51 protein-coding genes and 1 pseudogene (1 of these 52 running past the window's edge) are annotated in these 57,671 nt (G+C 53.6%); 37 read left to right on the plus strand and 15 right to left on the minus strand.

Going from position 1 to position 57,671, the window contains the following annotated elements; genetic code table 11:
• The first annotated feature begins 317 nt into the window (after positions 1 to 317).
• The 5 genes from OGX96_RS00065 (at position 318) to OGX96_RS00085 (ending at position 7,237) form a co-directional block, all read left to right on the plus strand.
• Complete coding sequence (locus tag OGX96_RS00065; protein WP_003826772.1) at positions 318 to 1,949, plus strand: sensor histidine kinase; 1,632 nt, start codon at positions 318 to 320, stop codon at positions 1,947 to 1,949.
• Complete coding sequence (gene dcuR / locus OGX96_RS00070) at positions 1,946 to 2,665, plus strand: two-component system response regulator DcuR (RefSeq protein WP_008786975.1); 720 nt, start codon at positions 1,946 to 1,948, stop codon at positions 2,663 to 2,665. Before OGX96_RS00065 ends, dcuR begins: the two co-directional genes overlap by 4 nt.
• 717 nt (positions 2,666 to 3,382) lie before the next feature.
• Positions 3,383 to 4,723 (plus strand): anaerobic C4-dicarboxylate transporter DcuB, encoded by a 1,341-nt coding sequence (gene dcuB / locus OGX96_RS00075; RefSeq protein ID WP_003031873.1) that lies wholly within the window; start codon positions 3,383 to 3,385, stop codon positions 4,721 to 4,723.
• A 96-nt stretch (positions 4,724 to 4,819) separates the two neighbouring features.
• Positions 4,820 to 6,466, plus strand: a complete 1,647-nt coding sequence (gene fumA / locus OGX96_RS00080) for a class I fumarate hydratase FumA (protein WP_008786974.1) — start codon at positions 4,820 to 4,822, stop codon at positions 6,464 to 6,466.
• 147 nt (positions 6,467 to 6,613) lie between these two features.
• Positions 6,614 to 7,237 carry a DUF2238 domain-containing protein gene (locus tag OGX96_RS00085; protein WP_032941584.1) on the plus strand — a complete coding sequence of 208 codons (624 nt, stop codon included), beginning with the start codon at positions 6,614 to 6,616 and terminating at the stop codon, positions 7,235 to 7,237.
• A 20-nt stretch (positions 7,238 to 7,257) separates the two neighbouring features.
• Here the strand turns inward: OGX96_RS00085 and OGX96_RS00090 are convergent, their stop codons facing one another.
• From OGX96_RS00090 to melA, 3 genes are all read right to left on the minus strand, one after another.
• Positions 7,258 to 7,512 carry a SemiSWEET transporter gene (locus OGX96_RS00090; protein ID WP_032942140.1) on the minus strand — a complete coding sequence of 85 codons (255 nt, stop codon included), beginning with the start codon at positions 7,510 to 7,512 and terminating at the stop codon, positions 7,258 to 7,260.
• Positions 7,513 to 7,514: 2 nt separating this feature from the next.
• A complete protein-coding gene (melB, locus tag OGX96_RS00095; protein ID WP_286581960.1) occupies positions 7,515 to 8,945 on the minus strand; it encodes a melibiose:sodium transporter MelB in 1,431 nt (476 codons plus the stop codon).
• A gap of 92 nt (positions 8,946 to 9,037) precedes the next feature.
• On the minus strand, positions 9,038 to 10,393 hold the full coding sequence (melA, locus tag OGX96_RS00100; protein ID WP_008786970.1) for an alpha-galactosidase: 1,356 nt from the start codon (positions 10,391 to 10,393) through the stop codon (positions 9,038 to 9,040).
• A gap of 269 nt (positions 10,394 to 10,662) precedes the next feature.
• On the opposite strand from melA, the gene melR reads away from it, so the two are divergent.
• The 7 genes from melR (at position 10,663) to pmrB (ending at position 20,181) form a co-directional block, all read left to right on the plus strand.
• Positions 10,663 to 11,595 (plus strand): transcriptional regulator MelR, encoded by a 933-nt coding sequence (gene melR / locus OGX96_RS00105; RefSeq protein WP_003826756.1) that lies wholly within the window; start codon positions 10,663 to 10,665, stop codon positions 11,593 to 11,595.
• Between the two features lie 237 nt (positions 11,596 to 11,832).
• Positions 11,833 to 14,100 carry an arginine decarboxylase gene (adiA, locus tag OGX96_RS00110; protein ID WP_020996085.1) on the plus strand — a complete coding sequence of 756 codons (2,268 nt, stop codon included), beginning with the start codon at positions 11,833 to 11,835 and terminating at the stop codon, positions 14,098 to 14,100.
• A gap of 314 nt (positions 14,101 to 14,414) precedes the next feature.
• The gene (locus OGX96_RS00115) at positions 14,415 to 15,176 is read left to right on the plus strand and encodes an AraC family transcriptional regulator (RefSeq protein ID WP_008786968.1); all 762 of its coding nucleotides are present in this window, start codon (positions 14,415 to 14,417) and stop codon (positions 15,174 to 15,176) included.
• A gap of 127 nt (positions 15,177 to 15,303) precedes the next feature.
• Complete coding sequence (gene adiC, locus OGX96_RS00120) at positions 15,304 to 16,641, plus strand: arginine/agmatine antiporter (protein WP_003031853.1); 1,338 nt, start codon at positions 15,304 to 15,306, stop codon at positions 16,639 to 16,641.
• Positions 16,642 to 16,787: 146 nt separating this feature from the next.
• A complete protein-coding gene (eptA, locus tag OGX96_RS00125) occupies positions 16,788 to 18,425 on the plus strand; it encodes a phosphoethanolamine transferase EptA (protein WP_286581963.1) in 1,638 nt (545 codons plus the stop codon).
• Positions 18,426 to 18,429: 4 nt separating this feature from the next.
• Positions 18,430 to 19,098, plus strand: a complete 669-nt coding sequence (gene pmrA, locus OGX96_RS00130; protein ID WP_008786966.1) for a two-component system response regulator PmrA — start codon at positions 18,430 to 18,432, stop codon at positions 19,096 to 19,098.
• Complete coding sequence (gene pmrB / locus OGX96_RS00135) at positions 19,099 to 20,181, plus strand: two-component system sensor histidine kinase PmrB (protein ID WP_198803160.1); 1,083 nt, start codon at positions 19,099 to 19,101, stop codon at positions 20,179 to 20,181.
• Here pmrB and pmrR read toward each other — a convergent pair.
• Positions 20,175 to 20,264 (minus strand): LpxT activity modulator PmrR, encoded by a 90-nt coding sequence (pmrR, locus tag OGX96_RS00140; protein WP_003826741.1) that lies wholly within the window; start codon positions 20,262 to 20,264, stop codon positions 20,175 to 20,177. The two genes, pmrB and pmrR, sit on opposite strands and share 7 nt — an antisense overlap.
• 149 nt (positions 20,265 to 20,413) lie before the next feature.
• Positions 20,414 to 21,916 (minus strand): glycine betaine/L-proline transporter ProP, encoded by a 1,503-nt coding sequence (gene proP, locus OGX96_RS00145; RefSeq protein WP_198803158.1) that lies wholly within the window; start codon positions 21,914 to 21,916, stop codon positions 20,414 to 20,416.
• Positions 21,917 to 22,616: 700 nt separating this feature from the next.
• On the opposite strand from proP, the gene kdgT reads away from it, so the two are divergent.
• A complete protein-coding gene (gene kdgT, locus OGX96_RS00150) occupies positions 22,617 to 23,615 on the plus strand; it encodes a 2-keto-3-deoxygluconate transporter (protein ID WP_003826735.1) in 999 nt (332 codons plus the stop codon).
• A gap of 30 nt (positions 23,616 to 23,645) precedes the next feature.
• Here the strand turns inward: kdgT and OGX96_RS00155 are convergent, their stop codons facing one another.
• Complete coding sequence (locus OGX96_RS00155; RefSeq protein ID WP_003826733.1) at positions 23,646 to 24,539, minus strand: diguanylate cyclase regulator RdcB family protein; 894 nt, start codon at positions 24,537 to 24,539, stop codon at positions 23,646 to 23,648.
• Positions 24,536 to 26,893 (minus strand): clamp-binding protein CrfC, encoded by a 2,358-nt coding sequence (gene crfC / locus OGX96_RS00160; protein WP_048236322.1) that lies wholly within the window; start codon positions 26,891 to 26,893, stop codon positions 24,536 to 24,538. Before crfC ends, OGX96_RS00155 begins: the two co-directional genes overlap by 4 nt.
• Positions 26,894 to 27,434: 541 nt before the next feature.
• Between crfC and OGX96_RS00165 the strand changes: the two genes are divergently transcribed.
• The 16 genes from OGX96_RS00165 to phnP all read left to right on the plus strand — a co-directional run bounded on the left by OGX96_RS00165 (position 27,435) and on the right by phnP (position 39,469).
• The gene (locus OGX96_RS00165; RefSeq protein ID WP_003031835.1) at positions 27,435 to 27,770 is read left to right on the plus strand and encodes a zinc ribbon domain-containing protein YjdM; all 336 of its coding nucleotides are present in this window, start codon (positions 27,435 to 27,437) and stop codon (positions 27,768 to 27,770) included.
• 139 nt (positions 27,771 to 27,909) lie between these two features.
• Entirely contained in the window at positions 27,910 to 28,359 is a 450-nt protein-coding gene (gene yjdN / locus OGX96_RS00170; protein ID WP_198803154.1) for a VOC family metalloprotein YjdN, read from the plus strand.
• A gap of 132 nt (positions 28,360 to 28,491) precedes the next feature.
• Entirely contained in the window at positions 28,492 to 29,280 is a 789-nt protein-coding gene (gene phnC / locus OGX96_RS00175) for a phosphonate ABC transporter ATP-binding protein (RefSeq protein ID WP_003826726.1), read from the plus strand.
• A 23-nt stretch (positions 29,281 to 29,303) separates the two neighbouring features.
• Positions 29,304 to 30,320 (plus strand): phosphonate ABC transporter substrate-binding protein, encoded by a 1,017-nt coding sequence (phnD, locus tag OGX96_RS00180; protein WP_008786961.1) that lies wholly within the window; start codon positions 29,304 to 29,306, stop codon positions 30,318 to 30,320.
• Positions 30,321 to 30,453: 133 nt separating this feature from the next.
• Complete coding sequence (gene phnE / locus OGX96_RS00185) at positions 30,454 to 31,233, plus strand: phosphonate ABC transporter, permease protein PhnE (protein ID WP_016155398.1); 780 nt, start codon at positions 30,454 to 30,456, stop codon at positions 31,231 to 31,233.
• A gap of 20 nt (positions 31,234 to 31,253) precedes the next feature.
• Positions 31,254 to 31,979 (plus strand): phosphonate metabolism transcriptional regulator PhnF, encoded by a 726-nt coding sequence (gene phnF, locus OGX96_RS00190; protein ID WP_020996086.1) that lies wholly within the window; start codon positions 31,254 to 31,256, stop codon positions 31,977 to 31,979.
• A complete protein-coding gene (gene phnG, locus OGX96_RS00195; RefSeq protein WP_008786958.1) occupies positions 31,980 to 32,432 on the plus strand; it encodes a phosphonate C-P lyase system protein PhnG in 453 nt (150 codons plus the stop codon).
• The gene (gene phnH / locus OGX96_RS00200; protein ID WP_008786957.1) at positions 32,429 to 33,025 is read left to right on the plus strand and encodes a phosphonate C-P lyase system protein PhnH; all 597 of its coding nucleotides are present in this window, start codon (positions 32,429 to 32,431) and stop codon (positions 33,023 to 33,025) included. Before phnG ends, phnH begins: the two co-directional genes overlap by 4 nt.
• Positions 33,025 to 34,092 carry a carbon-phosphorus lyase complex subunit gene (locus OGX96_RS00205; protein WP_008786956.1) on the plus strand — a complete coding sequence of 356 codons (1,068 nt, stop codon included), beginning with the start codon at positions 33,025 to 33,027 and terminating at the stop codon, positions 34,090 to 34,092. The genes phnH and OGX96_RS00205 overlap by 1 nt, the downstream gene beginning before the upstream one ends.
• Positions 34,093 to 34,138: 46 nt before the next feature.
• The gene (phnJ, locus tag OGX96_RS00210; protein ID WP_234096745.1) at positions 34,139 to 34,930 is read left to right on the plus strand and encodes an alpha-D-ribose 1-methylphosphonate 5-phosphate C-P-lyase PhnJ; all 792 of its coding nucleotides are present in this window, start codon (positions 34,139 to 34,141) and stop codon (positions 34,928 to 34,930) included.
• Positions 34,927 to 35,685, plus strand: a complete 759-nt coding sequence (gene phnK / locus OGX96_RS00215; RefSeq protein WP_003844769.1) for a phosphonate C-P lyase system protein PhnK — start codon at positions 34,927 to 34,929, stop codon at positions 35,683 to 35,685. Before phnJ ends, phnK begins: the two co-directional genes overlap by 4 nt.
• Before the next feature lie 219 nt (positions 35,686 to 35,904).
• Positions 35,905 to 36,591, plus strand: coding sequence for a phosphonate C-P lyase system protein PhnL (phnL, locus tag OGX96_RS00220; protein ID WP_003826708.1), 687 nt, complete (start codon positions 35,905 to 35,907; stop codon positions 36,589 to 36,591).
• Positions 36,588 to 37,724: an alpha-D-ribose 1-methylphosphonate 5-triphosphate diphosphatase gene (gene phnM / locus OGX96_RS00225; RefSeq protein ID WP_032942122.1), complete on the plus strand. Its 1,137-nt coding sequence runs from the start codon at positions 36,588 to 36,590 to the stop codon at positions 37,722 to 37,724. The genes phnL and phnM overlap by 4 nt, the downstream gene beginning before the upstream one ends.
• A gap of 2 nt (positions 37,725 to 37,726) precedes the next feature.
• Positions 37,727 to 38,281, plus strand: a complete 555-nt coding sequence (gene phnN / locus OGX96_RS00230) for a ribose 1,5-bisphosphokinase (protein ID WP_008786953.1) — start codon at positions 37,727 to 37,729, stop codon at positions 38,279 to 38,281.
• Positions 38,268 to 38,702: an aminoalkylphosphonate N-acetyltransferase gene (phnO, locus tag OGX96_RS00235; RefSeq protein WP_048215113.1), complete on the plus strand. Its 435-nt coding sequence runs from the start codon at positions 38,268 to 38,270 to the stop codon at positions 38,700 to 38,702. The genes phnN and phnO overlap by 14 nt, the downstream gene beginning before the upstream one ends.
• An 8-nt stretch (positions 38,703 to 38,710) precedes the next feature.
• Complete coding sequence (gene phnP, locus OGX96_RS00240; protein ID WP_198803146.1) at positions 38,711 to 39,469, plus strand: phosphonate metabolism protein PhnP; 759 nt, start codon at positions 38,711 to 38,713, stop codon at positions 39,467 to 39,469.
• A 52-nt stretch (positions 39,470 to 39,521) separates the two neighbouring features.
• Here the strand turns inward: phnP and OGX96_RS00245 are convergent, their stop codons facing one another.
• The 4 genes and pseudogenes from OGX96_RS00245 to OGX96_RS00260 form a co-directional block, all read right to left on the minus strand.
• Positions 39,522 to 39,863 (minus strand): HigA family addiction module antitoxin, encoded by a 342-nt coding sequence (locus OGX96_RS00245; RefSeq protein ID WP_008786950.1) that lies wholly within the window; start codon positions 39,861 to 39,863, stop codon positions 39,522 to 39,524.
• Positions 39,864 to 39,883: 20 nt separating this feature from the next.
• Positions 39,884 to 40,186 (minus strand): annotated as a pseudogene (locus OGX96_RS00250) (type II toxin-antitoxin system RelE/ParE family toxin).
• Positions 40,187 to 40,341: 155 nt separating this feature from the next.
• Positions 40,342 to 40,671 (minus strand): DDRRRQL repeat protein YjdP, encoded by a 330-nt coding sequence (gene yjdP, locus OGX96_RS00255; protein WP_003031807.1) that lies wholly within the window; start codon positions 40,669 to 40,671, stop codon positions 40,342 to 40,344.
• A gap of 69 nt (positions 40,672 to 40,740) precedes the next feature.
• A complete protein-coding gene (locus OGX96_RS00260; RefSeq protein ID WP_198803144.1) occupies positions 40,741 to 43,005 on the minus strand; it encodes a hybrid sensor histidine kinase/response regulator in 2,265 nt (754 codons plus the stop codon).
• 114 nt (positions 43,006 to 43,119) lie between these two features.
• On the opposite strand from OGX96_RS00260, the gene OGX96_RS00265 reads away from it, so the two are divergent.
• The 6 genes from OGX96_RS00265 to OGX96_RS00290 all read left to right on the plus strand — a co-directional run bounded on the left by OGX96_RS00265 (position 43,120) and on the right by OGX96_RS00290 (position 49,341).
• Complete coding sequence (locus tag OGX96_RS00265) at positions 43,120 to 44,643, plus strand: sugar ABC transporter ATP-binding protein (RefSeq protein ID WP_003844755.1); 1,524 nt, start codon at positions 43,120 to 43,122, stop codon at positions 44,641 to 44,643.
• Positions 44,636 to 45,631: an ABC transporter permease subunit gene (locus tag OGX96_RS00270; protein WP_008786947.1), complete on the plus strand. Its 996-nt coding sequence runs from the start codon at positions 44,636 to 44,638 to the stop codon at positions 45,629 to 45,631. Before OGX96_RS00265 ends, OGX96_RS00270 begins: the two co-directional genes overlap by 8 nt.
• A gap of 88 nt (positions 45,632 to 45,719) precedes the next feature.
• A complete protein-coding gene (locus OGX96_RS00275) occupies positions 45,720 to 46,661 on the plus strand; it encodes an ABC transporter substrate-binding protein (RefSeq protein ID WP_003826688.1) in 942 nt (313 codons plus the stop codon).
• A gap of 120 nt (positions 46,662 to 46,781) precedes the next feature.
• Positions 46,782 to 47,465, plus strand: a complete 684-nt coding sequence (locus tag OGX96_RS00280; protein ID WP_032942114.1) for a D-lyxose/D-mannose isomerase — start codon at positions 46,782 to 46,784, stop codon at positions 47,463 to 47,465.
• Between the two features lie 14 nt (positions 47,466 to 47,479).
• On the plus strand, positions 47,480 to 48,340 hold the full coding sequence (locus OGX96_RS00285) for a ketose 1,6-bisphosphate aldolase (RefSeq protein WP_286581969.1): 861 nt from the start codon (positions 47,480 to 47,482) through the stop codon (positions 48,338 to 48,340).
• Entirely contained in the window at positions 48,337 to 49,341 is a 1,005-nt protein-coding gene (locus OGX96_RS00290; RefSeq protein ID WP_191228829.1) for a carbohydrate kinase family protein, read from the plus strand. The genes OGX96_RS00285 and OGX96_RS00290 overlap by 4 nt, the downstream gene beginning before the upstream one ends.
• A gap of 87 nt (positions 49,342 to 49,428) precedes the next feature.
• Here OGX96_RS00290 and OGX96_RS00295 read toward each other — a convergent pair whose 3' ends face one another.
• Complete coding sequence (locus OGX96_RS00295) at positions 49,429 to 50,160, minus strand: response regulator (RefSeq protein WP_048236333.1); 732 nt, start codon at positions 50,158 to 50,160, stop codon at positions 49,429 to 49,431.
• Between the two features lie 288 nt (positions 50,161 to 50,448).
• Here OGX96_RS00295 and fdhF point away from each other — a divergent pair, with 288 nt between their 5' ends.
• Positions 50,449 to 52,596 carry a formate dehydrogenase subunit alpha gene (gene fdhF / locus OGX96_RS00300; RefSeq protein WP_081305660.1) on the plus strand — a complete coding sequence of 716 codons (2,148 nt, stop codon included), beginning with the start codon at positions 50,449 to 50,451 and terminating at the stop codon, positions 52,594 to 52,596.
• Positions 52,597 to 52,687: 91 nt separating this feature from the next.
• On the plus strand, positions 52,688 to 53,371 hold the full coding sequence (gene yjcO / locus OGX96_RS00305; protein WP_032934129.1) for a Sel1 family TPR-like repeat protein YjcO: 684 nt from the start codon (positions 52,688 to 52,690) through the stop codon (positions 53,369 to 53,371).
• Positions 53,372 to 53,449: 78 nt separating this feature from the next.
• On the opposite strand, the gene gltP is transcribed toward yjcO, so the two are convergent.
• The 3 genes from gltP to nrfF all read right to left on the minus strand — a co-directional run.
• Positions 53,450 to 54,760: a glutamate/aspartate:proton symporter GltP gene (gltP, locus tag OGX96_RS00310; RefSeq protein ID WP_020996087.1), complete on the minus strand. Its 1,311-nt coding sequence runs from the start codon at positions 54,758 to 54,760 to the stop codon at positions 53,450 to 53,452.
• Between the two features lie 344 nt (positions 54,761 to 55,104).
• Positions 55,105 to 55,716, minus strand: a complete 612-nt coding sequence (gene nrfG / locus OGX96_RS00315) for a heme lyase NrfEFG subunit NrfG (RefSeq protein WP_071445585.1) — start codon at positions 55,714 to 55,716, stop codon at positions 55,105 to 55,107.
• Positions 55,713 to 57,671, minus strand: the 3' portion of a protein-coding gene (gene nrfF / locus OGX96_RS00320; protein WP_008786936.1) for a heme lyase NrfEFG subunit NrfF. It continues 255 nt past the right edge of the window; 1,959 of the gene's 2,214 nt are visible here — the last part of the coding sequence; the start codon falls outside the window, past its right edge — the gene reads right to left on this strand; it ends in the stop codon at positions 55,713 to 55,715. Before nrfF ends, nrfG begins: the two co-directional genes overlap by 4 nt.

A 57,671-nucleotide genomic window follows, 5' to 3' on the forward strand; every position in this document is an offset into this window, starting at 1 on the left:
TGGAGGCGCATTATAGGGAGTTTCCTGCGGCCCGCAACCCTTAAATGACAGAAAAATGACTGACTGCTGCATTCCACAGCAAAACCCCGCCTTATACCCATTTACGCACAGAGTTATCCACAATCGTAAGGAAATTATCTGTAAGCGTCCCTGAAAAGGGAGGGAATCGGTATGAAAACCTCTATATAGAAAGAAATTCACTCTACGCTATATAAAGAAGAAGGACTGACAACTTAAGCGCCATAATCCCTACCACCTTTGAATTACGCACCCCATCAGGCAATAATACCCGCACAAACCGTGATTTCAGGACCGTGATGAGATACTCCCTGCAACGTACTGCTATACGTAAACGCCCGATGAAGCTTGGCACCACCGTGATCCTCATGGTTAGTGCAGTACTCTTCTCCGTGCTGCTTGTCGTTCATCTGATTTATTTCTCGCAGATCAGCAACATGACGCGCGATGCATTAGCGAGTAAAGCTCTTGCAGTCGCGCGAACGCTAGCCAACTCTCCGGAGATCCGCCAGGGACTAATGAAAAAGCCCGAGGAAAGCGGCATTCAGGCGATTGCCCAGGCGGTGAATAAGAGCAACGACTTTTTGTTTATCGTCGTCACTGATATGCAAAGCATTCGTTACTCCCATCCCGAAGCACAGCGAATCGGTCAGCCATTTAAAGGTGATGACATATTGCTGGCCCTGCAGGGTAAAGAGAATGTCGCCATTAATCGCGGATTCCTGGCTAAAGCTCTACGTGTATTTACTCCTATCTATGACGAACATCACCGGCAGATTGGCGTGGTGTCGATCGGCCTTGAGCTAAGCCGGGTGACTGAGCAGATCAATAACAGCCGCGGCAGCATCATCTGGTCAATCTTATTTGGCGTGCTGGTTGGACTGCTCGGCACATGGGTATTTGTCAAAGTCCTCAAGCGCATTCTGTTTGGCCTGGAACCTTATGAGATCTCCAATCTGTTCGAACAACGCCAGGCGATGCTGCACTCTATAAAGGAAGGTGTTATTGCCGTTGACGAGTGCGGTGAGGTGACCCTGATTAACCAGGCGGCGCAGGAGCTGCTGGATTATCACAAATCACAAGATGATGCCCAGCTCTCCACACTCAGCCATGCGTGGTCACAGGTGGTCGATTTTTCACAGGTACTACATGACGGAACGCCGCGCCGCGATGAAGAGATCATGGTGAAGGATCGGCTACTCTTAATTAACACGGTCCCGGTACTCAGCAACGGTAAAATCATCGGTGCCATTTCAACCTTCAGAGATAAAACTGAAGTCCGAAAACTCATGCAACGTCTGGATGGTATGGTCAACTATGCCGACGCACTTCGTGAACGATCCCACGAATTCATGAATAAATTGCACGTGATTCTGGGATTATTGCATCTGAAAAGTTATAAGCAGCTTGAAAATTACATCCTGAAGACCGCAAACAATTATCAGGAAGAAATTGGCTCACTGTTAGGAAAAATAAAATCACCGGTGATCGCAGGATTTTTACTCAGTAAGATTAATCGCACATCTGATTTAGGCCATAGTCTGGTCATTAGCAATGAAAGCCAGTTACCGGAAAATAGCAACGAAGATCAGGTGGCGGTACTGATTACCGTTCTGGGGAATCTGATTGAAAACGCCCTGGAGGCGCTAGGTCAAGAACCTGGTGGTGAGATCAGCGTATCCTTGCATTATCGACACGGCTGGTTGCATTGCGAAGTGAATGACGATGGTCCGGGGATTGCCCCCGAAAACATTGAGCACATCTTTGAGAAGGGAGTTTCGTCAAAAGGAACCGAACGGGGCGTTGGTTTAGCGCTTGTTAAACAACAGGTTGAAAACGTTGGCGGTAATATTTCCGTCGAGTCTGAACCTGGGATCTTCACCCAATTTTTTGTACAGTTACCGTGGAATGGTGAGAGGGCCAGCAGATGATCAATGTCTTAATTGTCGATGACGATGCAATGGTAGCGGAATTAAACCGCCGTTATGTCGCGCAACTCTCCGGTTTTCACTGCTGCGGCACAGCCTCCACGCTGGAGAAAGCAAAAGAGATAATCTTTCATAGCGGTCATCATATCGATCTGATTTTGCTAGATATTTATATGCAAAAAGAAAACGGTCTGGACCTGCTACCGGTTCTGCACAGCGAAGGTTGCAAGTGTGATGTCATCGTCATCTCTTCCGCCGCTGATGCCACCACCATCAAAGATTCACTTCACTACGGTGTTGTTGACTACCTGATCAAACCTTTCCAGGCTTCCCGGTTTGAAGAGGCGCTCACCGGCTGGCTGCACAAGAAAAATGAAATGGACAAGCATCAGTACTATGAACAGTCTGAGCTTGACCAGCTGATTCACGGCAGCTCTTCCAATGAACAGGAAGCACGGCGCTTACCTAAAGGGTTAACGCCACAAACGTTACGCACGCTGTGTCAGTGGATTGATGAGCACCAGGATCAGGAGTTCTCCACGGATGAGCTGGCCAACGAGGTCAATATCTCGCGCGTCTCTTGCCGTAAATACCTTATCTGGCTCGTCAATTGTCACATCTTATTTACCAGCATCCATTATGGCGTGACCGGCAGACCTGTTTATCGTTATCGTGTGCAGGCTGAACACTACTCATTGCTTAAACAATATTGCCAATAAATACACTTGGGATTATTTGTTATTTGAAAGTAACAATTATTAAAATAATGAAAAATCCCAATTTCACCAGCTGGCACTGTAAAATTATAAATTTGCGTTAGATCAAATATATTTGTATCCGGCATGTTAAATGTATTATTTTAATATTGACAACCATCACACTGTTTTTAATTTCAAAATCGCTAACAAAAGTTAATTAAGTATTATCTAACTCGCAGAGTGTGTATTTTTACCCATAAAGGATTAGTCTGAAATTAACCAGACATACAAAATCTAGACTGGTAGCAATGGAGACCATGCTACGTACCATGGACACCGTACATTTTTGTGAGCAAATAAAAGTATCCGCACGCCGACCTCATCACATTATGAGATGGCGTGACCGTGATCACATAAATAATCTACTCACCCATTCTGTCGGTGGTTCACGTAATAGCGGAAAACGCAAAACAGATAAATTACAGCGTCAACCGCAGCTTTCCATGCCCAGCTCTGCTTCCCATCGCCTGAGGATTTTCTCCTCTGATCAAAGCCACAGAAAAAAGCTAAATATTTCCATAAATTTGAAAAAACATTCTAGCAAGACATTTGAACATTAATCGCAAATACGGACATATCGAATACTGACCATTTTTTGATGCTTATTCTGGCAAAAAAGAATGTGGCACAGATCCATTTTTCAAAAAATTGACTGGGTTTTTCGCGAGGGTAAATAAAATGTTATTTAGTATACAACTTCTCATAATATTAATATGTTTGTTTTATGGTGCCAGAAAGGGCGGTATCGCGCTGGGTTTATTAGGCGGTATCGGCCTGGTCATTCTGGTTTTCGTTTTCCATCTCCAGCCGGGTAAACCACCTGTAGATGTAATGCTGGTTATTATTGCCGTGGTGGCCGCATCGGCAACCTTGCAAGCCTCCGGCGGCCTTGACGTTATGCTGCAAATCGCTGAAAAGCTGCTGCGCCGTAACCCAAAATACGTTTCCATCGTCGCACCTTTCGTTACCTGCACCCTGACGATTCTCTGCGGTACAGGGCACGTGGTATACACCATCCTGCCAATCATTTATGACGTTGCCATTAAGAACAATATTCGCCCGGAACGTCCGATGGCGGCGAGTTCTATCGGCGCGCAGATGGGGATTATCGCCAGCCCGGTTTCTGTAGCCGTGGTGTCACTGGTGGCAATGCTGGGTAACGTAACGTTTGAAGGCAAGCATCTCGAATTCCTCGACCTGCTCAGCATCACCATCCCGTCTACCCTGTTGGGTATCCTGGCGATCGGTATCTTCAGCTGGTTCCGTGGTAAGGATCTGGATAAAGATGAAGAGTTCCAGAAGTTCATTTCCGTACCTGAAAACCACAACTATGTGTATGGCGATACCGCCACGCTGTTAGACAAAAAGCTGCCGAAAAGCAACTGGCTGGCCATGTGGATCTTCCTGGCTGCTATCGCCGTTGTTGCCGTGCTTGGCGCGTTCTCCGAGCTGCGTCCTACCTTTAGCGGCAAACCGCTGTCAATGGTGCTGGTTATCCAGATGTTCATGCTGCTGACCGGTGCGCTGATTATTATCTTGACGAAGACCAATCCCGCTTCAATATCTAAAAACGAAGTCTTCCGTTCCGGTATGATCGCGATTGTGGCGGTGTACGGTATTGCCTGGATGGCCGAAACAATGTTCGGCGCGCACATGACAGAAATCGAAGGTGTGCTGGGCAATATGGTGAAAGAGTATCCGTGGGCCTATGCAATTGTTCTGCTGCTGGTATCCAAATTTGTAAACTCCCAGGCAGCGGCGCTGGCAGCGATTGTTCCGGTCGCGCTGGCAATCGGGGTTGATCCCGCGTACATCGTGGCTTCTGCTCCGGCATGTTACGGTTACTACATTCTGCCGACCTACCCGAGCGATCTGGCTGCTATCCAGTTTGACCGTTCCGGCACCACCCACATCGGCCGCTTCGTTATCAACCACAGCTTCATTCTGCCTGGCTTGATCGGCGTAAGCGTATCCTGTGTCTTTGGTTGGATCTTCGCCGCAATGTACGGTTTCCTGTAATCACAGTTCGCGTGCCGTCCACGTTGGTACGGCACGCCACCATGAAGACACAGAGAATTTTAAAATTCCTGAGAAAAATGAAAAGGCTGGAAGCAAATGTCAAAAGTTGAATTCACTTACCAGGCGGCTTTCCCACTGGGGGAAGACAAAACTGAGTACTACCTGCTGACATCCGATCACGTCAGCGTCGGCGAGTTTGAAGGCGAAACAATCCTGAAAGTAGCCCCTGAAGCACTTACACTACTGGCCCAGCAAGCCTTCCACGATGCCTCCTTCATGCTCCGCCCAGAACACCAACAGCAAGTCGCCTCAATTCTCCATGATCCCGAAGCCAGCGAAAACGATAAGTACGTGGCGCTGCAGTTCCTGAGAAACTCCGAAATCGCCGCCAAAGGCGTGTTGCCAACCTGCCAGGACACCGGTACGGCAATCATCATGGGTAAAAAAGGTCAGCGTGTTTGGACCGGCGGCGGCGATGAAGCGGCGCTCTCCAAAGGCGTATTTAATACCTATATCGAAGATAACCTGCGCTACTCACAAAATGCGGCGCTGGATATGTACAAAGAAGTGAATACCGGCACCAACCTGCCCGCACAGATCGATCTGTACAGCGTGGACGGTGACGAATACAAATTCCTGTGCGTGGCCAAAGGCGGCGGCTCAGCCAACAAAACCTATCTGTATCAGGAAACCAAAGCGCTGCTGACTCCCGGCAAACTGAAAAACTTCCTGGTTGAGAAAATGCGCACGCTGGGTACCGCAGCTTGCCCGCCGTATCACATCGCATTCGTTATTGGTGGTACGTCAGCGGAAAGCACCCTCAAAACGGTGAAGCTGGCCAGCACACACTACTATGACGCGCTGCCGACTGAAGGCAATGCTCACGGCCAGGCATTCCGCGATCTGCAACTGGAACAAGAACTGCTGGAAGAAGCGCAGAAACTCGGCCTTGGTGCTCAGTTCGGCGGGAAATACTTCGCACATGATATCCGCGTGATCCGCCTTCCTCGCCACGGCGCGTCCTGCCCGGTTGGTATGGGTGTTTCTTGCTCCGCAGACCGTAACATCAAGGCCAAGATCAACCGCGAAGGGATCTGGATTGAAAAACTGGAACATAACCCAGGTCAGTACATTCCGGAATCTCTGCGCCAGGCGGGCGAAGGCGAAGTGGTTAAAGTTGACCTTAACCGCCCAATGAAAGAGATCCTCGCCCAGCTCTCTCAGTACCCGGTTTCTACTCGTCTGTCACTGAGCGGTACTATCATTGTTGGTCGTGACATTGCCCACGCGAAGTTAAAAGAACGTATTGAGTCCGGCGAAGGTCTGCCGCAGTACGTGAAAGATCATCCGATCTACTACGCGGGTCCGGCCAAAACCCCTGCAGGCTACCCGTCCGGTTCTTTAGGTCCAACCACCGCGGGTCGTATGGACTCCTACGTTGACCTGTTGCAGTCTCACGGCGGCAGCATGATCATGCTGGCAAAAGGTAACCGTAGCCAGCAGGTGACTGACGCCTGCCACAAACACGGCGGCTTCTACTTGGGCAGCATCGGCGGACCAGCAGCGGTACTGGCGCAGCAGAGCATTAAGCATCTGGAATGCGTGGAATACCCGGAGCTGGGTATGGAAGCTATCTGGAAAATCGAAGTAGAAGATTTCCCGGCTTTCATTCTGGTCGATGACAAAGGCAACGATTTCTTCCAGCAAATCGTCAGCAAACAATGCGCTAACTGCGCGAAGTAACCCATTCGGCCCGGCACTGGACTGGCACTAAATTTTTGGCGTCAGTCCAGCGATCCCCCCGGGCCAACTTTATCCCCCCATTTACTGGTATTGAATTTTTGCCGTTCACAGGGAATAGTGATCTTTTCCATTACGTGTGAATTCGCAATGCTCCGTACTCTGAACCCCACAATCTTGCGCACCGGTGCATTGATCCTGGCGCTGATTCTTATCTACACCGGTATCTCTGCCTCTGAGAAAATCACCTGGCTGATGGAAGTCACGCCAGTCATTATTGTCGTCCCGCTGTTGCTGGCTACCATGAAGCAGTACCCATTGACGCCGCTGCTTTATACGTTGATTTTCTTGCACGCCATCATTCTGATGGTAGGCGGGATGTATACCTACGCCAAAGTCCCCGTCGGTTTTCAGGTTCAGGAATGGCTGGATCTCAGTCGAAACCCCTATGACAAGCTGGGCCACTTCTTCCAGGGGCTGGTACCAGCCCTGACGGCAAGAGAGATTTTAGTGCGCGGCAATATTGTCCGTGGTCGTAAGATGCTGGCATTTTTGGTCTGCTGCGTAGCACTGGCGATTAGCGCAATGTATGAACTCATCGAATGGTGGGCCGCGCTGGCAATGGGACAAGGTGCGGATGACTTCCTTGGCACGCAGGGTGACCCGTGGGATACCCAGTCGGACATGTTCTGCGCCCTGCTCGGTGCGTTAACAACGGTCCTTGCACTGGCGGGCTGGCACAATCGGCAGTTGAAAACGGCCGGAGAGCGCTAACGCTTCTCCAGCAATCTACATTACCTACTGCGATACTTGATAACCAGAATCGGCAAGGCGAACAACAGTGTCAGAAAGTTCGCCATGCTGACGGCTGTATCTTCAATCAATAATCCGTAAATCAGCCACAAAACCAGCCCGCACACAAACATCACATACATCAAACCGGAGATGCCTTGTGTGTTGCGGGTGGTAATAACCTTAATGGCTTGCGGTAAGAAAGAGAGCGTCGTCAGGCTGGCCGCCAAATACCCAATCAACGAATGCCATTCCATCGCTATGCCTTCACATCGCCTGGAGCCACTACCGCAATAGCCGGGATATCCGGTTGCTCATGGTGCTGCGGCACCTTGCGATACTTATCCAGTAAATGGATCTGGATCCTGCGCAGGGTGTCACCATTCAGTCGATAAAAGCGGAAATACAGGACTAAGGTCACCACAAAAAAGAGTGCGGGTAGCGCTATCATAATAAACTGCATGCCAACGATGGTTTCGGCAGACTGCGCGACATTTGGCGCGTAATTAATCACCCCGAGTATCAACGCGATAAAGAAAGCGGCAAATGCTGACCCACCTTTTACCACCATTGTCTGCACCGAATAAGCGATACTTTCACAACGAACATTAAGTTTGTATTCGCCGTAATCAACGGTATCTGCCACCATAATGACCTGCAACACCCAGAAAAGCGCCGAACCAATATTCAGTAAAACACCCGCTATAACAATCAGTAAGATATTATGGAAATCTGCCAGCGCCATCACCAGTAGTACGCTACAGCTAAGCACCGGCAACACCGATGCCCCAGCCCACAAGATCCGTCGTGACAACGCGTTTACCAGCCGAGGAAAGAAAATCAACGTCAACAGGTTTGCCGCACCTGCGTAAGACATGTAGTACGGGAAGAGACTTGCATCGCCAATGACGTAGGTAAAATAGTAAATGGCAAAGCCAGCAATGATATTGGATGCAATATTGTAAGCCAGTGCCATACCTAACAGGCAGGATAGCTGGTCATTTTTATAGATAAGCCCAACGATCGCTTTCAACCCAAGACGACTGCTGTCTGCCGTGGCCTCACTGCCTGACGAATAAACCTCATGCACATTCCGTAGCGTCACAACGGTGGAAACGATAAAGAACGCGATGAGAATTAGCGTAAACATCTGAAAGCCAAAACCACGATCTGCTCCGCCAACATAGCTCACAAAAGGCAGCGTCACGCCTGCGGTAACAAACCCAGAAAGGCTGGCGAAGAAACGGGGGTACGGCACCAGTTGTTCACGCTCGCGTTTATCCAGCGTAATGGTTGGCACCAGTGACCAAAATGGAATATCCATAATGGTGTAGGTCATTCCCCATAATATATACGTCACGCAAACAAATACGACCTGCGCAGTACCCTCAAAAAGATGTGCGCTAAAAAGCAAAAACAGCACCAATGAGTTCGCCAGCGTACCGAGTAAAATCCAGGGTTTAAATTTTCCCCAGCGCGATCGGGTGGCGTTCACAATCCAGCCCATGATGGGATCGTTTACCGCATCCCAAATCCTTGCCGCCAGGAACAACGTTCCGACCAGCCCCACCGATAATCCCACCACGTCGGTGTAGTAATACATCAGATACATGTACACAATACCGATGGCGAAATCCTTACCAAACGCTCCAAATCCATAACTGAGTTTTGTTGTCAGAGATATGCTCATAGGGTATCGGGTCGCTGTTACCAGCGCCCGCCTTCTGTAAGAGGAAACGTCAGAGGTTAAACGCCGGATACAATGCCCGGCGTGATTGTGTATTAACGGTGCAGCCAGGCCGGCAGCCAGTCGCCGTGAGACGCGATCAGGTCGTCCACCAGCGCATAAATCTCTTCAATCCCCAGTACCGCGGCGGTATGCGGATCCATCATCGCCGCGTGATAAACGCGATCGCGATTCTCCGTCAGGATGGCTTCCGTTAGCAGGGTCTGAACATTGATATTGGTTTGCATCATGGCCGCCAAATGTGACGGGAGAGTCCCGACTTTCGTTGGCTGAATACCATTTGCATCGACCAGACAAGCGACTTCAACGCAGCAGCCTTGCGGCAGGTTATCGATCAGATTGTCATTGCGAACGTTGCCATACACGACGCTCGGTTCACCGGTCCAGATAGCGTTCATGATAGTGCTGGCATATTCGCGCGACGGTTTAATGTCGATCCGCTCAGCCGTTTTGTACTCTTCCAGCTCTTTTTTCCAGTTCGCCAACTGTTCCACACAACGTTTCGGATATTCATCCAATGGCACCTTATAGCGCTCAATCAGATCTTCACGCCCCGGTTTGATAAACCACGGCGTATATTCGGCGAAGTGCTCCGACGATTCGGTGACGAAATACCCCAGTTTTTTGAACATTTCATAACGCACAATGTTCTGGCAACGGGTATTTCCGTGAATATTTGGTTTCGGCGCCTGACCGGATTCATAGGCCGCCAGCAGCTCCGGGTAGAGATTCACATAGGCACCGTCCGCCGTTTTGCGCTCCAGCTCCAGATAAAATGCCATATGGTTGATCCCGGCACTGCGATAGCGCAAAGAAGCAGGGTCGATGTTCAGATCGCGGGCCAACTCCTCCGCCGTCCCCTGCACCGAATGACACAACCCAACCTGCTTAATATGCGGATAGCGCGCATACATTGCCCAGGTGTTCATTGCCATCGGGTTAACGTAGTTAAGCATCGTGGCCTGCGGACAGACTTCGGTCATATCCTCACAAATCTGCCATAAATGCGGGATGGTGCGCAGCGCGCGCATGATCCCGCCCGGCCCCAGCGTGTCGGCAATCGTCTGCTCCAGGCCATGGCGTTTACACACCGTAAAATCGGTGACGGTACAAGGTTCATAGCCGCCGATCTGGAAAGCGACCACCACAAAATCAGCATCCTGTAATGCTGCTTTTTGATCGGTATAGCAGGTGATTCGTCCAGACGCGCCCGCAGAATCCATCAACTTGCGCACAACAACGTGTGATTCTTCCAGACGCGTAGGATCGAGATCCATCAAGGCGATATGCGCAGATTTAAGCGCATCGCGGTGAAAGACGTCCCCAAGAATATTTTTGACGAAAATCGTGGAACCGGCGCCGATAAAGGTAATTTTGGGTGCAGACATCATGACTCTCCAGAACATTAGTGAACACAGTCATGGTGGCACAGCCCATAGATGAAAACCTCCGACTTCCCTGCTGAGCATTCCCATAAACTCAGATCATCACTCTGCGCCCTATTGGATCTGAGTTTATGGGACAAAATTACCCAAAAAGCAGAGTATGCGACCGCAAAATGTCGCTATGCTCAATGGTAACGGTCCAATTTGTGTCCTGATTCTCAGCCTTAATACGTGTTAAATGACATGATTCTGATAATTCAGGAAATGGAGCAACCATGAGTACATTACCGACATCGCCTCTCCCTCCCGATCCGCACATGTGCAGTAGCGATGAAGAACAAACCCGCAGCCCGCTATCGCTGTACTCAGAATATCAACGGATGGATATCGAGTTGCGCTCACCGCATGCTATGCCTGCCAGCCACTGGCATGGGCAAGTGGAGATCAATGTCCCGTTTGATGGTGACGTCGAGTACCTTATCAACAACGAAGTCGTGCAGATAAAACAGGGACACATCACGCTATTCTGGGCCTGTACACCGCATCAGCTCACGCGTCCGGGCAGCTGCCAAAGTATGGCTATCTTCAATTTACCGATGCACCTTTTCCTCTCCTGGCCGCTGGATCGCGAGCTGATCAACCATGTTACCCATGGAATGGTCATCAAATCGCTGGCGTCGCAGCAGTTGAGCACCTTTGAGGTTCAGCGCTGGCAACAGGAACTGAGCAACCCGAACGAACAAATTCGCCAGCTCGCCATTGATGAAATTGGTCTGATGCTCAAACGGTTTAGCCTTTCCGGTTGGCAGCCTATCCTGGTCAATAAAACCTCGCGGACCCACAAAAACAGCGTGTCGCGGCACGCCCAGTTCTACGTCAGCCAAATGCTGAGCTTTATTGCTGACAACTACGATCAGGCGCTCACCATCAACGACGTCGCGGAACACGTGAAGCTCAACGCCAACTATGCGATGGGGATTTTCCAACGCGTAATGCAACTCACCCTGAAGCAGTACATCACGGCAATGCGGATTAATCACGTCCGCGCATTGCTTAGCGATACCGATAAAACCATTCTCGACGTTGCGTTGACCGCCGGATTCCGATCCAGCAGCCGTTTTTATGACACCTTCAGCAAGTTTGTCGGCATGTCGCCGCAGCAGTACCGCAAACTAAGCCAGCAGCATCGGCAAACAATCGCTGGTTGATATCATTCGGCAATATCAGTATCAGCCAAAAAAATATTCCCCCTGTCGATAAACGGCGGTGAAAAACCGTCAACAAGCAAACATAACCTACTGTTTAAAAACAAATTAAAAACAAATCAGACTATTTTTTACCCGCTTTACAGCCCATTTTGACAGGATAATACTTGCCTGCGTCACATTCATACGGTGTGTCTGCAATTCATAGATTGCAACCTTTCCACAACCGGGTAAAAGATGATGAAAGTATTAATTGTTGAAAGTGAGTTTCTGCATCAGGACACCTGGGTCGGTAGCGCTGTCGAACGTCTGGCTGACGCATTAAGCCGCCAAAATGTTACCGTCATTAAGTCCACCTCATTCGACGATGGTTACGCAATCCTCGCCGCCAATGAAGCCATTGATTGCCTGATGTTCAGCTATCAAATGGAACAACAAGACGAGCACCTGAACGTCAGGCAATTGATCGGCAAGCTCCACGAGCGCCAGCAAAACGTACCTGTTTTCCTGCTGGGCGATCGCGAAAAAGCCACCGCATCGCTGGATCGCGACCTGCTGGAGCTTGTCGATGAATTCGCCTGGATTCTGGAAGATACCGCAGACTTTATCGCCGGTCGCGCCGTTGCGGCGATGACCCGCTACCGCCAACAACTTCTGCCACCGCTGTTCAGCGCACTGATGAAGTACGGCGACATCCATGAATACTCCTGGGCAGCTCCGGGTCACCAGGGCGGCGTCGGATTCACCAAAACGCCGGCCGGTCGTTTCTACCATGATTACTATGGTGAAAACTTATTCCGTAGCGACATGGGTATTGAACGCGCATCGCTCGGCTCGCTGCTGGATCATACCGGCGCGTTTGGCGAGAGCGAAAAATATGCCGCCCGCGTATTTGGCGCTGACCGCTCCTGGTCCGTAGTGGTCGGGACTTCCGGCTCTAACCGCACTATCATGCAGGCTTGTATGACCGATGATGACGTCGTGGTGCTGGATCGTAACTGCCATAAATCCATCGAGCAGGGGCTTATCCTCACCGGGGCAAAACCGGTGTACATGGTGCCAAGCCGCAACCGGTACGGCATTATCGGGCCTATCTACCCGCAGGAAATGCAGCCTGAAACATTGCAGAAAAAGATCAGCGAAAGCCCGCTAACCAAAGGTAAAGCCGGGCAAAAACCGTCTTACAGCGTTGTGACCAACTGTACCTACGACGGTGTTTGCTACAACGCCAAAGAGGCCCAGGACCTGCTCGCGCAAACCAGCGATCGCATCCACTTCGATGAGGCCTGGTATGGCTATGCTCGCTTCAACCCAATTTACGCCGATCACTACGCCATGCGTGGCGCGCCGGGCGATCATAACGGTCCTACCGTTTTTGCCACCCACTCGACCCACAAACTGCTGAATGCGCTTTCTCAGGCATCTTACATTCACGTTCGTGAAGGTCGTGGGGCCGTGAACTTCTCCCGCTTTAACCAGGCGTACATGATGCACGCCACTACCTCTCCGCTGTATGCCATCTGTGCTTCAAACGACGTGGCGGTCTCCATGATGGACGGTAACAGCGGCCTGTCGCTCACCCAGGAAGTGATCGACGAAGCGGTCGATTTCCGTCAGGCCATGGCACGGTTGTACAAAGAATTCACCGCCGAAGGCGACTGGTTCTTCAAACCGTGGAACAAAGAGATTGTGACCGATCCGCAGACCGGCAAAACCTATGACTTTGCCGATGCGCCAACCCAACTCCTGACCACCGACCAGAACTGCTGGGTAATGCGCCCGGGTGAATCCTGGCACGGATTTAAAGACCTGCCGGATAACTGGAGCATGCTGGACCCGATCAAAGTCAGCATTCTGGCTCCGGGGATGGGCGACGATGGTGAACTGGAAGAGAACGGCGTACCGGCTGCACTGGTCACCGCCTGGCTTGGCCGTCACGGCATCGTGCCGACCCGTACCACCGATTTCCAGATTATGTTCCTGTTCTCCATGGGGATTACCCGCGGGAAATGGGGCACACTGATCAACACGTTGTGCTCTTTCAAACACCATTACGATGCCAATACCCCGCTGGCACAGGTGATGCCAGAACTGGTTGAGGAACATCCAGACACTTACGCCAACATGGGCATTCACGATCTGGGCGACACCATGTTCGCCTGGCTGAAAGAGAACAACCCAGGCGCACGTCTTAACGCGGCCTACTCCGGCCTGCCTGTTGCTGAAATCACCCCGCGTGAAGCCTATAACGCGATAGTCAGCGATAACGTTGAGATGGTGGCCATTGAAAATCTGCCGGGTCGTATAGCCGCGAATTCCGTTATTCCTTACCCACCAGGAATTCCGATGCTGCTGTCCGGGGAAAACTTTGGCGACGCCAATAGCCCGCAGATTAGTTATCTACGTTCGTTGCAGTCCTGGGACCACCACTTCCCTGGATTTGAACATGAAACCGAAGGAACGGAAATTATTGACGGTGTGTACCACGTTATGTGCGTGAAAGCATAATGTCGTTTTATAGATAGTCCGATGTTTAAGGTAGACATGTCATGCTTGAGTAATTCCTGAGTATTGCTGCAAAACAATAACATTGTCATACCTTTTTGCGCGGGACCACCCCGCGCTTTTTTTATACGCAAATAGCGCCTTTCCACTTGCGTACAAAAATGTGTACATAAGAAAAATCCCGCCAAACATTGTAATTAATTTCAGACACGTTATTTTATTGCAGTCCTGGTTTCATCATACAATTTCAATTTAGCCGATTTGGCTCATCTGATGTTGAGCTACGGTGTTTTATGTTCATATTCCTGGAGTTGGGTATGAGGCTTTGCAGCAAAGAAGCTTGTGTTGTTGTATTAACGGAGAAGGATGTTTGGTTAAGGATTAACGGTAAAGAAGCCATCAGTTTAAAAGCTAATCATATGGCGCTGGTGGCATGCGATAATAATATTATCGATTTCTCATCACTTAATAACGCATTGGTCGTACATATCAGCCGCGATATCATTAAAGATTATCTGCGCTTTTTAAATAAAGACCTTTCACAGATCCCACTCTGGCAACGCAGTGCCAGCCCAGTGATGACCGCCGCGTGTCTGACGCCGGATGTCTTCAGGGTGGCAGCCCAACACAGCGTAATGGACACAGTGAACGAAGCTGAAAGAGAGCGTACGCGCTCGCTACTGTTCACGGTGTTATCACGCTTTCTCGACAGCAAAAAGTTTATTTCTTTGCTCATGTATATGCTGCGCAACTGTATCAGCGATAGCGTTTATCACATTATTGAGAGCGATATACATAAAGACTGGAATTTAAGCATGGTTGCCAGTTGCTTATGCCTGAGTCCCAGTTTGTTAAAGAAAAAGCTCAAAAGTGAAAATACAAGTTACAGCCAAATAATTACCACATGTCGCATGCGATATGCCGTCAATCAATTACTGATGGACGGCAAAAACATTTCTCAGGTCTCTCAACTGTGTGGATATAACAGTACCTCATACTTTATCTCCGTATTCAAAGAGTTCTATGGGATGACGCCTCTGCATTATGTGAGTCAACATAGGGAGCCATCCGCCGCCTGATTTTTAATCAGTTAGCGATAAGCCATAATAATATCAGCATTAGCGATACCCCAGCTCCGTCATCATTAAATAGACTTTTGACGAGGTATGATAAGGCGTCATTTATCCTTATCAGGAGTTAAAAAATATGTCGACGGATGCTGATGCTCACAAAGTGGGCTTAATCCCCGTCACCCTTATGGTGTCGGGGAATATTATGGGTTCCGGTGTATTCCTGCTACCCGCAAACCTTGCGTCAACTGGCGGGATTGCAATCTACGGATGGTTGGTCACGATTATCGGTGCTCTGGCACTGTCGATGGTGTACGCCAAAATGTCGTCCTTAGACTCCAGTCCCGGTGGTTCTTATGCTTACGCCCGCCGCTGCTTCGGTCCTTTTTTGGGCTACCAGACCAACGTGCTGTACTGGCTGGCCTGCTGGATTGGTAACATCGCCATGGTGGTCATTGGCGTCGGTTACCTGAGCTACTTCTTCCCCATCTTAAAAGATCCGCTGGTCCTGACGCTGACCTGCGTCGTAGTGCTGTGGATCTTCGTATTACTGAACATTGTCGGACCGAAAATGATCACCCGCGTGCAGGCCGTCGCAACGGTACTGGCACTGGTGCCAATTGTCGGGATTGCCGTCTTCGGCTGGTTCTGGTTCCGCGGTGAAACCTATATGGCAGCCTGGAACGTCAGCGGCATGAACACCTTCGGCGCGATTCAAAGCACTCTGAACGTCACCTTGTGGTCATTTATCGGGGTGGAAAGCGCCTCCGTTGCGGCTGGCGTGGTTAAAAATCCCAAACGTAACGTACCTATCGCCACCATGGGCGGCGTGCTGATTGCCGCTGTTTGCTACGTGCTCTCCACCACCGCAATCATGGGTATGATCCCTAACGCGGCGCTGCGTGTATCAGCCTCTCCGTTCGGTGATGCCGCACGTATGGCGCTGGGTGACACCGCTGGGGCGATAGTTTCCTTCTGTGCTGCTGCCGGGTGTCTTGGTTCTCTGGGCGGCTGGACGCTGCTTGCCGGGCAAACCGCCAAAGCCGCAGCCGATGACGGTCTGTTCCCACCGATTTTTGCCCGCGTGAACAAAGCCGGTACGCCAGTGGCCGGGTTAATTATCGTCGGCATCCTGATGACCATCTTCCAGTTCAGCAGCATGTCGCCGAACGCAGCAAAAGAGTTTGGTCTGGTCTCTTCGGTCTCCGTTATCTTCACCCTGGTGCCGTATCTGTATACCTGCGCCGCGCTGCTGCTGCTCGGCCATGGCCACTTTGGTAAAGCACGCCCGATGTACTTACTGGTGACCTTTATCGCCTTTGTCTACTGCATCTGGGCGGTTGTCGGTTCCGGCGCCAAAGAAGTGATGTGGTCGTTCGTCACGCTGATGATCATCACCGCGCTGTACGCACTGAACTACAACCGGATCCATAAAAACCCGTATCCATTGGATGCACCAGTGAACAATAACTAACTTAAGCAATCGTCATTGCCCGATGGCGTCAGTTCATCGGGCCTCCGCTGCCTCGCTGATATTCGAGAAATCAACATTAAGAACTTAAGGTTGGCTTAACTTTACTTTGAGAGGATTTGCGCCACTTAGTCGATGGAACCCCCTTAATGTTAAAGCTCTTGTTTAAAAGGCCCACTCTCGGGCTAATCAGCTGGCTCCTGCTGATCTCATTTTATCTTGCGACCTTCCTGAACATTGCGTTCTATAAACAAGTGCTGCAAGACCTGCCTCTGGACTCTGTGCGTAACGTGCTGGTGTTTTTATCAATGCCGGTGGTCGCGTTCAGCGTCATGAACATCGTGCTGACGCTGGCCTCATTCCTGTGGCTTAATCGCCTGGTGGCGTGCATTTTCATTCTGGTTGGCGCATCGGCCCAATATTTCATCATGACTTACGGCATCATCATCGACCGCTCGATGATCGCCAATATGATGGACACTACGCCCGCCGAAACCTTTGCTTTGCTGACGCCGCAAATGCTCATCACGCTCGGGGTGAGCGGCATTCTGGCCGCGCTCATTGCCTGCTGGGTAAAAATTAAACCGATCACGCCAGTCATGCGCAGCATACTGTTTCGTGGCGCGAACATTCTGATCTCCGCGCTGCTGATCGTGCTGGTTGCTGCATTCTTCTATAAAGATTACGCCTCACTGTTTCGCAACAACAAAGAACTGGTGAAATCCCTCAGTCCATCCAACAGCATTGTGGCGACGTCATCCTGGTATTCACACCAGCGACTGGCCCACCTGCCGCTGGTGCGCATTGGCGAAGATGCCCATCGCAATCCGTTGATGGTGAAAGAAAAGAGTAAGAACCTGACGATTGTGGTTCTCGGCGAGACCTCGCGCGGCGATAACTTCTCGCTGTCAGGCTACTCGCGCCAGACCAACCCGCTGCTGGAAAAAGATGATGTGGTCTATTTCCCCCGCACCACATCCTGCGGAACGGCAACGGCAGTATCAGTACCCTGCATGTTCTCGGATATGCCACGCGCGCACTACGACGAAGAACTGGCACAGCATCAGGAAGGCGTACTCGACATCATTCAGCGGGCGGGAATTAACGTTCTGTGGAACGATAACGACGGCGGCTGCAAAGGAGCCTGTGATCGGGTTCCACACCAGAATATGACTAAGCTGAACCTGCCAGGGCAGTGTATTGACGGTGAATGCTACGATGAAGTCCTGTTCCACGGGCTGGAAGAGTACATTAATAACCTGCAAGGCGACGGGGTGATTGTGCTGCACACCATCGGCAGCCACGGTCCGACCTATTACAACCGCTATCCTGCGCAGTTTAAGAAATTTACGCCAACCTGCGATACCAACGAAATCCAGACCTGTTCGCAGCAACAGTTGGTCAATACTTACGACAACACCATTCTTTACGTTGACTATATTGTTGATAAAGCGATCAATATACTGAAAGAGCATCAGGATAATTTCACCACCAGCCTGGTCTATCTTTCCGATCACGGCGAATCCTTAGGGGAAAATGGCGTCTATTTGCACGGCCTGCCGTATTCGATTGCACCAGATACGCAAAAACATGTGCCGATGCTGCTGTGGCTCTCCGAGGATTATCAGCAACGCTATCAGGTCTCTCAGACATGTTTGCAAAAACGGGCAAGCTCAGAAGACTTCTCGCAGGATAATCTCTTCTCAACTCTGCTGGGATTAACGGGCGTGCAAACACAGAAATATCAGGCGGCAGATGATATTCTGCAACCCTGCCGGGGAGGCTAAACGAATGAAAATTCTGATTGTTGAAGACGACACGTTGTTACTACAGGGACTGATACTCGCTGCACAAACAGAAGGCTACGCCTGTGATGGCGTGTCAACCGCCCGTGCAGCCGAGCAGTGTCTGGAGACCGGACATTACAGTCTGGTTGTTCTGGACCTGGGCTTGCCGGATGAAGACGGTTTGCACTTCCTGACCCGCATCAGACAGAAGAAATACTCTCTCCCCGTGCTGATCCTCACCGCCCGTGACACGCTCAAAGACCGGGTCAGCGGGCTGGATGTGGGTGCCGATGACTATCTGGTCAAACCGTTCGCTCTGGAAGAACTGCACGCCCGCATCCGGGCACTTCTGCGTCGCCACAACAATCAGGGTGAAAGTGAATTAATTGTCAGCAATCTGACGCTGAATATCGGTCGTCGCCAGGTGTGGATGGACGGACAAGAGGTTATCTTAACGCCGAAAGAATACGCGCTCCTGTCACGCCTGATGCTCAAAGCGGGCAGCCCGGTACACCGGGAAATTTTGTATAACGACATCTACAGCTGGGATAACGAACCGTCTACCAACACGCTGGAAGTGCACATTCACAATCTGCGCGATAAAGTCGGAAAATCACGCATCCGCACGGTCAGGGGATTTGGCTATATGCTGGTCGCCACTGAGGAAAGCTAAGTGAAGCTGCTGCAATATCTCAAACAACCACTCCCGCTTCGTCATCGTTTAATGCTGACGATTGGTCTTATTCTGCTTGTCTTTCAGTTGATTAGCACCTTCTGGTTGTGGCACGAAAGTACCGAACAAATACAGTTATTCGAACAGGCGTTACGCGAAAATCGTAATAACGATCGCCACATCATGCATGAGATCCGCGAGGCCATCGCCAGCCTGATCGTCCCCGGCATCTTTATGGTCAGCCTGGCGCTGCTGATTTGCTATCAGGCGGTGCGACGAATAACCCGCCCGCTGGCAGATCTGCAAAAAGAGTTAGAGGCACGAGCAGCCGATAACCTGGCCCCGATTGAAATTCACAGCTCAACCGTTGAGATCCAGGCCGTTGTCTCAGCGCTCAATGACCTGGTAACGCGGCTGACCAGCACTATTGAAAACGAACGTTTATTTACCGCCGATGTCGCCCACGAACTGCGCACACCGCTGTCAGGCGTTCGCCTGCATCTGGAATTATTATCCAAAACCCATAGGGTCGACGTTACGCCGTTGATTGCCCGCCTTGATCAAATGATGGACAGCGTATCGCAACTGCTGCAACTCGCCCGCGTCGGGCAGTCGTTTTCAGCCGGGAACTACCAGCATGTCAAACTGCTGGAGGACGTTATTCTGCCCTCCTACGATGAACTCAGCACCATGCTGGACCAACGTAAACAGACGCTGCTCCTGCCACAAAGCGCGGCGGACGTTGTCGTGCGTGGCGATGCTACGCTGTTGCGGATGCTGCTACGAAATCTGGTGGAAAACGCGCATCGTTACAGCCCGGAAGGCACCCATATTACGATTAGCCTGAACACCGAGCATGATGCCGTCCTGGCCGTCGAAGATGAAGGGCCGGGCATTGATGAAAGTAAATGCGGGGAGTTAAGTAAAGCATTCGTCCGAATGGACAGCCGTTTTGGTGGGATTGGGCTGGGGCTGAGCATTGTCAGTCGTATCACCCAGTTACATCAGGGGCATTTCTATCTGCAAAATCGCCAGGGAGCCACCGGCACTCGCGCATGGGTGGAATTGGCGAAAGATCAGTAAGAGCTCACCCACACATACAAAAAGCTGCTGACGATCAGCACGCTGCACACGGTGGTCAAACTTTCATAAATACGGGTTTTCATGACACTCTCCTCCGAAACTATGGAGGAGAGTTTGCCTGACACAGATTAAGCCAACCTTAAGTTGATATCATAAGACACCTTATCCGGCCGACTGAGTACAATGCTGCCCGTAGGCCTGATAAACGTAGTGCCATCAGGCAATAACACCGTTACTCTTCAATACGCGGATGCTGCTGCACCAGACGCGTGCGCTTAACCTGTAGCTCAGCAATTTCCTGATCGATATCTTCGATTTTCTGTTCAATGTTATCGTAGTGTTCGCCGAGGATCTCTTTCGCTTCCTGAATATCCGAAGCAGCAGGTGTCGCTCCTTTCAGCGGCTGATTAGCCGTCTCTTTCATGGTCACGCCGGTAATTAAACCTACTACCGCAATCACCATCAGATAATAAGCAGGCATCATCAGATTCTGCGAGCTTTCCACCAGCCATGCGGCCAATGTCGGAGTCAGACCGGCGATCAATACCGAGATATTAAACGCGGCGGCCAGCGCACTGTAGCGAATATGCGTCGGGAACATCGCCGGTAACGTTGACGCCATCACCCCGGTAAAGCAGTTGAGGATCACCGCCAACATCAGCAACCCGGCGAAAATCAGGCCGATAACATTACTGTTAATCAGAATAAATGCCGGAATCGCCAGCACAAACAGCGCAACACTGCCCATTATCACAAACGGACGACGCCCGAAACGGTCGCTGAGCAACCCCATAATCGGCTGCACAAACAGCATACCAATCATGATGGCGATAATAATCAACACGCCGTGGTCTTCAGAGTAATGCAGGTTATGCGACAGATAGCTCGGCATATAGGTGAGCAGCATGTAGTAGGTGACGTTGGTGGCAATCACCAGACCAACACATGCCAACAGGCTGCGCCAGTGCTTAGTTGCAATCTCTTTAAACGAGACCTTAGGACCTTCCTGCAGACCCTGACGATCACCCTGCTCCAGTTTATCCACGTGCTGCTGGAACGCCGGCGTCTCTTCCAGCGCATGGCGCAGGTACAGACCAATCAGCCCTAACGGTAGAGCCAGGAAGAACGGAATACGCCAGCCCCACTCAAGGAAGTTATCCTCGCCGACGATAGTTGAGATCAGGACCACCACGCCCGCGCCCAGCACAAACCCGGCAATCGAGCCGAAGTCCAGCCAACTGCCCATAAATCCGCGCTTACGGTCTGGCGAGTACTCTGCGACAAAAATCGATGCCCCGGTATACTCTCCGCCGACCGAGAACCCCTGCGCCATCTTACACAGCAGCAGCAGAATCGGTGCCCAGATACCAATTGAGGCATACGAGGGAATAAGACCGATACAGAAGGTACTGATCGACATAATCACGATGGTGATAGCGAGTATCTTCTGACGACCGTATTTATCGCCGAGCATACCGAAGAACAATCCGCCAAGCGGTCGAATCAGAAAGGGAACAGAGAAGGTGGCGAGTGCGGCAACCATCTGCACGCTGGGGTCAGCCCCCGGGAAGAACACTTTACCTAATGCGTAAGCAACAAATCCATAAACACCAAAATCGAACCACTCCATCGCATTACCTAATGACGCTGCGGTAATGGCTTTTCGCAATTTACCGTCATCAATGATGGTAACGTCGCGCAGCGTTATCGGTTTTATTTTTTTCCTTTTTAGCATACTCGTCCTCATAGACTTAGCCCTGTCACGCTCCAGTTCGAGTCCCCCAACGCCGCATGCGTCAGGGTCATCACCGAGCGGGGAATGCACAGGCGCATTCCCTGTAACAAGCGTAGCAGGTTTACTTACACTGACGAGAAACGCGCAGTACAACCGAACCTGTTGACGCCTGATTGGGCGGTTAATGACCTCTTTACCCTAACAGCGTTTAAATTTGTGATCAACTTCACATATAGTTTTTCATTTCGTCAACATGCGTAAATTAGGTCATTCTTAGTCAGCTTTTTTACATGTAATGCTTGCGATTTAATGACAATTAAATACAAGAATAAATCGCTTTATTGCACCAACAATCACAGCAGTCACTATTATTCTGCTAGCAAAAAAACCACCTAATCCCTTCACAAAAAGATCACAGCTTTTTTAATAATCATGGTGCTTAAGAACTTTTGCGCGGAATATGTGATGAAGATAACTAAAACATCGTTTTATTTTGATTGAATCAATGTTCCTGTGAATGCAAACTAATTCCAGACGCAATATCCCTGGGAGCAGCAACACGCTCAACGTATGCCGCGTTAGATTTTATAAAACAAAGAGATAGCGATTTTCTTTGTTAAGAAACACCAGTAACTATTTGAATTTATTAATTTTTACCCTCTTGCGCGAGTTTTAGCAGCGACAAGACATGAGGACGTTTATGAAAATTAAAGCCACGATTGAACGCATCCCCGGCGGAATGATGTTGATTCCTCTGTTATTAGGCGCAGTGTTAAATACGTTAGCTCCGGATACCGGTGCGTATTTCGGTTCGTTTACCAAAGGAATGATCAGCGGAACGGTACCGATTCTGGCAGTGTGGTTTTTTTGTATCGGCGCATCTATCGATTTGCGAGCAACCGGTACGGTATTACGCAAGTCCGGTACGCTGGTAATAACCAAAATAGCCGTGGCGTGGGTAGTGGCAATGATTGCTGCTTCATTTATTCCTGATACCGGTATTCAAACCGGGTTCTTTGCAGGCCTCTCAGTTTTGGCAATTGTCTCCGCAATGGACATGACCAACGGTGGTTTGTACGCCAGCCTGATGAACCAGTACGGTACCAAAGAAGAGTCCGGCGCATTTGTGTTGATGTCTCTGGAATCCGGTCCGTTAATGACCATGGTGATCCTCGGCTCTGCGGGTCTGGCCTCCTTCGAGCCACACCATTTCATCGGCGCGGTATTACCGTTCCTGATTGGCTTTACGTTGGGCAACCTGGATCACGACCTGCGTTCTTTCTTCAGCAAAGCCACACCGGTGTTGATCCCGTTCTTCGGCTTCGCGTTGGGTAACACTATTAACCTGAGCGTGATCGTTGATACCGGTCTGCTGGGTATCCTGCTGGGTGTCGCGGTTATCGTCATCACCGGTATCCCGCTGATTATTGCTGACCGTGTTATTGGTGGCGGGAACGGTACAGCAGGCGTCGCAGCCTCTTCAGCAGCAGGTGCTGCGGTAGCAAACCCGGTGATTATCGCCCAGATTAACCCGGCGTTCGAACCGGTTGCCGCATCCGCTACGGCGCTGGTTGCCGCCAGCGTAATTGTCACCGCCATTCTGGTGCCGATTATCACCGCGCTGTACGCCAAACGTTTTAATAAAAACCTGGTCGCCAACGAAGCGGTGGCCACCCCGGCAGACTCTCTGCACCACTAAACCTGCCTTTATCCTACTCACCAGCCCTGCTCAATTGACGAGCAGGGTCGGTGCAAAAATCTCCTCAACCATCGCATCGACCAGCCGCTTTGCCGAACACAATCGCGGCATTCCCAGCGCCACATTTTGCCAACGCTGCGTCACCGACCAGCTTACCGGATGACGTTGCGCATCGCACCAGCTCCCCAGCCAGCTCAGCATATCGTTATACTCGCCCGATCCGCCGACAGCTGGCGTGCTGAGCCAATGATGATAATAATGACGCGTAGCGGGCGCTGCATTCACGCTGTCCGCCAATGCCTGAGCCGCCATGGTTCGCAGGTTATCTTTTAGCATTAACACCACATCGGCATTCGCTAACCGGCAGGCATCACCAAAAGCTCCCCAACGTAGCTCCTCCAGCGCGACAAAACAGCGTCCTGGTAACGACCAGCCGTCATACGCGCCAGCCCGCCAGCGGGTAAAAATTTGTTCGCTATGCTCGCCCGCCTGAACCGTGAGGCCGCGCTGGGTCAGCGCCTTCTCTTTATACGCCGCGCGTTGGGTAAACCAGTCAGTCAGTGAATTTATTTGCTGTAAAAGACCGGGGGTTGAAAGCCCACGCGGGTGTTCTGTTTGTTGCAAAAACATCAGCCCTTCGGCGATCCGTACTAGCGCCAGATGACCCGGATCAATCATGCCTGCCAGCTTCTCCACCAGCTTAAGGCGCATCACCAGATGCTCGCTGGACACTCCCGCCATCACCCACGCACGCAGTTGCGTCTGGGATAACACTTCCTGCGTCAGACGCGCACGCAGCCGCTGCTGCTGTTGCAGAAAACCGCCGGAACGTTTGGTTTCATCTCCCTGAACCAGATCGACCATAAACTTCGGGTAGACACACTCCAGCGTCCTCCCGGGGCCTTCCAGTAAAACGTTAGTCATGTGTGCTCGGTTGCAAAAAGGGTATTGATATCGTCACGCAGCAATCGGGAATCTTCATAAAGCCATGCCGCAATCGTAATGCGCTGCTGCAATTGCTCATTCATTGCATTCACCGCGGATTCATTTTGTTGGCGTAGCGTCAGACTCTCACTCAGACTCGCCTGCAATTGCGCCAGGCACAGAGAGAAATCAGCAAAAAATGTGGCCATGCCAGCCGTAACGGAGATATCGACCTGAGCAGCTAAAGCTTTACGAATTTGTTGGCAAAACTGGGAAACGTACTGCACAAGGTTTTTATGCAATGCGCCCATATCAATGAGATAACGCGTTTTTGTTTCGACGTAATCATTCCATCCCCAGTTGGGTTGATTTAGCCAACGAGAGAAAGTGTCACGCACCACACCGCCAGTAGACGGCGCATTTTCTGCCGGAATATCCTGCTCAATGGCCTCGTTAAACAATTGGCGGGTATTGAAATTAAACATCGCCGTATGGAACGCTGGAAAACGGATCCGCGCACGAAAACCGGCGTGGTTTAGCTCCTCTTTCACCCTTTGCTCAATTGGCCGCATCGCGTCATTTAGCGCCCGGGAGAGCGTCGACTCAAGCTGTTCAAAACGCAGGGCTAAGTCCCGGCTGATGCTTTCCTGCGCCGCCAGCAATACCCCCTCACAGGACGAGCGAATTTTATCTAACACAATTTTCGCCTGCCCTTCATCATGCAACACCAACATCTCTCCGGCCATTTCTGCCGTATTCACAGCATTCCCCAGACCGTGTTGTGACATCATCAGGACGTTTTCTTTGACAAAGAACGTGTTGATACCGCAAAGAATCTCAGTCTGTTGCTCACTGAGATAGGCAGCAGCAGCCTCCAGCGCCAGTTCTACTTCATGGCTGACTTCATCGCTCACCCGCCCCTGGCTCACTTCTAACTGCTGCATATCCTCTTCAATATGCGTGATGTTCAGCCGCAGTTTGTCATAGGCGACCGTTAACCCGTGGGCGCGAAATTCCAGATATTCGTGCACGCTTTGTGCATAGTTCAATAACTTATGTGACGCTGAGCGAAGCGCATACAACGAAGCATTAGCATAAGCGGCGTGGATCACTTTCTGAATTGGCTGTTCAAACAGCGAGTCTTCCCACAACAGGTCGGCGGCATGGCGGATGTGTTCTGTATCGTCAAGATCGGTGGTGCGCCAGCGTCTGCCAAGCGCCGCTTCGGCAAAATCCTGCACCCAACGTTGCTCCTGATGATCCGGCAGTCGCCCGCGCGTCGTCAGCTCATGACGCGCCCTGTTCGCCAGATAGCCCCACATTGAGGAGACCGGATAAATTCTTTCAGGGGCAATTCCGCCTTGCATCAACGTGCCGGAAATCAACGCCCGCACCTGTTCTTCATCATCACTGTTGCGGTCTTTCTGATCGAACTTGTTCACCAGCGCATACAGCGGTACTGACTTGCCGACCGCCATAATCGCCTGACGCACTTCCTCATCGGAAATCGATTTCAGTTGGGTGTAATCCAACACCGCCAGCACCGCAGAGGCCCGCACCAGCTGTTCATTGAGCATTTTTTGTAAGTGCGGTTGTCCTGCCTCGTTCGGCCCCGGCGTATCCAGCAGCGTTAATTGCCCTGGGTAGCTTGCCTGTCCGGCCAAATGGACAAACTCAACTTCAATAACCGGAATATGCTCAATCGCGGCATAGGCGGCAAAAGGAAAATCAACGTCCAATGCTTTTGACAGGCGCACCAGGTCGTTCAGGCTTTTAAGGCAATGGAAAATAGGCTGTGCGCCAAGATAATACCGTTCAAATGCCACACCATTTTCAATATGTTGCAGCAGGACATTCATATCCTTGTCAATTTCCAGGGTCTGCGTAAGACGCAGGCGATCGCACTCGCGCACGCGCTGCTGCAAAACCTTCATTAAGGCATCGATCGGCGCGACATGTGAAAAATGCAGCACCGGCTCTTTCTGCCCCGGCGTATGGCGTATTAGCGTTGGTAACGCCGTCATGGGGCGATTACGATTAGGTAACACCTCTGTCCCCACAATCGCGTTAATCGTCGTCGATTTTCCCGCTTTCATCGTGCCAACAATCGCCAGCACCATTTCCAGACGCGTAATCTTGCGCAGCTCATTATTGAGCGTTGCTTGCTGGACATCCATGCCACGCGCGCTGAAATGCAGGGGCTGAACAACCTGACTGCTATGCTCTCCTTGTTTTAGCGCGACATCATCCAACGACGTCATAGGCAATTTTTGCAATTGCCTGAGATGTTCAAGCGAGAGCATCAGCAAGCGTTCCGCTTCCTGACTTAATTCATATATTGTCTGTGTGTGCATGGAAAATTTTTCCTTAACGCAAATGGCATTGCTTTTATTTAGCCCAATCGTTTTATTTATAGATTTTTTGGCTTTTATAATTACGTATAGAAATAATTAAAATCAAAACAACCAATTGATATTATTAAAATAAATTTGGTGTATAACCGCTGGCCTGATGCCTCTCACTTATGAAAATAAGTAAGAAAGATAGACAGCGTAGTTCAGTTTTAAAAAATGCCAGCGGAATCCCCCTACTAAATTTAAGGGGGTCAATGATATTCAATCACAATGACTTAGGCATTTCTAAGCAATGTTACCTATGAATATCAGATATTTCGCCTCACCTTATCTTAAATATCTAAGCGTAGCAATTTCCCTTAAAAAATATTCCGCCATACTTTCATTGAGGTGAAAGCAAAGGGTCTTTACAGCAGATCATTTTGCGTAATCGCGCAGTAGTCCCGACAAATGCAGGGATTTTATGTATAATTGCGGCCTTTTTCGGCAATCTGCCATTTTTTGGGCGCATTTGCCCCTGCTGACTTTTGAGGAAATCCACATGTCATTACCACACTGCCCGCAATGCAACTCCGAATACACTTACGAAGATAACGGCATGTTCATCTGCCCGGAATGCGCTCACGAATGGAACGATGCTGAACCGGCGCAGGACAGCGACGAACTGATCGTTAAAGATGCCAACGGCAACCTGCTGGCTGACGGCGACAGCGTTACCGTCGTGAAAGACCTGAAGGTAAAAGGTAGCTCTTCCATGCTGAAGATTGGTACCAAAGTGAAAAACATTCGTTTGGTTGAAGGTGACCACAACATCGATTGCAAAATCGATGGCTTTGGCCCAATGAAGCTGAAATCTGAGTTTGTGAAAAAGAACTGATGCAAATTGCCTGATAGCGCGACGCTAATCAGGCCAACACCAGCTCATCTGCCAGGCGGGAAGCTCATACTTCCCGCCTGGTTTATTTTTGCAGACGCTAACTACACTTAATTGGCTTCTTTTACCTGAGGTAAAGATTATGCCGTTAAGTCCCTATATCTCCTTTGCAGGCAACTGCGCTGACGCTATCGCCTACTATCAAAAAACGTTAGGCGCTGAGCTACTCTACAAAATCAACTTCGGTGAAATGCCCAAATCGGCGCAGGATAGCGAAGATGGTTGCCCTTCAGGCTTGAAATTCCCCGACACTGCCATCGCCCACGCCAACCTGCGCGTTGCGGGCAGTGACATCATGATGAGCGATAGCGCCCCGGACGGAAATGCTCACTACTCTGGCTTCACGCTGGTGCTCGACACGCAAAACGTCGATGAAGGCAAACGCTGGTTTGATAATCTGACAGCAAACGGAAAAATCGAAATGGACTGGCAGGAAACCTTCTGGGCCCACGGTTTCGGTAAAGTGAGCGACCAGTATGGCGTGCCGTGGATGATCAACGTTGTCAAACAACAGCAACCCCCTACAGAGTAATCCAACGGGAGGCCAGCCCTCCCGTACTGTCATCAAATAGCGCTCAACTCTTCATCGTCGAGTAACCATCCCTTAACGAAAACGTCACATTGATCCGCCACGATGGGGCCACTTTTTTAGGGAGGCCGCATCATGCAAACGATTATTCGCGTCGAGAAACTCTCCAAGTCCTTCAATCAACATCAGGCGCTCAATGCGGTTGATCTGAACATCTGTTCCGGTGAGATGGTGGCTCTGCTTGGGCCGTCTGGCTCCGGCAAATCCACCCTTTTACGTCATTTAAGCGGTTTGATCACCGGTGATAAATCCCCCGGCAGCCGCGTCGAGCTGCTGGGCCGCACCGTTCAACATGAAGGCCGCCTGGCGCGCGATATCCGCAAAAGCCGCGCCCACACCGGCTACATCTTCCAGCAGTTCAATCTGGTGAACCGCCTGACAGTGCTGGAGAACGTCCTGATTGGTGCGCTCGGCAGCACGCCGTTCTGGCGTACCTGTTTTAGCTGGTTTAGCCAGGAACAAAAACAGCGTGCATTACAGGCGCTGACCCGTGTGGGCATGGCGCACTTTGCATACCAGCGCGTTTCCACGCTTTCGGGCGGTCAGCAGCAGCGTGTCGCAATCGCCCGCGCGCTGATGCAGCAGGCCAAAGTGATCCTCGCCGATGAGCCGATTGCTTCGCTGGACCCGGAATCCGCACGCATCGTGATGGACACCCTACGCGATATAAACCAGACCGACGGCATCACCGTGGTCGTCACGCTGCATCAGGTGGATTACGCCCTGCGCTACTGCGAACGCATCGTCGCGCTGCGCCAGGGCAACGTCTTCTTTGATGGCAGCAGCCAGCATTTTGATAACGATCGTTTTGACCATCTCTACCGCAGCATGAACCGCGTCGAACAGAACGCGCAGGCTGCCTGACATCCCCACAATGAGGAATGGAAATGAGCTATAAGACCGTTGCCGCGCTGGCTTTCACCAGCATGTTTAGTCTCAGCACACTGCTCACCCCGGCCCATGCCGAAGAGCAAGAAAAAGCGCTGAACTTTGGCATTATTTCGACCGAATCACAGCAAAATCTGAAACCGCAGTGGGAACCGTTCCTGAAGGACATGGAAAAATCACTGGGCGTGAAAGTGAACGCCTTCTTCGCCCCGGACTACGCCGGGATCATCCAGGGAATGCGCTTTAACAAAGTTGATATCGCCTGGTACGGCAACCTCTCGGCAATGGAAGCGGTGGATCGCGCTAACGGGCAAGTGTTTGCCCAGACCGTCGCCGCCGACGGATCCCCAGGTTACTGGAGCGTGTTGATCGTTAACAAAGACAGTCCGATCAATAACCTGAACGATCTGATCGCCAAACGTAAGGATCTGACCTTCGGCAACGGCGATCCCAACTCAACGTCAGGCTTCCTCGTCCCCGGCTACTACGTCTTCGCCAAAAACAACATCTCCGCCAGCGACTTCAAACGCACCGTTAACGCCGGACACGAAACCAACGCGCTGGCCGTCGCCAACAAGCAGGTCGATGTCGCCACCAACAACACCGAAAACCTCGACAAGCTGAAAACTTCCGCACCGGAAAAACTGAAAGAGCTGAAGGTGATCTGGAAGTCGCCGCTGATCCCGGGCGATCCGATCGTTTGGCGTAAAAACCTCTCCGAAACCACCAAGGACAAGGTGTACGACTTCTTTATGAATTACGGCAAAACGCCGGAACAGAAAACCGTACTGGAACGCCTGGGATGGGCACCGTTCCGCGCCTCCAGCGATCTGCAACTGGTGCCGATTCGCCAGTTGGCACTGTTTAAAGAGATGCAGGGTGTGAAGGACAACAAAGGGCTGAACGAGGAAGAGAAAACCAGCAAAACCTCGGCATTGAAAGCGCAGCTCGATGACCTTGACCGTCTGACCGCCGCACTGGGCGCTATGACCAGCGTCACCAAAGCGGTGCAGTAAACCTGGTGACCAAATTGTAGGCCTGATAAGCGCAGCGCCATCAGGCAATGCAAGGGATTCCATGCCGGATGGCGGTGCCAGCACCTTATCCGGCCTACAACAGACCCGAAACATCGACACCCAGGAGCTAAACATGCAAACCATCACCGTCGCCCCGCCCAAACGTAGCTGGTTCTCGCTGCTGAGCTGGGCCATTCTTCTCGCCGTGCTGGTGGTCTCGTGGAAAGGTGCCGAAATGGCCCCGCTCACGCTGATCCAGGATTCCGGCAATATGGCGACCTTCGCCGCCGACTTCTTCCCGCCGGACTTCAGCCAGTGGCAGGACTATCTCGGTGAAATGGCCGTCACCCTGCAAATTGCCGTCTGGGGGACTGCCCTCGCCGTTGTGCTGTCGATTCCCTTCGGCCTGATGTGCGCCGATAACCTCGTGCCGTGGTGGATTTACCAGCCGATGCGTCGCCTGATGGACGCCTGCCGCGCCATCAATGAAATGGTCTTCGCCATGCTGTTCGTGGTCGCCGTCGGGTTAGGCCCATTCGCCGGGGTGATGGCGCTGTTTATCCACACTACCGGGGTGCTCTCCAAGCTGCTTTCCGAAGCGGTAGAAGCTATTGAGCCAGGTCCGGTAGAAGGCATTCGCGCCACCGGTGCCAACAAAATTGAAGAGATTCTGTACGGCGTTCTGCCACAGGTCATGCCGCTGCTTATTTCCTACTCGCTGTATCGCTTTGAATCCAACGTTCGCTCGGCCACGGTGGTCGGAATGGTGGGTGCAGGCGGTATTGGCGTGACCTTATGGGAAGCGATTCGCGGCTTTCAGTTCCAGCAAACCTGCGCCTTGATGGTGTTAATCATCGTCACCGTCAGCCTGTTGGATTTCCTTTCCCAGCGTTTGCGTAAGCACTTTATCTGATTAGCGAGGCATTGATTGCTATGCACTTGTCTACACATCCGACCAGTTATCCAACGCGTTATCAGGAAATTGCCGCGAGACTTGAGCAGGAGCTACGTCAACATTATCGCTGCGGTGACTATCTGCCCGCCGAGCATCAGCTTGCCGCGCGCTACGAGGTAAACCGCCACACCCTGCGCCGCGCCATTGACCAGTTGGTTGAACGCGGTTGGGTTCAGCGTCGTCAGGGCGTCGGCGTGCTGGTGCTGATGCGCCCGTTCGATTACCCGCTTAATGCCCAGGCGCGCTTTAGTCAGAATCTGCTGGACCAGGGCAGCCATCCCACCAGCGAAAAACTGCTGGCGGTGCTGCGTCCGGCCTCCAGCCACATTGCCGATGCGCTCAGCATAAACGAGGGCGATAACGTGATTCACCTGCGCACCCTGCGCCGGGTTAACGGCATCGCACTGTGCCAGATCGACCACTATTTTTCCGACCTCTCGCTGTGGCCGCTGCTGCAAGGCTTCAACAGCGGTTCGCTGCATGACTACCTGCGCGAACAGTCCGGTCTGACGCTGCTACGCACGCAAACGCGCATCAGCGCCCGCCGTGCGCAGGCCAAAGAGAGCAAGGTGCTGGAAATCCCCAATATGGCGCCGCTGCTGTGCGTGCGCACCCTGAACCACCGTGAAGGCGAAGAACACGCGGCGGAATACTCCGTCAGCCTGACCCGCGCCGACATGATCGAATTCACTATGGAGCACTGAATGCATTTCGATACCGCCACTCGCCAGCGCTGGATGCGCGCGCTGGCTTACAGCAATGCCGATGCCCTGAACGCCCGCATCACCGCGCTCAAACTGACGCCGGACTATGAACTTATCCGCGCCCCGGAAAGCGGACTGATGCAGATCCAGGCCCGTATGGGCGGTACCGGCAACCGCTTCTTTGCCGGTGACACCACGCTAACTCGCGCAGTGGTACGCCTGAAGAGCGGCACGCTGGGTTACAGCTACCTGCTGGGACGCAATAAACAACATGCCGAGCAGTGCGCGGTGATTGACGCACTGCTGCAGGAACAAACGCATTTCCAGAACCTAATGGAAACCTTAATTGCCCCGCTGGAAGCGGAACGCGATGCGCTGATTAACGCACGCCGTGCCGAAGTCAACGCCAGCCGGGTCGACTTCTTCACGCTGGTACGCGGAGATAACGCATGACACGATCTACAGCACTTCTGACCGCTTTTAATTTACCCGTTCAGGATGCTCAGCAGAGCTTTCGTCGCCTGCTGAAGGCCATGAGCGAGCCGGGCGTAATCGTCGCCCTGCATCAACTGAAACACGGCTGGCAGCCGCTGGGCCTGGCAACCACCAGCGTGCTGCTGACCCTGGTCGATGGCGACACGCCGGTCTGGCTGGCGCCGTCGATGGATAACGATATTGCCCGCCAGAACCTGCGTTTTCATACCAACGCGCCGCTGGTGGATCAGCCGCAGCTGGCGGCCTTTGCCGTCGCCGACGAGCGCATCAGCAGCGAACAGCTTAACGCCCTCTCCGCCGGTTCAGCCGTCGCGCCAGAGACCAGCGCCACGCTGATTGTGCAGGTCTCTGGCTTAAGCGGCGGACGCATGCTGCGTCTGACCGGAGCGGGCATTGCCGAAGAGCGCATGATCGCGCCACAGCTGCCGGAATGTCTGATTCACGAACTCACCGAACGCCCGCACCCGTTCCCACTGGGGGTCGATCTGATCCTCACCTGCGGCGAACGCCTGCTGGCTATTCCGCGAACCACCCATGTGGAGGTGTGCTGATGTACGTCGCCGTCAAAGGGGGCGAAAAGGCGATAGCCAACGCCCACGCCCTGCAGGAAAACCGACGCCGGGGCGATGAAACCATTGCTGAACTGAGCGTGGCACAAATCGAACAGCAGATGAACCTGGCCGTTGACCGGGTGATGACCGAAGGCGGTATTGCCGACCGTGAACTGGCGGCACTGGCGCTGAAGCAGGCCAGCGGCGATAACGTCGAAGCCATCTTTTTGCTCCGCGCCTACCGCACTACGCTGGCAAAAGTGGCGGTCAGTGAACCGGTTAACAGCGCAGAAATGCGCCTTGAGCGCCGAATCTCGGCGGTCTACAAAGATATTCCCGGCGGGCAACTGTTGGGTCCAACCTATGACTACACCCATCGCTTACTGGATTTTACCCTGCTGGCCAATGGCGAAACGCCGCCCCTGCGCAGCGCAGACGCCGTACAGGATGCCTCCCCGCACGTCTTTTCCCTGCTGGCCAACCAGGGACTGGCAAAGCGTGAAGAGGATGATGGCGCGACACCCGACGACATCACCCGCACACCGCCGGTTTATCCCTGTTCACGTGCTTCACGCCTGCAACAGCTGATGCGCGGCGACGAAGGCTATCTGCTGGCGCTGGCCTACTCCACCCAGCGCGGCTACGGGCGCAATCACCCGTTTGCCGCCGAAATCCGCAGCGGCTATGTGGAACTGGAAACGGTGCCGGAAGAGCTGGGATTTGCGGTTAACGTCGGCGAACTGCTGATGACCGAATGTGAAATGGTGAACGGGTTTGTCGCACCAGAAAACGAATCCCCCCATTTTACCCGCGGCTACGGGCTGGTGTTCGGTATGAGCGAACGTAAAGCGATGGCGATGGCGCTGGTGGACCGCGCCCTACAGGCAGCCGAATACGATGAAACGGTCACAGGACCGGCGCAGGACGAAGAGTTCGTGCTGGCGCATGCGGATAACGTCGAGGCGGCGGGTTTTGTTTCGCACCTCAAACTTCCCCATTACGTCGATTTCCAGGCCGAACTGGAACTGCTCAAACGCCTGCAACAGGAGGCCACCCGTGACCACTAACCTCTCCGGCTACAACTTTGCGTATCTTGATGAGCAGACCAAGCGCATGATCCGCCGCGCCATTCTGAAAGCGGTGGCAATCCCGGGTTACCAGGTCCCGTTTGGCGGACGTGAGATGCCGATGCCCTACGGCTGGGGAACCGGCGGTATTCAGCTTACCGCCAGCGTGATTGGCGAGCCGGACGTACTGAAGGTGATTGACCAGGGCGCAGACGACACCACTAACGCCGTGTCGATTCGTAATTTCTTCAAGCGTGTGACCGGGGTGAATACCACTGAGCGTACGGAAGATGCGACGCTGATCCAGACCCGCCACCGCATCCCGGAAACGCCGCTGGTGGAAGATCAGATAATCATCTTCCAGGTACCGATCCCTGAGCCGCTGCGCTTTATCGAACCGCGTGAAACGGAAACTCGCACCATGCACGCGCTGGAAGAGTACGGCATCATGCAGGTGAAACTGTATGAAGATATCGCCCGCTTCGGCCATATCGCCACCACTTACGCCTATCCGGTGAAGGTCAATAACCGCTACGTCATGGACCCGTCGCCCATCCCGAAATTCGACAATCCAAAGATGGACATGATGCCAGCCCTGCAACTGTTTGGCGCTGGCCGCGAAAAGCGTATCTATGCCGTTCCACCTTACACCCGCGTGGAAAGCCTCGATTTCGACGATCACCCGTTTACCGTGCAGAGCTGGGATGAGCCTTGCGCCATCTGCGGCTCAACCCACAGCTATCTCGATGAAGTGGTGCTCGATGACACCGGCAAACGCATGTTTGTCTGCTCCGACACCGACTACTGCCGCCAACAGAGCGAGGCCCTCAGCAAATGACGCAACCGCTGCTTTCAGTCAACAACCTGACCCATCTCTACGCGCCGGGCAAGGGCTTCAGCGATGTCTCTTTTGACCTGTGGCCAGGCGAAGTGCTGGGCATCGTCGGCGAGTCCGGTTCCGGCAAAACCACGCTGCTGAAATCGATCTCTTCACGGCTGACGCCGCAGAGCGGTGAGATTTTGTATCAGAACCGTTCGCTGTACGGCATGAACGAGGCCGACCGTCGCCGTCTGCTGCGCACCGAATGGGGCGTAGTGCATCAGCATCCGCTGGATGGCCTGCGCCGTCAGGTCTCCGCAGGCGGCAATATCGGCGAACGTCTGATGGCCACCGGCGCGCGTCACTACGGCGACATCCGCGCCACCGCGCAGCGCTGGCTGGAGGAGGTAGAGATCCCTGCCTCGCGTATCGACGATCTACCCACCACCTTTTCTGGCGGCATGCAGCAACGCCTGCAGATTGCCCGCAACCTCGTCACCCATCCCAAACTGGTGTTTATGGACGAACCTACCGGCGGGCTGGACGTTTCCGTACAGGCCAAACTGCTGGACCTGCTGCGCGGCCTGGTGGTGGAACTGGATCTGGCGGTAGTGATTGTCACCCACGATTTGGGCGTCGCGCGCCTGTTGGCCGACCGCTTGCTGGTGATGAAGCAAGGTCAGGTGGTGGAAAGTGGGTTAACCGACCGCGTGCTCGACGATCCGCATCATCCGTATACCCAGCTGCTGGTGTCGTCGGTGTTGCAGAACTGATTTTTTGTTGTGCCGGATGGCGGCTGCGCCTTATCCGGCCTACGGAGTGGCATCGCTTGTGCCGGATGGCGGCTATGCCTTATCCGGCCTACGGAGCGGCATCGCTTGTGCCGGATGGCGGCTACGCCTTATCCGGCCTACGGAGCGGCATTGGTTGTAGGCCTGATAAGCGAAGCGCCATCCGGCAATCGAACGCAAAAATGTCTAAAGAGGCTAAAAATGAACGCGATCCGCGTTGAAAATGTCAGTAAAACCTTTGTCCTGCATCAGCAAAACGGCGTGCGTCTGCCAGTGCTGCAAAACGCCACTCTGGACGTTAAAAGCGGCGAATGCGTGGTGCTGCACGGTCACTCGGGCAGCGGCAAATCCACATTGCTGCGTTCGCTGTACGCCAACTACCTGCCGGATGAAGGACACATCCACATCCGTCACAGCGATGAATGGGTCGATCTGGTGCAGGCCCCGGCGCGCAAAGTACTGGAAGTTCGCCGTTCAACCATCGGCTGGGTGAGCCAGTTCCTGCGCGTGATCCCGAGGATTTCCGCGCTGGATGTGGTGATGCAACCGCTGCTGGATCTGGGGGTCTCCCGTGAGGAGTGTGCAGCCAAAGCAGCTAACCTGCTTACCCGCCTGAACGTGCCGGAGCGGTTGTGGCACCTGGCGCCGTCGACCTTTTCCGGCGGCGAACAGCAGCGCGTCAACATCGCTCGCGGGTTTATCGTCGATTACCCAATTCTTCTGCTCGATGAGCCTACCGCCTCGCTGGACGCCAAAAACAGCGCCGCCGTCGTCGCATTAATTGAAGAGGCGAAAGCCCGCGGCGCAGCAATTGTCGGCATTTTTCACGATCAAACCGTGCGCGACCGCGTAGCGGATCGTCTGCATCTGATGGGAACAACAGCATGATTATCAATAATGTAAAGCTGGTACTGGAAGATGAAGTGGTGCAAGGATCGCTGGAAATCGAGGGCGGGGTCATTCGCACCTTTGCAGAAAGTCCGAGCAGCCTACCTGAGGCGCTGGACGGCGAAGGCGGCTGGCTGCTACCAGGGCTTATCGAGCTGCATACCGATAATCTCGACAAATTTTTCACCCCGCGCCCGAAGGTAGACTGGCCTGCCCACTCGGCGATGAGCAGCCACGACGCGCTAATGGTCGCCAGCGGCATTACCACCGTGCTGGACGCGGTGGCAATTGGCGATGTGCGCGACGGCGGCGACCGTCTGGAAAATCTGGAGAAGATGATCAATGCGGTCGAAGAGACGCAAAAGCGCGGGGTCAATCGCGCCGAGCATCGCCTGCACCTGCGCTGTGAGCTGCCGCATCACACTACCCTGCCGCTGTTTGAAAAGCTGGTCGGCCGCGAGCCGGTAACGCTGGTGTCACTGATGGATCACTCGCCAGGCCAGCGTCAGTTCGCCAATCGCGAGAAGTACCGCGAGTATTATCAAGGCAAGTATTCGCTCACCGACGAGCAGATGGCCCGCTATGAAGAAGAACAGTTAGCGCTGGCGGCGCGTTGGTCACAGCCCAATCGCACGGCGATTGCCCAGATGTGTCGTGAGCGCCAGATTGCGCTGGCGAGCCATGATGATGCCACCCATGATCATGTGCTGGAATCGCACCAGCTTGGCAGCGTGATCGCCGAATTCCCCACTACCTTCGAAGCGGCTGAAGCCTCGCGCCAGCATGGTATGAACGTGCTGATGGGGGCGCCCAACATCGTGCGCGGCGGTTCTCACTCCGGCAACGTGGCCGCGCATAAGCTGGCTGAGCTGGGGCTTTTGGATATTCTCTCTTCCGACTACTACCCCGCCAGCCTGCTCGATGCGGCGTTTCGCGTAGCGGACGACGACGCCAACCGCTTTACGCTGCCACAGGCCATTCGTCTGGTGACCCGCAATCCGGCGCGGGCATTAAATCTCGACGATCGTGGCGTTGTTGCCGAAGGCAAACGCGCGGATCTGGTGCTGGCACACCGCAAAGGCGGCAACATCCATATCGACCACGTCTGGCGTCAGGGCAAAAGGGTATTCTGACTATGGGTAAACTGATCTGGCTGATGGGGCCATCCGGCTCCGGTAAGGACAGTCTGCTGGCCGAACTCCGCCAGCAGGAACCGGCGCAACTGCTGGTGGCGCACCGTTACATCACCCGCGCCGCCAACGCCGGGAATGAAAATCATATTGCGCTGAGCGAACAAGAATTTTTTACCCGCGCCGGGCAGAACCTGCTGGCGCTGAGCTGGCACGCCAATGGCTTCTACTACGGCGTTGGCGTGGAGATTGACCTCTGGCTACACGCCGGTTTTGATGTGGTGGTCAACGGCTCACGGGCGCATCTGCCCCAGGCGCAGGCCCGTTACGGCACATCTTTACTCCCCATTTGCTTACAGGTTTCTCCGGCGATTTTACGCCAGCGCTTGCAGGCTCGTGGACGGGAGAGCGAAACGGAAATCGCCGCCCGTCTTGAGCGCGCAGCCCGCTACGCCCCGTATGACTGCCACGTCCTGAACAACGATGGAAGTTTGCTACAGTCTGTCGATACACTACTCACACTGATGGGACGCAAGGAGAAGAAACATGTCTGTCTGTGAATTACGCCGCGCTACGCTATACGATACCGATGCGGTTTATGCGCTCATCTGTGAGTTGAAACAGGGTCAATTCGACCTGCAGGCCTTTAGTGCCGGATACGCCGCAAATCTGCAAGATCCCAATATGCACTACCAACTGGCGCTGCTCGACGGACAGGTCGTCGGCTTGATCGGTCTGCACCTGCAGTTTCATCTGCACCACGCTAACTGGATTGGCGAAATACAGGAACTGGTGGTGATGCCGCAGGCGCGAGGATTAACGGTGGGCAGTCAGTTACTGGCCTGGGCCGAAGCCACCGCGCGCGAAGCGGGTGCAGAGATGACCGAGCTTTCCACCAGCACTCAACGCCTTAACGCTCACCGTTTTTATCAGCGCGAAGGCTATACCCAGAGCCATTTTCGCTTCACTAAACCGTTGTAGGGGGAGCCATGAGTCTGACCATTACGCTGACGGGAACGGGCGGCGCGCAGCTGGTGCCGACATTTGGCTGCGACTGTGCGGCCTGCCAACGAGCACGCTTACAGGCGCAATACCGTCGACGCCCTTGTAGCGGGGTGGTCAGGTTCAATAATGCGGTGACGCTGCTGGACGCGGGGATCCCGCATCTGATGGACGACTGGCCGGCGGGCAGCTTCCAGCAGTTTCTGCTGACCCACTATCATATGGATCATGTGCAAGGGCTGTTTCCGTTGCGCTGGGGTGTGGGGGCGACCATCCCGGTGTACGGTCCGCCGGATGAACAGGGTTGCGACGATCTGTTTAAGCATCCCGGCATCCTCGATTTTAGCCATACCGTGGCACCGTTCGTGGTGTTCGACCTGCAAGGATTGCAGGTAACGCCGCTACCGCTCAACCATTCAAAGCTGACGTTTGGTTATCTGCTGGAGACCGCACATAGCCGCGTGGCGTGGCTCTCCGATACCGCCGGACTTCCCGACAAGACGTTGAAGTTTCTCCACAATAACCAGCCTCAGGTGATTATCATTGACTGCAGCCATGCCCCGCGCGCCGAGCCACCGCGCAATCATTGTGATTTAAACACCGTTATCGCGTTGAACGACGTTATCCGCTGCCCACGAGTGATCCTGACGCACATCAGCCACCAGTTCGACCTGTGGATGATGGAACATCCGCTACCAGTAGGGTTTGAGGCAGGATATGACGGAATGGAGATTGTGCTGGAGTAAGGAAATTTGCCGGATGCGATGAAAACATCTTATCCGGCCTACAAACAGATGATTAAGCGACTTTTTTTGCGCCGACATCTCGCTGCGCAATAAAATCTTTAACTGAAACAATCCGGTTCAGTTCTTCTTGCGCCCGCATGTCATTTTCAACTTCCCACAGGTCAACCGCCGCCTGTAGGTTACGCCAGAAATCAACGGAGGTATCGAACGCTTTTGCCAAACGAAACGCCATATCCGTTGTTAATTTGCGATTATTGTTGACCAGTGCGCTCACTGTATTGCGGTGAACATGCAGAATTTCAGCCAGATCGTTGATTTTCAGATCAAGCGGTTCCAGGTATTCATATTGCAGGATATCACCCACAGTCGTTGGTTTTCTGGATGCCTGTTTCATATCGTTACCTTACGTTTTCTCTAATAGATGTGTGGATCTAAGTACACATCTTCGGCCTTACCATTAATCCATTTAAATATTAATCGGTACTGCTTGTTTACTCTGATTGAAGAATATTCCTGTAATTTTCCGGTTAACTCTTCATATCTGTTACCGGGTGGCGAGCGCAAATCCCGATGCGAAACAGCCGCATTAATGATATCCAGCTTTCTGGCTAATGCAGTGTGAATATCCGCAGGTATTTTTCTGTGCTATGTCGCCCGTTCAAAAAAATCTTCAAGCCATGTATCCCGAAAATTTCTGATATTTAATGATTTAGACATTCCATTGCCAGCACCTTTTCCATAAGCATAGAGAGATTGTAGTGCACACACGCACTGTGCTCAAGTGCATTCATTAACATAAAATGGTGAGCTGTTGGGCGAGCAGGTAAATCCCTGCCAGAAAGATAAAATACCCATAAATTTAATCGTTACCGCTAACGATCGTAATCCTCTTCCATTCTGCGCTCTTCGTCTTCTAACTGACGCCGTTCTTGATCGAGCTGGCGCTGACGGTCATCCAGTTGGCGACGTCGATCTTCAAACTGGCGGCGGCGATTGTCATATTGCCTGCGCCGGTCGTCACTCATCTGGCGCTGCCAGCTTTCATCACGGGAGTCATCATAATCCCGCCCGTTGTCCGGTTTGTATGCGTCGTTAATCGCCTGCTGAATATTACCAATGGCGTCATCGATAATATCCGCCTGTGCCGATACGGTGGTCAGCATTAGCAAACTAAAAAGAAGGAATGTCGCGGAGCGTTGCATAAAACCAGCCTCATCAAGAAACTCGCCCCACGGTAATCAAAGCGTATTTGCGCGGGTAGCGGAGGAATCTCAATTACGCGAATGCCGCAGCGCCTGCGCCAGTTCTCCCCGAGTAAAAGGCTTACGCAATAGCGCCACATCCGGCAACGCCGGGTTATGCGCCGGACGTAAATCCTGACCGCTTATCAGCAGGATGGACAACTGCGGATAATGTGCCTGGGCATGGTTAACCACATCCACGCCGCTTAAACCACCTGGCAGCATTAAGTCGCTGATAAAAATATCAATCTCGGATGAAGCCGCCAGCATATGCATCGCCTGTTCCCCGTTTGCGGCCTCTAACGTCAGGTAGCCCAGCAGGTGTAATTGCTCGCACAACGTCTGGCGTACATCGTCCTCATCCTCAAGCACCAACACCAGTTTTTCACCGCTGTTCGCCGCATGTACCGCCACCGGTTCTGCCTGAGCCTGCACTGGCACAACGGCGCGAGGCAGTTGTAGCCTGACCGTCGTTCCCTGTCCGGGAGCGCTTTCAATCTCCACCCGACCACCGGACTGGCGCACAAAACCGTAAACCATCGACAGCCCCAGTCCGCTGCCGCTACCGGTCTGTTTGGTGGTGAAAAACGGCTCGAAGACCTGGGCTTTCACCTCCTGTGACATCCCGCTACCCTGGTCGGCCACCTCCAGCATCACCATATCCTGCTTGCGTCCATCGCTGCGCGTGACCCGCTGATTCCAGGTACGGATTTTAATCGTGCCCGCCTGCCCGTCCATAGCGTCACGGGCGTTCATCACCAGATTGATAATGGCGTTTTCCAGTTGGCTGACGTCAATCCACGCGGGCCAGGCGGGAGACTGGGCTTCAATCTCCAGCGTCAACGTGGCCGGAAGAGAGTGGCGCATCAGTTCGCCCAGATTTTCCAGCAGAGTTTTCAGCTCCACCGCATGAGGGTGCAGCGACTGTTTGCGCGAAAAGGCCAGCAGTCGCTGGGTAAGCAGCGCCCCACGCTCGGCGGCTTTTAGCGCCCGATTGACCCGCGGCGCGTCGGGAGAATCCGGATTCACCAGATCCAGACTGCCAATAATAACCGCCAGCAGGTTATTGAAATCATGTGCTAATCCGCCCGTCAATTGCCCCACCGCCTTCAGCTTTTGGCTGTGCAACAGCGCCTCTTCCAGCCCCTGACGTTCGGTGCGATCGATTTCCATCTGGCTGGTTTTTTCTTTTAGCAGTCGGGTGGTGTGCTCCAGCGACGCCGTATTCCGGGCAAAGACGCTAAAGGCGCGGGCCAGCTCGCCTAACTCATCACGACGCTGCAGGGCCGGGACGCTGACGTCTGATTCACCGTGCGCCAGCCGGGTCATCGCCCGTGAAATGGCCGTCAGGTTGGAACCGAGATTACGGTAGATATACCACCCGGCAAAACCGGTGATCACCACCGCCAGCAGCGCAAACACTAAAATAAACAACGCGCCGGATTGCAGTTCCTGATGGCTTTGCGCCACCCGCTGCTCTGAGATCAGCGCCACCTGCGAGGCATACTGATTGATATCGCTGTTGAGGATCGCCACCAGCGCTTTGATATGAAACATATACCAGTTGATGGCCAAATCGCTCTGCTCCAGCGCGGAAGAGAGCGGCTCCAGCTTATGCAGCTCCTGGTTGAAGTCGTTGAGGATACCGCTAATCAGCGGACTAGCATGGCGCAAGGGAAGCGCAGGCATCACCGCATCCAGTTGTTTCACCACCGAACGCGGCGTGGGCGTGTCGATGGCGGCAACAATTAAGCGGTCCATCTGCCCCAGCAGCGCATCATCCTGCGCGCCGGTCAACTTTTGCAGATGACGTAAATAGCTTTGATTTTGATACAGCGAACTGAGCAACGCGTTACGCTCCAGGTGTCGCCGCTGCCCGCGCTGCAACATCCCTTCTACGCTGTTTTGTAGTTCATTACTGCGCTGGATAATACGCTCGACCAGCACCGGCTCTTGCTGTGCCAGCGGCGCGGTAGCCAGTTGTTCCAGCGACTGCTTCAGCGCCCTTTGCGTCTCCTGCAGCCGCTCCGCTTCCCCTTTGTATTCCAGCGCCCCGACCACCTGCGACAACCGCACCGCCGCCGTCGCCACGTTCGCCGTATCCCGCGCCAGGTTCATGCTGCCGGTCATGTCGTCAACGGTTTGCTGCTGCACCTGCTCCTGAATCTGACTGGCATGCTGAAAACCCAGCACCGCCACGCCGCTCACCATCAGCGTGACAGCCACCACCAGCAGATTGAAGAACAGCAATCGTCCGCGCGCACTGGCGAGAAAGTGACGTCCCGGTTGCGGCATATCACGCTCCGTGAAGAAAAATCGCAATATGACAAATATGAACGGCTTCTGACATTTTGCATTTACATTCCTGTGATGGACTGCTGATATCGGCCACCCCACAGGAGATCCGCCATGAGCAGGACACCGGTTCTGGAGATGCGCAACATTGCTAAAGCGTTTGGCAAATTTTACGCGCTGAAAGGGGTCGATTTAACGGTCTGGCCGGGCGAGATTCATGCCCTGATGGGCGAGAATGGCGCGGGGAAGAGCACCCTGATGAAGATCCTCGCGGGCGCCTATACCGCCACCAGCGGTGAGATCCTGATTGACGGTCAGCCGTTCCATATTCGCGGTCCTAAAGATGCGCTTAGCGCAGGCATCACGCTGATTTATCAGGAGATGCAGCTCGCGCCGAACCTGACGGTAGCGGAAAATATCTTTCTTGGCAGCGAGCTGTCGCGCGGCGGGCTGGTCCAGCGTAAAGAGATGGTCATGCAGTCGCAGAAAGTCATCGACCGACTCGGCGCCCAGTTTAAGGCTAGCGACCGTGTGATGACGTTGACCATCGCCGAACAGCAGCAGGTGGAAATTGCCCGCGCCCTGCACCGTAACAGCCGCATTCTGGTAATGGATGAACCCACCGCCGCCCTCTCTTCACGTGAAACCCACCGCCTGTTTGAACTGATCATGCGCCTGCGCGATGAGGGGATGGCGATTATCTACATCAGCCACCGCATGGCGGAAGTGTACGAACTCTCGGACCGCGTCAGCGTCCTGCGCGACGGGCAATATGTTGGCAGTCTGACCCGCGACAAGCTCAACGCCTCGGAGCTGGTACGCATGATGGTGGGCCGTCCGTTGAGCGATCTGTTCAACAAAGAGCGCGACATTCCCTTAGGTAAAGCACGCCTCAATGTTCATCACCTGACCGACGGCCATAAAGTCCAGCCGTGCAGCTTGCTGGTGCGCTCCGGGGAGATCGTCGGCCTGGCCGGGCTAGTCGGTGCCGGGCGTTCTGAACTGGCTCAGCTTATTTTTGGCGTGCGTAAAGCCATCGGCGGCATGATTGAAGTAGACGGTGAACCGGTAGTGATCCACTCCCCCCGCGAGGCGATTGACCACGGCATTGGCTTTCTGACGGAAAACCGCAAAGAACAGGGATTATTTTTAGAGCTGGCAGCGGCAGAAAACATCACCATGGCAACGCTGGAGCGTGACGCCAACTGGGGCATGCTCGATCGCAAAAAGGCGCAGGCTATTTCCGATGACGCCATCAAGCTGCTCAACATCCGCGTGCCGCACGCACAGGTACGCGCGGGCGGGCTGTCCGGCGGAAATCAGCAAAAACTGCTGATTTCACGCTGGGTCGCGATCGGCCCACGTATTTTGATCCTCGATGAACCCACGCGCGGCGTGGACGTCGGTGCCAAAAGCGAGATCTACCGGATCATGAACGATATGGCGCGCAAAGGCGTAGCGATCCTGATGATCTCCAGCGAGCTGCCGGAAGTCGTCGGTATGAGCGATCGCGTTTATGTCATGCGGGAAGGCAGTATTGCCGGCGAGCTGAACGGACAAAGCATTACCCAGGAAAATATTATGACGCTGGCAACCGGCGTGAACGACTCCCACCATCAGGCGGTGCCCCATGAATAATCCAACCACTCCCCAGCAGGTGGCGAAATCCGCCTCCGCAAAAAAAATGCTGATGAGCGATCTGATGCAAACGGTCGGCATCTTACCGATTCTCATCCTGATTGTGGCGGTATTTGGCTTTATCGCGCCTAACTTTTTTACCGAAAGTAACCTGCTGAATATTACCCGTCAGGCCTCGATCAACATCGTGCTGGCGGCTGGCATGACCTTCATTATTTTGACCGGCGGGATCGACCTCTCGGTTGGCTCGATTCTCGGTACCACCGCTGTCGCAGCCATGGTCGTTTCTCTTATTCCTGAGCTTGCCATGCTATCGATTCCGGCGGCGCTGATGCTCGGTCTGGTGCTGGGATTGTTTAACGGCGCGCTGGTCGCTTTTGCCGGACTACCGCCGTTTATCGTCACGCTTGGAACCTATACGGCGCTGCGCGGTGCGGCCTATCTGCTGGCCGACGGTACAACGGTGATTAACTCCAATATCAGCTTTGAGTGGATCGGTAACAACTATCTCGGCCCGGTTCCGTGGCTGGTGGTCATTGCGCTGGCGGTGGTGGTGGTGTGCTGGTTCATTCTGCGCCGCACCACGCTCGGCGTTCATATCTACGCGGTCGGCGGCAATATGCAGGCCGCACGTTTAACCGGGATCAAAGTGTGGCTGGTGCTGCTGTTCGTCTACGGCATGAGCGGTTTGCTCTCAGGTCTTGGCGGGGTGATGAGCGCCTCGCGGCTGTATAGCGCCAACGGCAACTTAGGCATGGGTTACGAGCTGGACGCCATCGCGGCGGTGATCCTCGGCGGCACCAGCTTTGTTGGCGGGATCGGCACCATCACCGGCACGCTGGTGGGGGCATTGATAATCGCCACGCTCAATAACGGCATGACGCTGATGGGCGTCTCCTATTTCTGGCAACTGGTGATCAAAGGGGCGGTGATCATCATAGCGGTGCTGATCGACAAATACCGTACCCGACACCATCAAAGTGCATAGACAAGCTTACTGGCCTACTCATTCGTAGGCCTGATAAGCGCAGCGCCATCAGGCGTATAACAACAATACCCTACGTGAGGAAACGAGTATGCGTTTGAAGCCATTAGTAACCGCGCTCTGTGCTGGCGCCCTGCTTGCTGCAGCTCCGTTTGTGCAGGCAAAAGAACTGAAATCGATCGGCGTTACGGTGGGCGATCTGGCCAACCCGTTCTTCGTGCAGATCACCAAAGGCGCGGAGCTGGAAGCACGCAAGCTGGCAGGTGATAGCGTTAAAGTAACGCTGGTTTCCAGCGGCTACGATCTGGGGCAACAGGTGTCGCAGATCGACAACTTTATTGCCGCCAAAGTCGACATGATTATCCTTAACGCCGCCGACTCTAAAGGCATCGGCCCGGCGGTAAAACGCGCGAAAGACGCCGGGATCGTGGTGGTTGCCGTTGACGTGGCAGCGGAAGGCGCAGACGCGACCATTACCTCCGATAACACCCAGGCAGGTGAAATGGCCTGTAAATACATTACCGACCGCCTGAAAGGCAAAGGCAACGTCGTCATCATCAACGGGCCGCCGGTTTCCGCCGTCCAGAACCGCGTGGAAGGCTGCCAGACTGAGTTTAAACGCCACCCTGACATCAAGGTGCTGTCGCATAACCAAAACGCCAAAGGCAGTCGTGAAGGCGGGCTAGAGATCATGACCGCGCTGCTGGCGGCGAATCCGAAGATCGACGGCGTATTCGCCATTAACGATCCGACGGCGATCGGTGCCGATCTGGCGGCAAAACAGGCGCAGCGTAGTGAATTCTTTATTGTCGGCGTAGATGGATCCCCGGACGGTGAAGAAGCGCTGAAGCGCGAAAACTCACTATTTGTGGCGACTCCGGCACAAGATCCGCAGGTGATGGCTGCCAAAGCGGTCGAAATCGGCTATGACATATTGCAGGGGAAACCCGCCCCGAAAGAACCCGTGCTGATCCCGGTGACGATGATCGATAAAAACAACGTCGGCAGTTATAAGGGTTGGACGGTTAAATAGCCCGCCACAACAACGCCGGATGGCGGCAAAAATGCCCTATCCGGCCTACAAGATCGCTATGAATTTGTAGGCCGGATAAGCGCGGTGCCATCCGGCATTATATTAAGGAGGATTCAGCCGATGAAACGCTCCGCAATAAACGAGATCCTTGGCCACACGCGCCAGTTTTTCTCTCAGCACGACGTGCATCTCCCCCCTTTTGCCAGCTTCCCCCCGACCCAATGGCGCAAGCTTGATGCTGCAGCCTGGAGCGAAGTGTTCGACCTTAAGCTCGGTTGGGATGTCACCGCATTTGGCGGCAACAATTTCGCCGCGCAAGGGTTAACGCTGTTCACTCTGCGTAATGGCTCGCCGAAAGGCATGCCTTACGAGAAATGCTACGCCGAGAAAATCATGCATGTTCGCGATGCGCAGGTCACGCCGATGCATTTTCACTGGCGCAAACGCGAAGACATTATCAATCGCGGCGGCGGCAATTTAATTGTGGAACTGTGGAATGCGGGGATCCGGGAACAAACGGAGGAGACCGACGTCAGCGTGGTAATTGACGGCTGTCGGCAAACCCATGCAGCGGGCAGTCAGTTACGCCTGACGCCGGGTGAAAGCATCTGCCTGCCGCCGGGCCTGTATCACAGCTTCTGGGCGGAAGAAGGTTTTGGCGACGTGCTGGTCGGCGAGGTTTCTTCTGTTAATGACGACGACCACGATAATCACTTTTTGCAACCGATCGCCCGCTATAACGACATTGAAGAAGACGAGCCGGCGCAGCTGGTGCTGTGTAACGAATATCGCCTGTTCCGCTAACCAAGGAGCGCATTATGCCGTTGATATCTCTCGCTGATGGCCTTGCCCATGCCCGTGAGCATCACTATGCCTTAGGGGCATTTAATGTTCTGGATTCACACTTCCTGCGCGCGCTGTTTGCCGCGGCAAAGCAGGAACGTTCGCCGTTTATCATCAATATCGCCGAAGTACATTTTAAATATATCTCGCTGGATTCTCTGGTCGAAGCGGTCAAGTTCGAAGCCGCGCGGCATGACATTCCGGTGGTGCTAAACCTTGACCACGGCCTGCACTTTGAGTCGGTAGTTCGGGCACTACGCTTAGGGTTCAGTTCAGTGATGTTCGATGGCTCCACGCTGGAGTATGAAGAAAATATCCGCCAGACCCGCGAAGTGGTGAAGATGTGCCACGCCGTCGGCGTGTCGGTGGAAGCCGAACTGGGTGCAGTCGGCGGCGATGAGGGCGGCGCGCTGTACGGCCATGCCGACGAGTCGCTATTTACCGACCCAATGATGGCGCGTGATTTCGTCGACAGAACCGGGATTGACGCGCTGGCGGTCGCCATTGGCAATGCCCACGGCAAATACGAAGGCGAACCGCTGCTCGACTTCCCGCGTCTGGACGCCATTCGCCAGCAGGCGGCAATCCCGCTGGTACTGCATGGCGGCTCCGGTATCAGCGACGACGATTTCAAGCGCGCGATTGAACTCGGCATTCACAAAATCAACTTCTATACCGGCATGTCGCAGGCGGCGCTGTCGGCGGTAGAAACACGGATGGCGAATCGCCAGCCGCTGTACGACGAATTCGCCGAACTGCTGCTCGGCATTGAAGAGGCCATTACCGATACCGTTTCGGAACAGATGCGCATTTTTGGCAGCGCGGGACGGGTCTGATGGAACGCAAAGGCGTTATCGCCGCAGGCAACATGCTGGTCGATCACGTGCATCAAATTGTGCAGTGGCCGGAACGTGGCTGGCTGGCGGAAATCACCCGTAGCGAACGCGCCACGGGCGGTGCGCCGCTTAATGTGCTGCTGACGCTGGCAAAAATGCACACTGGGCTGCCGTTGCAGGCGGTGGGGTTAATCGGTCAGGACAGCGACGGCGACTACATTATGGCGATGCTGGAGCAGTATCACGTTAATCGCCAACACGTGCAGCGCACCACATTCGCCCCCACGTCGATGTCGCAGGTGATGACCGATCCCAGCGGTCAGCGCACCTTTTTCCACTCGCCCGGTGCCAATCGGCTACTCGATCTGCCTGCGTTTGAGCAACTGGATACCTCGATGAAAATCTTCCATCTGGGATATCTGCTGCTGCTCGACAGTCTGGACATGCCGGATGAGGAGTACGGGACGCGTAGCGCACGCCTGCTGGCGCAAATGCGCGACAACGGCTTTGAAACGTCGCTGGATCTGGTCTCACGCAAGGGCGACCCGCGCTATCAACCGCTGGTGATGCCAGCCCTGCGCCATCTCGACTATCTGGTGATTAACGAGCTGGAAGCCGGGGAGTTCAGCGGGCTGGAGATCCGCCAGCCAAACGGCGAACTGCATATTGCGCACATCGCCACCGCCGCACGCGAATTATTGAATGCAGGTGTACGCCAGCGGGTGGTGATCCACTGTCCGGAAGGGGCCTGGGGTGAAGCGCCGGATCTGCCGGGCGTCTGGATCCCGTCGCAGTACCTGGCGCAGGAGGAGATCGTTGGCAGCGTCGGAGCGGGAGATGCGTTTTGCGCTGGATTTTTGTATGGCTGTCATGAGCGCTGGTCGCTGACGGACAGCGTCAGGTTGGCACACGCCTGTGCGCGGGCAAGCTTGCTGTGCGCGAATGCGATAGATGGCGCGAAGACGCTGGCAGAGTTGAAAGCAGAAATGGCTGACGCCTGATGCGCTACGCTTATCAGGCCTACGGGGTCGTTATCGTTTTTGTAGGCCGGATAAGGCGTTTACGCCGCATCCGGCAACTGCACACGATCACGCCGCCTTATCGTGATGCTGCACGTCGGCGGCAAACACATAACCCAGCCCGCGCAGGGTTTTGATCAACATTGGCTGGTGCGGGTTGTTCTCTATTTTTCGCCGCAGCCGCATGATTAACACGTCAATAGTGCGGTCAAACACCTCAACGCTGTCGCTGCGCGTCAGCTCCAGCAGCTGTTCCCGGCTCAGCACCCGCCGGGCATTTTGGGCCAGCGCCAACAGCAGGCTGTATTCCCCCTGCGTCAACTCCACCTTCAACTGCTGGGGATTATGCAGCTGGCAACCGGCGGTATCCAGATGCCAGCCATTGAAAGAAAGCCCCGTGGTCTGTGGGCCGCCGCTTTCTGCCGTTAACACGCCAACGCGTCTGAGCACCGCCTTTACCCGCGCCACCAGCACCCGCGCATTGAACGGCTTACCGATATAGTCGTCAGCCCCCATTTCCAACCCAACAACTACATCCGACTCGCTGCCAAGCCCGGTCAGCATCACCACCGGTAATCCGGGCCTCAACTTCTGCACCTGTTGTAGCACCATCAGGCCGTTAGTATCGGGCAACATCATATCCAGTAATACCAGAGCGATATCCGGCTGAGTCTCAATGCAGCGCAGCGCCTCCTGCCCGGTGTGACAGGCGGTCACCGTAAAGACGTGTTCGCTCAGCACATCCTGTAAAAGCGTGCAGACAGCGATGTCATCATCCACAACCAGTATGGCTGGCTTCATTGTTTTTCCCCATTTCTGGCCAACTTAAATGAGTGTGATTGATTCTGCACAGAGTGACAGCGATAAGGCACAAGGATGTGCGGGAAACATAACCTCGGTCACACTGCCGGGGCGTCACGTATTGGAGATTCGTCACGTCAAATATGACGACAGCCTGTTTTTCGTCAGGGTTTTGCGCAAAATTCGCCCGTAATATCGACTAATGCCCCTGATAAAAACATGGCATAAAAGATGCATAACAAAAACGACAAGCGCGTATGCGCGATTTGATTAACTGGAGCGAGACCGATGAAAAAAGTCGTCACGGTTTGCCCATATTGCGCATCAGGTTGCAAAATCAACCTGGTGGTCGATAACGGCAAAATCGTCCGGGCTGAAGCGGCGCAGGGGAAAACCAACCAGGGTACCCTGTGTCTGAAGGGCTACTATGGCTGGGATTTTATCAATGATACCCAGATCCTGACCCCTCGTCTGAAAACCCCTATGATCCGTCGCCAGCGTGGCGGCAAACTGGAATCTGTTTCCTGGGATGAAGCGCTGAATTACGTCGCCGATCGCCTGAGCGCCATCAAAGCGAAGTACGGCCCGGACGCTATTCAGACGACCGGTTCATCTCGCGGTACAGGTAACGAAACCAACTATGTAATGCAAAAATTCGCGCGCGCCGTTATTGGTACCAATAACGTTGACTGCTGCGCTCGCGTCTGACACGGCCCATCGGTTGCAGGTCTGCACCAATCGGTCGGTAACGGCGCAATGAGTAATGCTATCAATGAAATTGATAACACAGATTTAGTGTTCATCTTCGGGTACAACCCGGCGGATTCCCACCCGATCGTGGCGAATCACGTGATTAATGCTAAACGTAACGGGGCGAAAATCATCGTCTGCGATCCGCGCAAAATTGAAACCGCGCGTATTGCCGACATGCACATCGCGTTGAAAAACGGCTCGAACATCGCGCTGCTCAACGCTATGGGTCATGTCATCATCGAAGAAAAACTGTATGACCAGGCGTTCGTCGCCTCCCGTACGGAAGGATTCGAAGAGTACAGCAAGATCGTCGAAGGCTACACGCCGGAGTCCGTCGAAGATATCACTGGCGTTAGCGCGCAGGATATTCGTCAGGCTGCACGTATGTATGCCACGGCGAAAAGCGCGGCCATCCTGTGGGGCATGGGTGTTACCCAGTTCTATCAGGGCGTGGAAACCGTGCGTTCACTGACCAGCCTCGCAATGCTGACCGGCAACCTCGGTAAGCCGAGCGTGGGCGTTAACCCGGTTCGTGGGCAGAACAACGTTCAGGGCGCATGTGACATGGGCGCGCTGCCGGATACTTATCCGGGCTATCAGTATGTGAAAGATCCGGCTAACCGCGAGAAGTTCGCTAAAGCCTGGGGCGTGGAAAGTCTGCCTGCTCATACCGGCTATCGCATCAGCGAACTGCCGCACCGTGCAGCGCATGGCGAAGTACGCGCGGCGTACATCATGGGTGAAGATCCATTACAAACCGATGCTGAACTCTCCGCAGTGCGCAAAGGCTTTGAGGATCTGGAACTGGTCATCGTGCAGGATATCTTCATGACCAAAACTGCCGCTGCCGCAGACGTTATTTTACCGTCTACGTCATGGGGTGAACATGAAGGCGTATTCTCCGCAGCTGACCGTGGCTTCCAGCGCTTCTTTAAAGCCGTTGAGCCGAAGTGGGATCTGAAAACGGACTGGCAGATTATCAGTGAAATCGCCACCCGTATGGGCTACCCGATGCACTACAACAACACCCAGGAAATCTGGGACGAGTTGCGTCATCTGTGCCCGGATTTCTACGGTGCCACTTACGAGAAAATGGGCGAACTGGGTTATATCCAGTGGCCTTGCCGCGACACCTCAGAAGCCGACCAGGGTACGTCTTATCTCTTCAAAGAGAAGTTCGACACCCCGAACGGCCTGGCGCAGTTCTTCACCTGCGACTGGGTAGCGCCAATCGACAAACTCACTGAGGAGTACCCGATGGTACTGTCTACAGTGCGTGAAGTCGGCCACTACTCTTGCCGTTCGATGACCGGTAACTGTGCGGCGTTGGCCGCGCTGGCGGATGAACCGGGCTATGCCCAGATCAACACCGCCGACGCAGAACGCCTGGGCATCCAGGATGAAGAGCTGGTGTGGGTGAACTCGCGTAAAGGCCGGGTCATTACCCGTGCGGCAGTCAGCGATCGTCCAAACAAAGGCGCGATTTACATGACCTACCAGTGGTGGATTGGCGCATGTAATGAACTGGTAACCGAGAACTTAAGCCCGATTACCAAAACGCCGGAGTACAAGTACTGTGCTGTAAACGTTGAACGCATTGCCGATCAGCGCGCTGCCGAGCAGTATGTCATTGATGAGTACACCAAGCTGAAAGCCAGCCTGCGCGAAAGCGCGATGGGTTAAGCTTCCCCTGACGGCCTCCATTCGGAGGCCGTTTTTTTATGCACATAATCTCTCTATACTGTTCATTCCCTACACTAAATCTAAATATAAGATGAAACGACTTTTCGCCTTGATGGTGTTAATGACATGCTTTGTCCATGCCGAAGAGCCCGGTAGTCAGTTTTTGAAAGCCGCCGAGTCCGGAGACCGACGTGCACAATATTTCCTCGCTGATACCTGGTTTAGCTCAGGCGATTTGGGTAAAGCGGAATATTGGGCGCAAAAAGCCGCCGACAATGGTGATGCCGATGCTTACGCATTGCTGGCACAGATTAAGATTACCAATCCGGTCAGTCTGGATTACCCCCAGGCCAAAACGCTGGCGGAAAAAGCGACCCAGGCAGGCAGTAAAACCGGGGAAATTACGCTGGCGCGTATTCTGGTCAATACTCAGGCTGGACACACCGATTACCCCAAAGCCATTACCTTGCTGCAAAACGCCTCCGAGGACCTGGAAAACGACTCCGCCGTCGACGCGCAAATGCTGCTTGGGCTGATTTACGCCAACGGCGTGGGTATTCCCGCAGACGATGAGAAAGCGACGTGGTATTTCAAACGTAGCTCTGCCATTTCCCGCACCGGCTATTCCGAATACTGGGCCGGGATGATGTTCTTAAACGGTGAGCAGGGTTTTATCGTGAAGAATAAACAGAAGGCACTGCACTGGCTGAATCTGAGCTGTACGGAAGGATTCGATACCGGCTGCGAAGAGTTTGATAAGTTAACCAACGGGTAGTCGTTGTAGGCCTGATAAGCGTAGCGCCATCAGGCAACCCGGAGCAGGTTGCCTGATGGCGGCGTTGCCTTATCCGGCCTACAAGGCGGTCTTATCAAACTTACCTAATACTTCGCGCTCATAGGCCAGCGCTTTTTTGCGGTCAAATTTGTGTTCCCACTTGGAGATAACCAGCACCGCCAGTGCGTTACCCACCACGTTCAGCGCGGTACGCGCCATGTCGAGGATACGGTCAACACCGGCAATAAACGCCAGGCCTTCCAGCGGGATCCCCACGCTGCCAAGCGTAGCCAGCAGCACCACGAATGATACGCCCGGCACGCCCGCAATCCCTTTCGAGGTCACCATCAACGTCAACACCAGCACGATTTCCTGCCACAGCGACAGGTCGATACCATACAGCTGCGCAATAAAGATCGCGGCAATACTCTGGTACAGCGTTGAACCATCAAGGTTGAATGAGTAGCCGGTCGGCACCACAAAGCTGGTGATTGAAGCCGGTGCGCCATAGGCTTCCATCTTCTCGATAATACGCGGCAGTACGCTCTCGGAGCTGGCGGTAGAGTAAGCCAGAATCAACTCGTCTTTCAGAATGCGGATCAGGATCCAAATGCTCAAACCGCAGATACGCGCGACAATCCCCAGCACCACCAGCGCGAAGAACAGGATGGCAAAGTGCACCAACAGCACCAGCTTCGCCAGCGGCCACAGGGAGGCAAAACCGAAGTTTGCGACGGTAACGGCAATCAGCGCGAAAACGCCGACTGGCGCATAACGCATAACCATGTGGGTCACTTTAAACATGGTTTCGGAAATAGAGCGGAACACGGTAACCAGCGGCTCGCGGTGAGTGGCTGGCAGGGAAGACAAACCTAAACCGAACAGCACCGAGAAGAAGATAATCGGCAGCATATCGCCTTTTGCCATCGAGGCGACGATATTGGTCGGCACCAGTGACAAAATTGTCCCCATCAAACCATGCGCGTGGCTCTGTACTTCTGCAGTCGTGCTTTGATATTTCGAAATATCCACGGTCGCCAGTTGCGACATATCAATCCCGGAACCCGGCTGGAACACATTAGCCAGCGTGATCCCAAGGATAATCGCCACGGTGGTGATCACTTCGAAATAGAGAATAGTTTTGGCGCCAATGCGGCCCAGCTGTTTTGCATCACCGACTCCGGCGATACCGACAACCAGCGTAGAGATGACAATGGGCACAACGATCATTTTGATCAGATGGATAAAGATATCGCCCGCCGGTGACAGCAGGTTTACAACCAGCCATTCACGGCTGTCACTATGGTAATGCAGGTAACTCCCTAGCAGAATGCCCAGCACCATGGCGATTAGAATCTGCCATGCCAGGCTGACTTTCAAATTTTTCATAACAACGGACTTCCTCGATGGAGCGCTATTCCACATGCGGTGTGTGGGAATAGTACATACTGAAAGGGTATGAATTGTGTTGCGTTCGTTTATGGAGTTTTTTAACGCTTATTATCATTATCATCTGCATGGCATTCCGCGCAACCCTCTAAGAACAGGGCTTTTGGCTGATTTTATGCATAAAAATGCAATTTTATCGCGGTATTGATGAATAACTTTTTGTTATAAAAGAATTTTAATATGTTCAAAAATGAAGAAGTCATGGTGTGAGTTTTTTTCGCCAATTTGTTCGTTTGCCTGTTTTTTAAACAGGCCAAATGATACAAATCACAAAAAAAACAAATTTATTTTTGCCGATTCTGCAATAACTTCGCCATATTAATAGAGTCAACGAGCTGTGCCCGGTTCACCCTAGGCGAGTTTAAATCCATAACCTTTTGCCACACTGAAATAGCCTGGGCGTAGTCTGCCTGCATAAACGCATCTGAGGCTAACAGCATCAGCGCTGTGACCTCTGCCGGATCCAGCGCCAGAGCCTTATCAATCATCTCGCGAGTGGGTGGCGTCATATGTTGTCCGGCCTGGTAATACAATACCGTTGCCATCGCGGAATAGATCTCAGCATTTTCACCGCCGACACGCAGCGCCTGCTCGTAGGCCAGCAGCGCATTATGATACGCGTTTTGCCAAAGATAGTACTCCCCGAGTTGCGCCCATTTCACGCCGTTCTGGGGATTAGCGCGAATCTGCGATTGCAGCAAAAGCAACTGTTTTTCCTGAACATTCTCATCGGAGAAAGCATGTAAAGGGTCCGCCAGTCTCGTCTGCTCCTGACGAACCGCCTGCCATTTTGGCGTCAACAAGTAGCCTCCAATGCAGGCCACAACCATCAGCACCGCCGCAGCGGTCAGCCGCTTCACAGGCAGTGGGCGTAACAGCGGTTCGGACTGGTTCATTGTTCACCTTCCTCCGTATGCTGACGTCTTCTCACTCGCCAGACCACCACACCTACCAGCAATAACAACAGGCACGGTAACGCCCACAGCAGCAGCGTTTGCTCATTCAGCGGCGGATTATAACGAACGAAGTCACCGTAACGCTCGGTCATCCATGTCGTGATCTCGGCTTCACTTTTCCCTTCCGCCACCATGCTATAAACCTGATGGCGCATACTGACCGCTACCGGCGCATTGGATTCCAGCAAGTTTTGGTTTTGACACTGCGGGCAGCGAAGCTGGCTGGCAATGGACAGCGCTTGTTCCTGCTGTTGCGGATTTTCAAAGCGCCAGGTATCCACAACCTGGGCATGGGTGGTAAAAGGTAGAAAAATCAGTAAAGCCACAAGTAACATCGTTTTGCCGGATGGCGGCGTGAACGCCTTATCCGGCCTACCATGCTTTTCACTCGTAGGCCTGATAAGCGCAGCGCCATCAGGCAATAACTCTGGATGCTTCCTTCCTCGCCATGCGCTCAGCAGCGCGCCAAAGACCATTAATAGTCCCCCACCCCAAATCCAGCGCACGCCGGTCTGCACGTACAAACGCATGGCATAGCGGTCAGGTCCGGTTTTTTCACCCATTACCGCGTACCAGTCATGCATCAGATTCCAGCGGATCCCCGGCTCCATCATCTGTTGACGGCGCGCGGCATAGAAGCGCCTTTCGGGTTGCAGGCTGCCAATACGTTTCTCATTGTGCCACAGCGTGATCTGCGCTTTTTCACTGGTGTAGTTACCTTTGGCTTCCAGGTCGAGACGCTCAAAACGGAAAATGTAACCCGCCAGTTCAACCTGCTGCCCAGGGCTCAGGTTCAGGCTTATCTCCTGACGGCTACCGCTGGAAAAGACGATCCCCGCCGCAAACACCAGCACCCCAGCATGCGCCAGCAGTGCCGGAAGCTGGATGCGGAAAGACACGTTGCGGCTTCTTACCGTTGCCAGCACGATAACCAGCAGCATCAGCAGGCCAAAGGGCAGCGTAGCGCGGTTAAAGTACGGTGCGCCTACGGAGAGCCGTCCCCAGCCGAACAGCCCGTAAATCATCGGGTAGAGCGTGCCAATCAACACAATCAGTAGCACCGCACTAAAGAGCAGCAGCGCAACCAGAATCAGCATCTCGCGTGACCAACCGCCAAAACGCGCATTCTGCCGGACTTGCTGGCCCCGCCAGGCGTACAGCCCGAGCGACGCCAGACTCAACACGGTAAACAGCGCAAACAGCGGCGCGGCGCGGACGTTATCCAACGCGAAAGCATGCACCGAAACGAGAATACCGGAACGTACAATCAGCGTCCCAAGCAGCGATAAAATCAGCGTGACGATCGCCAGTAGCAGCGACCAGTGGCGGAAGATTCCGCGCTGGCGCGTGATATACAGGCTATGCAGCAGCGCGCTGGCGGAAAGCCAGGGTAATAAGGAGGCATTTTCAACCGGGTCCCAGAACCACCAGCCGCCCCAGCCCAGCTCGCAATAGGCCCACCAGGAGCCGAGGATAATCCCCAGCGTCAGCGCGCACCAGCCGGGCAGCGCCCAGCGCCAGCACACCCAGGCGCTCTGCGCATTAAAGTCACCACGTAGCAGCGAGGCCAGCGCCACGCCTGCCGCCACCATCAAACCACCGTAACCCAGGTACAGCAGAGGTGGATGGAGGATTAACCCGAGATGTTGCAGCATCGGGTTAAGGTCGCGCCCTTCAATGGCTGGCGGGAAGATACGCACAAACGGATCGGACCATACCACCACAAACAGTAGCAGCAGGGCCGTAATCATTGAGAGGACGCTGAGCGTCAGCGGAAACAGCGCGTCGGTATCACGCCGATAGCGTAAAGCGAACAGCGCGCTCCAGCCGGAAAGAAACAGCACCCACAGCAGCAGCGATCCTTCATGACCGCCCCACACCGCCGCCAGTTTTAA

The sequence above is a fragment of the Citrobacter sp. Cpo100 genome (genome assembly GCF_030332595.1).
Taxonomy (GTDB): domain Bacteria; phylum Pseudomonadota; class Gammaproteobacteria; order Enterobacterales; family Enterobacteriaceae; genus Citrobacter; species Citrobacter portucalensis.

Coding starts and splice junctions, on each gene's coding strand:
- phnO (WP_048215113.1), top strand. CDS start 38,268: ATGTCTGTCTGTGAATTACGCCGCGCTACGCTATACGATACCGATGCG.
- gltP (WP_020996087.1), bottom strand. CDS start 54,760: ATGAAAAATTTGAAAGTCAGCCTGGCATGGCAGATTCTAATCGCCATG.
- dcuR (WP_008786975.1), top strand. CDS start 1,946: ATGATCAATGTCTTAATTGTCGATGACGATGCAATGGTAGCGGAATTA.
- OGX96_RS00155 (WP_003826733.1), bottom strand. CDS start 24,539: ATGACTAACGTTTTACTGGAAGGCCCCGGGAGGACGCTGGAGTGTGTC.
- eptA (WP_286581963.1), top strand. CDS start 16,788: ATGTTAAAGCTCTTGTTTAAAAGGCCCACTCTCGGGCTAATCAGCTGG.
- dcuB (WP_003031873.1), top strand. CDS start 3,383: ATGTTATTTAGTATACAACTTCTCATAATATTAATATGTTTGTTTTAT.
- yjcO (WP_032934129.1), top strand. CDS start 52,688: ATGAAACGACTTTTCGCCTTGATGGTGTTAATGACATGCTTTGTCCAT.
- OGX96_RS00165 (WP_003031835.1), top strand. CDS start 27,435: ATGTCATTACCACACTGCCCGCAATGCAACTCCGAATACACTTACGAA.
- OGX96_RS00280 (WP_032942114.1), top strand. CDS start 46,782: ATGAAACGCTCCGCAATAAACGAGATCCTTGGCCACACGCGCCAGTTT.
- phnP (WP_198803146.1), top strand. CDS start 38,711: ATGAGTCTGACCATTACGCTGACGGGAACGGGCGGCGCGCAGCTGGTG.
- OGX96_RS00065 (WP_003826772.1), top strand. CDS start 318: ATGAGATACTCCCTGCAACGTACTGCTATACGTAAACGCCCGATGAAG.
- melB (WP_286581960.1), bottom strand. CDS start 8,945: ATGAGCATATCTCTGACAACAAAACTCAGTTATGGATTTGGAGCGTTT.
- phnK (WP_003844769.1), top strand. CDS start 34,927: ATGACGCAACCGCTGCTTTCAGTCAACAACCTGACCCATCTCTACGCG.
- OGX96_RS00270 (WP_008786947.1), top strand. CDS start 44,636: ATGAATAATCCAACCACTCCCCAGCAGGTGGCGAAATCCGCCTCCGCA.
- melA (WP_008786970.1), bottom strand. CDS start 10,393: ATGATGTCTGCACCCAAAATTACCTTTATCGGCGCCGGTTCCACGATT.
- OGX96_RS00090 (WP_032942140.1), bottom strand. CDS start 7,512: ATGGAATGGCATTCGTTGATTGGGTATTTGGCGGCCAGCCTGACGACG.
- phnC (WP_003826726.1), top strand. CDS start 28,492: ATGCAAACGATTATTCGCGTCGAGAAACTCTCCAAGTCCTTCAATCAA.
- phnG (WP_008786958.1), top strand. CDS start 31,980: ATGCATTTCGATACCGCCACTCGCCAGCGCTGGATGCGCGCGCTGGCT.
- OGX96_RS00260 (WP_198803144.1), bottom strand. CDS start 43,005: ATGCCGCAACCGGGACGTCACTTTCTCGCCAGTGCGCGCGGACGATTG.
- OGX96_RS00295 (WP_048236333.1), bottom strand. CDS start 50,160: ATGAAGCCAGCCATACTGGTTGTGGATGATGACATCGCTGTCTGCACG.
- phnM (WP_032942122.1), top strand. CDS start 36,588: ATGATTATCAATAATGTAAAGCTGGTACTGGAAGATGAAGTGGTGCAA.
- phnD (WP_008786961.1), top strand. CDS start 29,304: ATGAGCTATAAGACCGTTGCCGCGCTGGCTTTCACCAGCATGTTTAGT.
- phnF (WP_020996086.1), top strand. CDS start 31,254: ATGCACTTGTCTACACATCCGACCAGTTATCCAACGCGTTATCAGGAA.
- pmrA (WP_008786966.1), top strand. CDS start 18,430: ATGAAAATTCTGATTGTTGAAGACGACACGTTGTTACTACAGGGACTG.
- phnL (WP_003826708.1), top strand. CDS start 35,905: ATGAACGCGATCCGCGTTGAAAATGTCAGTAAAACCTTTGTCCTGCAT.
- adiA (WP_020996085.1), top strand. CDS start 11,833: ATGAAAGTATTAATTGTTGAAAGTGAGTTTCTGCATCAGGACACCTGG.
- fumA (WP_008786974.1), top strand. CDS start 4,820: ATGTCAAAAGTTGAATTCACTTACCAGGCGGCTTTCCCACTGGGGGAA.
- melR (WP_003826756.1), top strand. CDS start 10,663: ATGAGTACATTACCGACATCGCCTCTCCCTCCCGATCCGCACATGTGC.
- OGX96_RS00205 (WP_008786956.1), top strand. CDS start 33,025: ATGTACGTCGCCGTCAAAGGGGGCGAAAAGGCGATAGCCAACGCCCAC.
- phnJ (WP_234096745.1), top strand. CDS start 34,139: ATGATCCGCCGCGCCATTCTGAAAGCGGTGGCAATCCCGGGTTACCAG.
- adiC (WP_003031853.1), top strand. CDS start 15,304: ATGTCGACGGATGCTGATGCTCACAAAGTGGGCTTAATCCCCGTCACC.
- OGX96_RS00285 (WP_286581969.1), top strand. CDS start 47,480: ATGCCGTTGATATCTCTCGCTGATGGCCTTGCCCATGCCCGTGAGCAT.
- crfC (WP_048236322.1), bottom strand. CDS start 26,893: ATGCACACACAGACAATATATGAATTAAGTCAGGAAGCGGAACGCTTG.
- pmrR (WP_003826741.1), bottom strand. CDS start 20,264: ATGAAAACCCGTATTTATGAAAGTTTGACCACCGTGTGCAGCGTGCTG.
- yjdP (WP_003031807.1), bottom strand. CDS start 40,671: ATGCAACGCTCCGCGACATTCCTTCTTTTTAGTTTGCTAATGCTGACC.
- phnE (WP_016155398.1), top strand. CDS start 30,454: ATGCAAACCATCACCGTCGCCCCGCCCAAACGTAGCTGGTTCTCGCTG.
- kdgT (WP_003826735.1), top strand. CDS start 22,617: ATGAAAATTAAAGCCACGATTGAACGCATCCCCGGCGGAATGATGTTG.
- OGX96_RS00245 (WP_008786950.1), bottom strand. CDS start 39,863: ATGAAACAGGCATCCAGAAAACCAACGACTGTGGGTGATATCCTGCAA.
- OGX96_RS00085 (WP_032941584.1), top strand. CDS start 6,614: ATGCTCCGTACTCTGAACCCCACAATCTTGCGCACCGGTGCATTGATC.
- nrfG (WP_071445585.1), bottom strand. CDS start 55,716: ATGAACCAGTCCGAACCGCTGTTACGCCCACTGCCTGTGAAGCGGCTG.
- proP (WP_198803158.1), bottom strand. CDS start 21,916: ATGCTAAAAAGGAAAAAAATAAAACCGATAACGCTGCGCGACGTTACC.
- yjdN (WP_198803154.1), top strand. CDS start 27,910: ATGCCGTTAAGTCCCTATATCTCCTTTGCAGGCAACTGCGCTGACGCT.
- OGX96_RS00275 (WP_003826688.1), top strand. CDS start 45,720: ATGCGTTTGAAGCCATTAGTAACCGCGCTCTGTGCTGGCGCCCTGCTT.
- phnN (WP_008786953.1), top strand. CDS start 37,727: ATGGGTAAACTGATCTGGCTGATGGGGCCATCCGGCTCCGGTAAGGAC.
- phnH (WP_008786957.1), top strand. CDS start 32,429: ATGACACGATCTACAGCACTTCTGACCGCTTTTAATTTACCCGTTCAG.
- OGX96_RS00115 (WP_008786968.1), top strand. CDS start 14,415: ATGAGGCTTTGCAGCAAAGAAGCTTGTGTTGTTGTATTAACGGAGAAG.
- OGX96_RS00265 (WP_003844755.1), top strand. CDS start 43,120: ATGAGCAGGACACCGGTTCTGGAGATGCGCAACATTGCTAAAGCGTTT.